The sequence below is a fragment of the Pseudidiomarina atlantica genome (assembly GCF_000753735.1).
Taxonomy (GTDB): domain Bacteria; phylum Pseudomonadota; class Gammaproteobacteria; order Enterobacterales; family Alteromonadaceae; genus Pseudidiomarina; species Pseudidiomarina atlantica.
This window is the reverse complement of the sequence record NZ_JPIN01000005.1, coordinates 1-57,671: the sequence shown is the minus strand read 5'-3', so window position 1 is coordinate 57,671 and position 57,671 is coordinate 1. Positions and strand designations below refer to the sequence as shown.

Below are 57,671 nucleotides of genomic sequence, written 5' to 3'. Positions count from 1 at the left end.
ACATCAGTGCTGTAAGAACAAAATCCAATCCGAGTACCGCAAGCGATGCGGTAACTACGGTCGAAGTGGTGGCACGGCTGATACCAACTGAGGTTGGCACGCAGTGATAGCCTTTATGCAGCGCAATCCAAGTGACAACGAAAGCGAACACTAAACTTTTGATCAGGCCATTCATAATATCCTGACCCCATTCAACGTTCGCCTGCATCACCGACCAAAACGCGCCATCATCGACGCCTAACCATTGCACGCCAACTAGGTAACCACCATAAATACCTACTGCAGAAAATATCATTGCTAGCAGCGGCATACTGTAGAAACCGGCCCAGAAGCGCGGTGAAATGACGCGGCGCAGCGGATCTACCGCCATCATTTCAAGGCTTGATAATTGCTCAGTTGCTTTCATCAGGCCAATTTCGGCGGTCAAGGCAGAGCCCGCTCGACCAGCAAACAACAAGGCGGTGACCACCGGCCCCAGTTCGCGCAGTAACGACAGTGCCACCATGGGTCCAAGGCTTTGTTCAGCGCCAAAATCGACCAAAATGGTGTATCCCTGTAATCCCAATACCATGCCGATAAAAAGCCCACTGACAATGATAATCAATAGTGACAGTACGCCTACTGAATACATTTGCTGCATCAGCAACGGCCATGATTTACGCAATTGCGGTTTGCCAACTAATGCGCGCGTCAGCATAAACAATGCCTTACCGGCGCCAGCAATGCTGTCGAGTACCGCTTTACCAAGCGCGGCAATCCTATCGAGCATTTCGGTCTCCTAAAATATCTTCTGCCAAACTCGGTGCCGCGTAGTGAAATGGCACTGGACCGTCTGCTTCACCTGCTAGGAACTGATTCACTAGCGGGTCGTCTGAAGCTTCTAATTCGGCTGGAGAACCTTGCGCAACAACCTTCTTATCGGCAATGATATTGACGTAATCGGCAATGGTCATTACTTCAGTAACGTCGTGTGTCACCACGATACTCGTCAACCCCAGCGAATTGTTGAGCGACTTAATCAAACGCACAATGACCCCCATCGAAATAGGATCTTGTCCCGCAAAAGGCTCATCGTACATGATAAGTTCAGGGTCAAGTGCAATCGCACGCGCCAACGCTGCGCGGCGCGCCATACCGCCAGATAGCTCCGATGGCATCAAGTGCCGAGCGCCTCGCAAGCCCACCGCTTCAAGCTTCATCAAAACAATGGTTTCGATAATTTCTTCGGGTAAGTTGCTGTGTTCACGGAGCGGAAAAGCGATATTGTCGTAGACCGACATGTCAGTGAACAGTGCACCACTTTGGAACAGCATGCTCATGCGTTTGCGCTGTTCGTATAAAGCGCTACGCGAGAGTTCAGGAATATTGTGTCCGGCAAACTCTATACGCCCTGCCTGTGGCTTCAATTGACCACCGATCAGCCGCAATAATGTGGTTTTACCAATACCACTGGGCCCCATCACGGCAGTTATTTTGCCGCGCGGCACACGTAGGTTTAACCCTTTGTAAACTTGGTGTGCACCGTACCCGTGAGCAAAATCCAGATTTTCAATGACGACGAGATCGTCTGCTTTCGCGCTTGTCATAACTGGCTCATTCCTATTCACAAGACCACATATTGTACCCGAATCGGCTAATTTTCCCTAGCGTAGAAGCGGTAAAATTTGTGACAAATCGTCTAAATGCTCCCTTTTACGTCTGCATTTCGAGAACCGATCGGTTATGATTGCATCTAATCTACATACCGGTGTAAAACCAGATTGAAACCAAGGATGCGATAAGGGCTGCTATGACCACTGGCACAACCGATTCCTTCAGTTCACTTGCAGCACGAGTGCTTGATATCGAGGCGCGTGCGGTAAGCGATTTAAAACGTTTTCTTGACGCAAGCTTTGATCAAGCATGTGAGTACTTACTTGCGTGTAAAGGCCGTGTGATTGTGATTGGCATGGGCAAATCCGGCCACATTGGTGGAAAAATCGCGGCGACTTTAGCGTCAACCGGCACCCCGGCCTTTTTTGTCCACCCTGGCGAAGCAAGCCACGGTGACCTCGGCATGATTACCGCCGATGACGTAGTGCTCGCGATTTCCAACTCTGGTGAAACCGGCGAGGTGCTCAGCATCGCCCCATTAATTAAACGCCGCGGCGCACATTTAATCAGCATGACCGGCAATCCAGATTCGACCTTGGCGAAACTCGCTGACGTGCATGTCTGTATTGCCGTTCAAGAAGAAGCTTGCCCGCTTGGGCTGGCTCCTACTTCCTCCACCACAGCGACACTCGCCATGGGTGATGCCTTAGCGGTGGCGCTGCTCCATGCACGCGGTTTTACGGCCGATGACTTTGCCATGTCGCACCCGGGGGGAAGCCTCGGGCGACGCTTATTACTGCATATTCACGATGTGATGCACGCCGGTGAGCGCATGCCTTTGGTCGCCGCGAGCGCCACGCTCAGTGAAGCTTTGCTCGAAATGTCGAAAAAAGGACTCGGCATGACCGGCGTAAGTGCAAGCGATGGTCAACTCATAGGCGTGTTCACCGACGGCGACCTACGCCGTGTCCTCGATCAACGGCTCGATGTGCACCAAGCCTTGATCACCGATGTGATGACCAAAAATCCCATCACTATTGGTCCCGACGTATTAGCAGCTGAAGGCTTAAAACTGATGGAAGACCGCAAAATCAATGGACTCTTTGTGGTTGATGGTGCCGGCCAACCCGTCGGTGCACTCAACATGCACGATCTTTTAAAAGCGGGAGTCATGTGATGACAATGCCAACGATCAGCACTTGGTACGGTGACATCAGTGAAAGTCTATTCGAAAGCTTTAAGGCGATTCGTTTGGTGATTTGCGATGTCGACGGGGTCTTTTCCGATGGCCGTATTTACCTGGGCAACGCCGGCGAGGAGCTCAAAGCCTTTCATACCCGCGATGGCTTCGGCGTCAAAGCCTTACTGAATAATGGTATCGCCGTTGCGGTGGTAACTGGGCGGCAATCTGACATCGTTGAACGGCGTATGCAAGCGCTCGGCGTTACCGATATCTTTCAAGGTACCACCGAGAAGCTCGCCGTTTACCAACAACTGGCAAATAAATATCAACTGCACGACCGTGAGATCGCCAGTATTGGCGACGATGTGCCTGACGTGGTGATGTTGCAGCATGCAGGGGTGGGCGTTGCACCGCAAGACGCGCACCCATGGGTGCAACAGCAAGCCGACTATATTACCAGTATGCGCGGTGGTTTTGGCGCGGTACGCGAGCTCAGTGACTTGATTTTGCTCAGCCAAGGGCACTTGCAATTACAAGGTGGAATGAGCGTATGAACCGCCAATTGAGCTGGATTCTCGCGATTCTGTTTGTGCTCGGGGCGCTACTTATTTGGCGTCCCTTTGACGACGCGGAAACCACCGCAGACAATCCAGAATTCCGCGAAATTCCACCGGATTTTATTGCCGAAGGCTTGGTGACTCGCGTCTACAATACTGAAGGCGAATTGGTGCATCGAATCAATGCCGCCAAAATGACCCATTACAGCCCTATTGGGCTTACCGAACTTGCTGCGCCAGAATACTCGGTGCAAGCCAAGGGGCAAGCAGCACAGTGGCGAGTGGTCGCCGAGCAGGGCTCTTTCTACGATGACAAAACGCTCGTGTTAGAGCGTGATATCATCATTAGTCATTTAGACGATAGTGATTACCTTGAACGTATTGAAACCAGTTACCTGACCATAGATACTATCGCCGAAACCATGATCACCGACGAACCAGTGGCGATTTTTGGTGAGAATTTCGAAGTGCGCGGCAACGGCATGAAAGCTGATTTGCGCGCCGAAACCTTGGAACTCAATGAACATGTACAAACGATTTTTGCGGTACAACGCAAAGCTAATTAGCACTCTGGCATTAACGCTTGGGCTGAGCATCACACCAGCGGCAATGGCGCAGGGCAAAGCTGACTTTGAGCAAGATATCTTTATCGATTCTGAAGAAGAATGGTTCGATATCCAAAATCGCATTGCGGTCTTCGATAAGAACGCCGTGATCACCCAAGGCACGCTGAAAATCACCGCTGACCATATTGAAGTAGCTGAGCAACAAGGGAACCGAACCTTCACCGCTACCGGTACACCGGCAACTTATCAACAACAGCTTGATGACGGTAGCATGATGCAAGCCGAAGCCGAAACCATCTTCTATGACGAACAGGCACAACAATTGCGTATGCTTGGCAACGTAAAAGTTAGCCAAGCTAATAAAGAGATCTCTGGGGCCGAACTGGTCTACGATTTTGCCACCCAACAGTTACGTGCCCGTCGCGGAGACGATGAGAACGAGCGCGTCACCACCATTTTTAGAACCGACAGTAAGAATAACGATGAGCCGATTAATCGCTGAGCATTTGGCAAAATCTTTTAATAAACGTCAGGTCGTAAAAGACGTCAGTATTACCGTGGAAGCGGGCAAAATCATTGGTTTGCTGGGCCCTAACGGGGCCGGTAAAACAACGACTTTTTACATGATAGTTGGCCTGATTAATCACGATAAAGGGCGTATTCTGCTCGACGGTGATGACGTCTCGTTACTGCCAATGCACGAGCGAGCGCGGCGTGGCGTCGGTTACTTGCCACAAGAATCATCAATCTTTCGCAAGCTGACCGTGCGCGACAATATTATGGCGATTCTCGAAACGCGCAAAGACCTTGATGCCAACGGCCGCGAAGAAAAGCTCGACAGTCTGCTTGAAGAGTTTCACATCGGCCATATCGCCAACAGTCTGGGCATGAGTCTGTCGGGTGGTGAACGCCGCCGCGTTGAGATTGCCAGAGCCCTGGCCACTGAACCTAAGTTTATTTTACTTGATGAACCTTTTGCTGGAGTCGACCCGATTTCGGTGTTGGATATTAAAAAGATCATCGAGCACCTCAAACAACGTGGAATTGGGGTACTGATAACTGACCACAATGTCCGCGAAACCCTATCCGTTTGTGAGCATGCTTACATTGTGAGTCATGGGGAGTTGATTGCTGAAGGCGACGCCCATACTATTCTAAGTAACCAACAGGTAAAGGACGTTTACCTCGGCGACCAATTCACGCTGTAATTGGGCGCAAGCTTATTTAGGTGGTATACCATGAAGCAAGGCTTGCAATTCAAATTCAGTCAGCAGCTGTCAATGACACCACAGCTGCAGCAAGCCATTCGGCTGTTACAGCTCTCACAACTGGAGTTGCAGCAAGAGATCCAGCAAACCCTTGAAGCAAACCCACTCCTTGAGCAAGAAGAGCACGACGACCCACTGCGTGACCACGAAGACGATGTTGCAGCGGTGCAAGAGGAGTGGGATCAGAATTATTCAGCGGAGCTTATGGGCGCTGTCGGTCAACATGATGCCGAGCACGATGCCTTTATGTTCGGTTGCGGTAAAGAAACCTTACATGATCATCTGCGCTGGCAATTACGCTTGTCTCACTGTACCGAGGTCGACGAAGCAATTGGTTTAGCGCTGATTGACGCCATTGACGACAATGGCTATTTACAAGCGACCTTAAGTGACATTAGCGCAGCACTCAGTGAACAACTCGATGAGCTGATAGAAGAAGATGAAGTTGCGGTGATGCTCAAACGCATTCAGCAATTTGATCCGGTTGGGGTCGGCGCGCGCGATGTGAGTGAGTGCCTGCTACTGCAGCTAAACCAACTGGCAAAAGACACGCCCTATCTTCAGCACGCAAAAATAGCGGTGCAAGAACATCTCTCGCTGCTCGCTTCGCGCGATTATCGTACCCTGGCGCGGCAGTTAAAATTGAACGAACAACAGCTGGCCAGTGTCCTATCTATCATACAGCAGTTACAACCGCACCCCGGCGAAAGCTATAGCAATGCGGATGATGATTACGTGATTCCCGATGTGCTGGTGCGCAAAAAAAATAATCGTTGGATAGTTGAGCTAAACCCACAAAGTTTGCCTAAACTAAAAGTGAACGAGAGTTACGCAGCGCTGATTCAGGATGCCAAACAAAGCGACGACATGAGTTATATTCGCCATCACCTACAAGAAGCAAAATGGTTTATCCGCAGCATTGAAAGCCGCAATGAGACGCTGCTGAAAGTTGCCACCACTATCGTGCAACGCCAACAGGCTTTCTTTGAGCACGGTGAAGAAGCGATGAAACCCATGATCCTTGCCGATGTCGCCCAAGCTATCGAAATGCACGAATCGACCGTATCTCGTGTCACCTCCCAAAAGTATATGCACACACCGCGCGGTGTATTCGAGTTGAAGTACTTTTTTTCCAGTCAGTTGCGTACTGAACAAGGGGAAGATGCTTCTTCAACGGCGATTCGCGCGTTGCTAAAGAAACTAGTCGCCGCCGAAAACCCGCGGAAGCCGCTCAGTGATAATAAGCTCACCCAGCTTATGGCGGACCAAGGGATTCAGGTCGCTAGAAGGACGATTGCGAAGTATCGTGAGGCGCTCAATATACCGCCTTCGAGCCAACGTAAGCGTCTGATTTAAATCTTGGACAATAGAAGGAAGATGTTATGCAAATTAATCTGACTGGTCATCACATTGAAATTACTGACGCCCTACGCGACTATGTTGACAGCAAATTTGCCAAGCTCGAACGGCACTTTGACCACATAAACAATGTCCATGTCATTTTAAATGTTGAAAAGTTAACGCAAAAAGCGGAAGCTACGCTCCATGTTAGCGGCGGTGAAATTTTTGCCGATTCCGAACACCAAGATATGTACGCGGCGATTGATGGTTTGATTGATAAACTGGATCGTCAAGTAATTAAACACAAAGAAAAGATGAAACGTCACTAAATCATGGATTTATCCTCTCTCTTAAGCCCCGACTGCACACGTTGTGCAGTCGCCGGCTCAAGCAAAAAGAAAGTGCTCGAACTCATTGGGCAACTCGCCGCTCCGCGCTTATCAGGCACCACCAGCTTTGATGTTTTCGAAAGTTTACTCAATCGCGAGCGTTTGGGTAGCACCGGGATTGGTTTAGGTGTTGCGATTCCACATGGGCGTTTGAGTACTGCCAATAAGCCTGTCGCTATTTTGCTGACGCTAAATGAGCCCGTCGACTTCGATGCCATCGATAATCAACCGGTCGATATCGTCTTTGCGCTGGTTGTGCCAGAAGAAGAACACGAGCAGCATTTACAAACCTTAGCTGCTGTCGCCCAACGCTTGAATGAGAAAACTTGCACGCGCGCGTTGCGTGAGGCGAAATCTGACCAAGAGTTGTTTGACCTTTTCACGCAAGCAGAAGTGTAATGATATGCGGCTGATTATCGTAAGTGGACGTTCAGGATCTGGTAAAACCATCGCCCTGCGGGTGCTGGAAGATTTGGGCTTCTATTGTGTCGATAACCTGCCGATCATGCTGTTACCCACGCTGGTTCACGCGGTACAAGAGCAATACCAAGACGTAGCTGTAAGTATCGATGTCCGCAACTTGCCCGAGAATCCAGAGCAACTCAGTGACGCACTGGATTTTTTACCGGACAAAGTAGCGCCAGAAATTCTCTTTCTTGACGCCGAAGACAAAATTTTGCTGCAACGCTTTGGCGAAACCCGTCGCATGCATCCGCTGTCGCGCCATGAAATGCCTTTAAGCGAAGCCCTGCAACTTGAATTCAAATTGCTCGAACCGCTTGCCGAACGCGCAACCTGGCGGATTGAAAGCAGCGATTTGAGTGTTCATCAGCTGAGTGAGCAAGTGAGCGAACGGGTGTTAGGCCGCGCGACTTCGCGCCTCATCGTAGTGTTTCAATCATTTGGTTATAAATACGGCCTACCTGCTGATCTCGACTATGCATTTGACGCGCGAATTTTGCCAAATCCGCATTGGGAACCTGAGCTCAAACCATTGACCGGCAGTGACCCTGCGGTCCAACACTTTTTTGCACAGCAACCGCTGGTAACGAAGTTTATCTATCAACTCGAAACCTTTCTCGCCACTTGGTTACCGCACTTTCAACGCAGTAATCGCAGCTACCTTACGGTGGGTATTGGTTGCACCGGTGGCCAACACCGTTCCGTGTATATCGCGGAGCAACTGGCTGAGCGCTTTCAAGGGCTGGATTTAAAAGTTCAAGTACGCCATCGTGAGAGCCATCGTCGCAAATGACTACTGAAGTTCGTCGCCAAGCCATTATTCAAAACAAACTCGGCCTGCATGCGCGTGCTGCGACCAAGCTCGCTAAACTCACCTACCAATTCGATGCTGAAGTTTTTATTGAGCAAAATGGCAAAGAAGTCGATGCCTCCAGCGTCATGTGTTTACTCCTGCTAGCGAGTGCACAAGGCCATGAAATTACAGTCATTGCCCGTGGTAGTGAAGCCGAACAAGCGGTTGAAGCGGTCACCGCACTGATCGAAGCTCGCTTCGATGAAGACGCATAAAGCGACCATTTATCCCCACTGCACTAGCTGACGAATTCGCAAAAGTAAGATAAACTCCTCATATTCATAGGAGTTTTCAACATGCTTGCAGAAGTCGCTGAAAAAGAGTTCGCTGAACAGCAGCTACAAGACGTAACCGAGTCATTGGCTCGGGGCATGTACGTGCAAGCGCGCCGGCAATTACATAACTTGCCAGCGTGGGATGTTGCGCTCCTACTCGAATCTTCACCGCCAAAAGCGCGTGCCATCATTTGGCAGTTGGTCGATGCCGACGAACACGGTGATATCCTCGAGGAACTCTCCGAAGAAGTACAAAAATCGATTATCCGCCAAATGGCGCCAGAGAAGTTGGCCGCCGCAACCGAAGGCATGGATACCGATGACTTGGCCTACGTCTTACGTGGCCTGCCGGAGCAAGTTTATCAAGAAGTTTTGAAGTCGATGGACGAGCAAGATCGGCATCGTGCCGAGAAAGCGCTGTCCTACGAGGATGATACTGCCGGCAGTATCATGAACACCGATACCATTACCTTGCGTCCCGACGTGACCATCGACGTGGTATTACGGTACTTGCGCCTTAAAGGCGAACTCCCAGAAGCGACCGACAAACTTTACGTGGTAAGTCGCGACGATCAATTCATTGGCGAGATTTCCATTTCGCGCTTAGTCACCGTCGATCCAGCAAAGCTGGTAAGCGACGTGATGGAGCCAGATGTGCAAAGTATTCCGGTGGATATGGACGAAGTCGAAGTCGCCAAGCTGTTCGAACGCCAAGACTGGATATCTGCGCCGGTGGTCGATAACGACAATCACCTGGTCGGCCGTATCACCATCGATGACGTGGTTGATATCATCCGTGAAGACGCGCAGCACTCGATGTTGAGCATGGCCGGTCTTGATGACGATGAAGATACCTTCGCGCCCGTGTGGAAGAGTACCCGCCGACGTTCTATTTGGTTGGGTATTAACCTAATCACGGCGTTACTGGCCGCCATGGTCAGCTCGCTATTCGAGGATATCCTTGCACAAATGGCGATTCTCGCAATTCTAAACACCATAGTGCCAAGTATGGGTGGAATTGCCGGATCACAAACGCTTACGCTGGTCATTCGCGGTATGGCACTTGGTCACATAGGACCTAGTAACCAACGCTGGTTGATCGGCAAAGAGCTCGCCGTAGGTGCCCTCAATGGCATGATCTGGGCGCTGCTCATTGCCGCAGTAGTGGCCATTTGGAAGCAAGACTTAATGATTGGCGGGATCATTGCCTTTGCGATGATGGCCAACCTACTTGCCGCTGGCTTAGCTGGTGTCACTGTACCGTTGATCTTGAAGAAATTCGATATTGACCCAGCGTTGGCCGGCGGTGTCATTCTGACCACCGTCACTGATGTGGTAGGTATATTTGCCTTCCTTGGCACCGCTACGTTGTTACTTAGCTAATCTTATTGAGCGTTTAATTACCGGCAACGTGCATGCTTTCAAGCAGCACTGAGCCGGTACGAACACCATGGCGTAAATCAATGTCATTGCCGATTGCGACGATATTACGCAGCATATCTTTCAAATTACCAGCAATAGTGATTTCCTCTACTGGATACTGGATTTCCCCATTTTCTACCCAAAAACCAGCCGCTCCACGAGAGTAATCACCGTTAACCAAGTTAACTCCTTGGCCCATCAGTTCCGTAACCAAGAGTCCAGTGCCCATGGTTCGGCAGAGATCCGCCAAAGATTGTTGCTGGTGCGCAACTTGCCAGGTATGAATGCCGCCCGCATGCCCCGTTGGCTGCATCTGCATTTTGCGCGCCGCATAACTGGTCAATAAATAGGTCTGCAATACGCCATCCGCAACGATGGTGCGATCTTCTGTACGCACTCCTTCGTGATCAAACGGCGAGCTGGCGAGGGCGCCGCGTAGATGCGGCGTTTCTTCAATAGTGAGCCAAGACGGCAACACCTGTGCGCCCAAGTGGTCCAATAAAAAGCTCGATTTCCGATACAAATTACCGCCACTGATAGCACCAACAAAATGGCCGAATAGACTATTAGCAATATCGGCACGGAAAATAACCGGCATTTGTGCCGTATCAATTTTACGTGCGCCCAACCGCGACACTGTCTCTTTAGCTGCCGCTTCCGCGACCTGCTCGGGGCTATCCAACTCGCCAATTTTACGGCCCACAGTGTAGGCATAATCGCGCTGCATGGCGTCACCTTGCTTGGCGATCAATGAGCAACTCATAGCATGCCGCGACTGCAAATAGCCATCAAGAAAACCTAGGCTGTTACCGTACACGCGATAACCGACATGACTGCTATAACTTGCGCCATCGGAATTAACGATACGCTCGTCAAGGTTCAGCGCATGACGTTCACACTGCAGCGCTTGCGCCAATGCATATTCGGCCGATTGATCGGCCGGATGACAGAGGTCCAAATCAGGTGGTGCACTGGCCAGCAATTCGACAGGTGCTAGCCCAGCATGCGGATCCGGCGAGGTAAACCGAGCAATATCATAAGCTTTTTCAACCGCTGCTCGGATGGCGCGTGGTGACAGATCGGTGGTTGACGCAGAACCCTTTTGTTGACCTTGGTAAAGCGTGATGCCCAAGGCACCATCTTGATTAAATTCTACCGTTTCGACTTCGCCAAGACGGGTTTCAACACTGATACCTCGGCTACGGCTAAGGGCACACTCCATCGCACTGGCGCCAAGCTCTTTACCGAAGCTAAGCGCATCGGCTACGGCTTGTTTTACATCATCTAGTTCGAGGCGTAAATCAGCTATTTCTGGTTTCAAAGTAAACTCCAATGGTCGGTTGTTCGTGAGCCTGTTAAAATGACCCACATTGCACAGAGGAAAACGCATGCACGATCACGATCAAGACGACGACTCGTTAATTAGTAAATCACAGCTCAAGCGCGAAGCCGAAGCCCAACAAGCACTCGGCACTAAGCTAGTCAACTTAAGCGCTGGCAAGCTCGAAAAAATTCCACTCGACGATGAATTGCGCGCTGCCATTGCCTTGGCGCAACGTATTCGCAATAAGCGCGAAGGCTATCGGCGCCAGTTACAGCACATCGGCAAATTGATGCGCAACCGTGAAACTGGACCAATCGAACAAGCTTTACACGAACTTGAACACGCCCACCTCGAGCAAAACGCATTGTTTCATCAGCTCGAGAAAACGCGCGATGCGATTTTGAGCCAAGGCGACAGCGCCATTCAGCAATTTATCGACGCTTATCCACATGCCGATAGACAAAAGCTACGGCAGCTGTATCGCCAAGCGCAAAAGCAACAACAGCAGAGCAAACCACCCGCCGCTGCACGCGAACTCTTTAAATATCTACGTGAAGTGGCATCCGCTTAAGCGGTGCCACCCACAGTTAAGGCATCCAATTTCAGCGTCGGTTGGCCAACGCCCACCGGCACACTTTGCCCGTCTTTACCACACACACCTACGCCAGTATCTAAGGCGAGATCGTTGCCCACCATCGACACTTGACGCATCGCTTCAGGACCATTGCCAATAAGCGTGGCTCCTTTCAGTGGCGCAGTGATTTTGCCATCTTCAATCAAGTAGGCTTCCGATGCTGAGAACACGAACTTGCCGGAAGTAATATCCACCTGACCACCGGCGAATTGCGGCGCATAAATGCCCTTCTTCACGCTGGCAATAATATCTTCGGGGTTGGCTTCGCCACCGAGCATATAAGTATTGGTCATACGCGGCATTGGCAGATGCGCATAGGATTCGCGGCGACCATTTCCGGTCGCCTTGACGCCCATTAGACGTGCGTTCATTTTGTCTTGCATGTAGCCGACTAAGCGGCCTTTTTCGATCAGTACGTTGTAACCGGCTGGCGTACCTTCATCGTCTACGGTTAATGAACCACGCCGATCGGCAAGGGTACCGTCATCGACAATGGTGCATAGTTCCGAGGCAACGAGTTCACCGATTTTTCCAGCATAGGCAGACGCCCCTTTGCGATTAAAGTCGCCTTCGAGGCCATGTCCAACCGCTTCATGCAAGAGCACACCGGGCCAACCGGCGCCCAACACCACCGGCATGGTTCCCGCTGGAGCCGGACGCGCGTCAAGATTCACCAATGCTTGACGCACTGCTTCTTTAGCGTAACTCTGCCAACGCGGGTAACTCGTGCCTTGGTCAGCCGCAAAGAAATAACCATAATCAACCCGCGCACCACCACCAGCACTGCCACGTTCGCGTTTGCCATCTTGTTCCGCCAACACGGTGCAGTTGACGCGCACTAACGGACGAATATCTGTGGCTAAAGTACCGTCAGTGGCGATCACCAATACTTCATCGTAACTACCGCTAATGCTGGCAATCACTTCCACCACTCTGGAGTCAAGGGCGCGTGCATAGGCATCGATTTCGCGCAACAATTCAATTTTGGCAACTTCATCTAAACTGGCTAATGGATTCGTCGCGCTATAGCGTGTCTGCTGCGCTTGCGTTGCAGGCACTTGTATTTGTTTGGCTTGTCCGGCTGCGACAATTCCACGCGCTGCGCTAGCCGCCTGCTGCAGCGCACTCGCGGTTATCTCATCGGCATAAGCAAAGCCAGTTTTGTCTTCATGCAAGGCTCGCACACCGAGTCCGCTCTCAATATGAAAGCTACCGGTTTTAACAATACCGTCTTCTAGCACCCAGGATTCGTTTGTGCTGTGTTGCAGGTAAATATCAGCGTAATCAATGGCACCAGTATAGAGATGCCCCAACTGCTGGGTTAACTGCTCAACATCAAGTTGATTGTCGGCCAACAGATGCGCAATGACCTGCTCGTGTTTATTCATGTATCACCTTTTTACTTCGGGCAAAATGCTCTGCCACGGGAATATTCTGTCGGATTTCGGCTTGCTGACTTAACTCAACCGCCGCGGTTGCTAAACACGGCTGCTGCGGCTGACCGGTCGCGCCTTCGCATTCATCCAATACGCGCCCCCAGGCATCGATGATCAGTGCATGACCGAAGGTTGCACGACCATTGGCATGGGTACCGACCTGTGCCGCAGCCACCACAGCGCATTGTTGTTCAATCGCGCGAGCGCGCGTCAGCACGTGCCAATGGGCTGCACCCGTCACTTGGGTAAATGCCGACGGTAGTGTAATCACATCCGCCCCCGCCGTGCGTAGTGCGCGAAACAGTTCTGGAAACCGCACATCATAACATACTGCCAAACCTAACACGCCAAACTCAGTGGCCACCGTAACCACTTCGCTACCGGCTTGGGTCCAGTTCGATTCTCGATACTGTCTGGTACTGTCGGCCACATCAACATCAAATAAGTGGATTTTGTTGTAACGCGCCAGCTCGCTGCCATCAGGGCCAAATAACAAAGATGCAGCGCTAAATTTTGTGGCCTCACGGCTATCGATTATCGGCATGGTGCCGGCAAGTAAATAGATGCCGTGTTGCTGCGCCAACTCAGCGAGACGTTGCTGCAAATCGCCCTGCCCATGTAATTCGGCAATCTCGCGCTGAAATTTATCGCCGGCACCGAAGCATAAACAGGCTTCGGGCAATACCACCAGTTGTGGCCGCGCGGGCGGAATTTGCTCCAGGAGTTGTTCAATAACTGCTAGGTTGTCCAGCGGCTGCGGCTGGCTGGTCATCTGTACTGCTGTTAGTTGCACCTTGTTCGCTGGCGTTGTTGCCGTTGTCATTTTGCTTCTCCTGCGGTTGGGCTTCGCTTGGCAGTTCATCGACCGGAATGGTGACTTCGCGACTAGCGCGCGAGACTTCTTCCACCACAGGAGCATCAATAGTGCCGGTAATCTTATACTCCAAGCGACTGATGACTTGCGCATCTTGCAGCATTTGATCGATTAACAAAGCGGCAAGACCGGACGGCGGATTGACCATCCAAGCCAGAATAACAGGCAGACTGGAGGTCACTTTAGGTACGAAGTAAAGGCGATAGTCGATGGCCTCTGTGACTAAATTACTCTGCCCGATAATTTGCATGTCACCGGCCGAGCCGTCCATGACCGCATTGTCGGTGCTTACGACGCCATCCGCGATGTCGAAAGCGCCGCTAAATTCGGTAAAGAACATGCCGTTGGCGAAGATATCCCGAAAATCAAAGCGTAGTTTGCGCAAAATGCTTTCCAGACTCAGCACCGAGAAGATGCGTGCGCCGCCGTCACTGACATCATTCAGATAGCCTTGGCCTAGCTCCCATTCCATTGTGCCATTCAAGCTTGCGACATTAAAACCGCCGGGCGCGCCCTGCCAACGCAAGTCATAATTAAACTCAGCGGGGCTGTCTTGAATGATCGAGGTAATATCGTACTCATTCAGTAGCTGCCCCAAGTCGTCACTATCAAGGCTGCCATAGAAGCGCGTGGTTTCGGTTTGTGCGCCCGTGGCAAATTGCCAATCAATGTTGGCTAACAGACGATGTTCACCTTGCGTAATCTGAATCTTGGTGAACCGCAGGCCTTGTGCTTGCGGCTGCACCTGCAACGCTATTTCACCTAGGTCATAGTCGCCATACTGGCAACGGCGACACTCAAACTGTAGGCTCGGCCAAGCCGCCACCTTTGGTGGGTCTTGCTCGACTTCGGTGGTTTCTTCGACCGTAGCAATCACTTCGGGGCGCGCCAATTCGAGAAAATCTGCAGCAATTCGTACTTGCGCGCGTTGCTCGGCTCGGGCTGGCCAATAGCTGCCCGTGAGTGCTGTTTGCTCGGCGCGCCAGCGCCATTGCCAAGTATCAATTACTTGCTCGGCCTGCGGCTCCTCTTGTGGCCATAGCACAATTGCATTATCGTCCAAGGTATGATCACCGAGTGTTACGGTATCTGCTCGAATCTCTATCAAATCCGGTACTGGACTAGCGATGCGATGCGCGGATTGTGGTTCCGGTAACCAATCGCTCAGCCACTGATTAAGCGCAACTAACTTTTCACCCCAGGCTAAACCGTCGATTTCGGGAAGACCGATCTCTAACGGAAATTTAGGTTGTAAACCTAGCAAGTCCGGATTCGGCGCCCCGCGCGCGGTGTTACCAATGCGCGCATAACCTTGCTGCAATTCGCTGGCATCACCATTGAACTGCAGTTCCAGCAAACTCTGTTCGCCCAGACTACTATTGATCAAGAGACTCTCGGGACTACCGGAAACCTGTAGTTGCCACGCGCGACCCGCCCCCTGCGGAATATCAAGTGGTGCGGGTAACAACATGCCAAGCTCCAGTAGGTCAGATTGTTGCTGCCAATGGAACGAATACCCACCATCTTGTGGCAGTGACAGTGCTAATTGACCGTCCCAGTGGAATTCACCTGTGAATAAACTTGCGGTACTCGGGATGCGCTCAGCAAGCTCCGCCATCGACCACTCAGCCTGTGCTTGTAACTCCACGTGATAATCTTGCTCGCGCTGTTGCCCTTGCAAAGTTAGAGCTACCGGCAGTTGTTGCCAAGCCACGCGCAAGTTAGCACTGGAAATTTCGTCATTGCGGAAGCGAATGCGGCCAGTGAGCTGGTCAAAGCGCTGCCCTAAGCTTTCCACCAACAAGGTATTATTAGCAAGCTCGCCATAGCCCTCAGCGAGAACTTGGCGGCTATTATCTAACGGCACCGTCAATTGCAGACGCCCGGTCAGCGGACCGCTTAACTGTAACTCTTCGAAAGTGAAGCCCAGACTCGTAGCTAATGGACTTTGCGCAAAAATCGGCTGTAACGCCGTACCATCACCGGCAATAGCGCCCGAAATCAACAGCTGCGGCGGCCGCGCTGTGAGATCAGGTAAAATGGTGTCGACTTGCGGCAGCCCCATATCGAGCAACTGTCCATTTTCGGCACGAATATGCATGCGTTCATTGCCAAAATGTACGTAGGCGTTGGCGTCAGCAACACTTGGCCAATTTGGCTGAAATTTGTAAACCAGATTGCGTAAACTGGCTTGTGCGCGAAACACGCCCTGCTGTTGCTTGTAGGGGAACTCTTCCAATGCACCGCGCCAGAGCATGGTGATGCTCTCAGCTTCGGCTTCCAATAAGGCGGTCTGCAAGTAATCGTGTAGCTCTGCGCCCATCACTTCTGGTAAATAACGACGCAGCACTTCAGCATCGATGGTGGTTGAAGTATCAGCGGTGACCCGCGCGGCAATTTCTAGCTGTTCTGCTTGTTGCAGCGTAGCCCGCAGCGCCAGCGGTAACCCCTGTAACTCAATGCGACTGCCATCAGCGATGCGCACACGCCAAGTGTGCTCAGGTTGGCCTGCTGGACGCCAGCTAAAATCACCAACCACGTTGAGATTTGCAATTTGCCAAGGCGCGGCACTATCAAGCCAACGACTATTGACCGCCACTTGCTCGCCTTGGAGTTGCCATTGCGCATACTGGCCTTGCCCCACCACGTTAACGTCCACTTGCGCAACACCCGGAATCGTCTCATTCCCTTGCCACGCCAAATCTTGACCTTGAACTTGCCATTGCAACGGTTGTTGCAGGTCGCGCTGCACGCGCACATCTAGCGCGCCTTGTAATTCACTTTGCGTAAGTTTTTCGGCCCAAGCTTGGCCCGTAGAGCCGGCTAAACTAGCCAGTTGCACGAGCGGTGCCAACGGCACTTGATTGGCGCTCACCACCGTGCGTTCCGGCGTTTGCAGCCAGCTCATAGTGGGTAAGGTCCAGGTGGTACTGTCTTTGATAAAAGTCAGCGGATTGTTGTTGACTAACCAACCATCTTGTTGCGGACGCAAGCGCATCAGCCCTTTGGGGATCACGAGTTGATGGCGTTGCTGCCCAACTTGCCAGTGCAACTCGTTACGTGCCAATTGCAAAGTGCCATTACGAAACTCGCTAGCAGCAAAGTTGAGCCACAGAGTGAAGTTAAATTCCGCCTGTGACACTTTGGCGTCTACCACTTGCTGTTGTAACCAGCCGGCGATATCAAGATTGGAGGCTTGCACGTAAATTTGTCCAGCCAGATCGCTGGGATCATTGCCCTTGATATCTATCATCACGTCAAGCGCGTTACTGGCAAGTCCATCAATGCGGAAACTACCAATGCCTTGGTGCGCAAGCCCTTGGTTCTGCCAACTCAAACGATCTACCAACACGGCCCGACGTACGCCGACTAAATTAATAATTTCGAGCCGGCTGTTCTCAATTGTGACTTCATCAAGTTGGTTTAAGAAAAACCGTGGAATTTGCTCTGACATACCCACATTGCTGGCGATCGATGCATCGCGCAAATCATAGGTGACATGCAAATCAGCCAGCGTGACTTGCTCAAATTTGACTGACAAGGTACGAACACTTTGCCAGAAATTAAAAATAACGCGTGCCTCATTCAGTTTGAGGTCAGCCGCTTCTCCGCCAAGTTGGTGAATACTAATATCGCGTAGAATCAACTGCGGACCGGCGGTATTCCAATCAGCGCCGAGCTGATTGATGGTCATTTCAACAGCGTAGTTATCGGCAAAGAATTGCTCAACGTCAGTGGTTAAATCAGGTAACTGTGGCAACAAGTAGCGCAGCACGGTCAGCAACACCGCAAACAGCACAAGTGCACTGGCGATGGTATAGAGAAGTGTACGATAAGCTACTTTAACCGAACGTCGCCACATAAGTCCTACATCATCACTACGTCAAATTGCTCTTGATGATACAGCGGCTCGACCGAGACTTTGACTTGCTTACCAATAAAGACTTCGAGCTCCGCTAACGCATGCGACTCTTCGTTCAGTAAGGCATCGGCAACCGCAGCTGACGCATAAACTACAAAATGATCCGCGGCATAGGCGCGATTGACCCGCACAATTTCACGCATGATTTCATAACAAACTGTTTCGACCGTTTTCATCGTGCCGCGGCCACTGCAGACCGGACATTCTGAGCACAACACGTGCTCGAGACTCTCACGGGTGCGTTTACGTGTCATTTCCACCAAGCCTAATGAGGTGAAACCGTTGATCGAAGTCTTCGCGCGGTCTTTGCTCAGAGCTTGTTCCAAACTGTGGAGCACACGGCGCTTGTGATCAGCGTTTTGCATATCGATAAAATCGATAATGATAATGCCACCCAAGTTACGCAAGCGTAATTGTCGGGCTATGGCTTGGGTCGCCTCGATGTTGGTATTGAAAATGGTTTCTTCGAGGTTACGGTGACCGACAAAGCCGCCGGTATTGATATCAATGGTGGTCATCGCTTCAGTCTGATCGATAATAATCGAACCACCAGACTTAAGATCCACTTTACGATCGAGCGCCCGTTGGATTTCGTTTTCGACATCGAACATGTCGAAAATGGGACGTTCTCCCGTGTAGTACTCCAGTGTCGGAGCGAGTTCTGGAATAAACTCTTGCACAAACTCAACGAGAATCTCATAGGTGATGCGCGAGTCGACTCGAACGCGCTCGATTTCGTCGCCGACGAAATCACGCAGAATACGACAAGATAAATTCAAATCTTCGTAAACAATACCCACCTTGCGCATACCCTTGCGGCGCTTTTCAATAGTGGTCCATAGTCGCCGCAAAAAGCTCGCATCGCGCTGCAAATCATCATCGCGTGCCCCTTCTGCTGCAGTGCGCACGATAAAACCACCGTGCTCATCACAGTAGGGTTGCGCTGCAGCTTTGAGGCGATCACGTTCAGCTTCATCTTCAATACGCTGCGAGATACCAACGTGCGGTGATTGCGGCATTAACACCATGTAACGCGACGGAATGGTGATATCTGTGGTGAGACGCGCGCCTTTTGTCCCCAAAGGATCTTTGACGACTTGCACCAGTATATGCTGGCCCAACCGCACGAGTGTCGCAATATCCGGCGCTAAATCCGGACGTGGCGGCACACCCTCAGCCGCAGAGAGTGGTGAAACAATATCAGAGGCGTGCAAGAACGCTGCTTTATCTAAGCCAATGTCAACGAAGGCGGCTTGCATGCCAGGTAGCACACGCACCACTTTACCGACATAAATATTACCCACCAAACCGCGCTTGGCTTGGCGTTCAATATGGATCTCTTGCAAAATACCATTTTCGATCAACGCCACCCGTGTCTCAGTTGGGGTCACGTTCATTAAAATTTCAGCGCTCATAATTGTCCTTTGCTACCGCTGCTTCGACCTGCACGATCAGCTGCTCGGTTTCATATAATGGCAAGCCAACCACCGCCAAATAGCTGCCCTCAATATGGGTCACAAACTTACCTGCGCGTCCCTGAATTCCATACCCACCCGCTTTATCTTTAGGCTCACCCGACTGCCAATAGGCAGCGATTTCCGCAGCATTCAAATGCTTAAAGTAGACAGTCGTCGAGACTACTTTGCTAGTTGTTGCACCATTATGGTGCAATGCGACCGCGGTGATCGCTTGGTGCGCACGCCCTGACAACAACTCCATCATTTGCTTATAATCGGCTTCGTTGCGCGGCTTTTCCAATACTTGGTCGGCGCACACTACCACTGTATCCGCGCCAATAACTGCTGCATTGGTCAGCCCCTCACTGGCGCACAACTGCGCCCCAGCCTCAGCCTTCTCTCGTGCCAAGCGCTCCACATAATCTAGCGGCCGCTCATGGGGGTGCTGTTGTTCAATAATATCTGGATGCACCACTCGAAACGGTCGATCGAGTAACTGCAATAATTCAAAACGCCGAGGTGAGCCAGAGGCGAGCACGAGTTCCATTTAAGAATCCTTTAGCTAGCGAATCAAGTAACGCCGACGATAGCCACGCATGACGAGGAACAACCACGGCCACAACACCATCGATGACAGCACCGGGTATAAGTAAGACCAATGAAACGCAGCATCATTCAAAAAATGCTCTAATTGGTAGACGATCAGACGTTTACCGAGAATCAGCAAGCCGATGACAAGCGTTTGTTGTACTAATGAATAATTGCGAATGCGTTGGAAGTGACGCAGGGTAAAGTAAGCAATAATGAGAAGGCCTGTCGCGTAAACGCCAAAGGTCGTGCCCATTAAAATATCAGTGAGTAACCCCATCACCAGCACTGTGGTCACGCCAACACGATGCGGAATCGCCATGAGCCAATAAATCAGCACCATGCTGACCCAGTCCGGACGCCACGCCTCAAGGAAAGTCGGGATGGGCATCACCATCAATACCAAGGCGATCACGTAACTGAGTAGCAGCGGCAACAAACCCGACTTAATCCACATCTTCAACCTCGTCATACACCGGTTGTTCGGTGGCATTCGCAGGCCACAGCAATAACAGCGTACGTACGCGGTCAAGCTGGGCAAATGGCGTGACTAAAACCCGCGCATATTGTAAGCGCTCGTCACGATCTATCGAGCTGATTTGCGCCACCGGATAGCCCTCTGGGAACACACCGCCAAGCCCTGATGACACTAAAACATCACCTTCTTTTAATTCTGTGCTGTGCGGAATAAAACTCAACTCAAGTTGGTTCAAATCACCAATACCTTTGGCAATCACGCGGATATCGTTGCGTTCAGCACGCAGTGAAATGGCATGGCTCTGGTCGGAAATCAAAATGACCCTTGCAGTAGTGCGCGCGACACTAATGACTTGGCCAAGAATGCCGCGATTGTCGAGCACCGGCTGCCCCTCGTAGACGCCGTTGGCGTATCCTTTGTTGATGACAACCTGGTGTGAGAACGGATCGGTCGCTACCGCCACTACTTCGGCAACCATGCGCCGACTCGCTTGACGCACTTCGGAGCCGAGCAATTGTCGCAACCGGGCATTCTCGTTTTCGAGAAAGTTCAAGCGTTGTACCGCCATCTCAAGTTCGAGTAACTCGTCACGCAAACGCAAATTCTCCTCGCGCAGTGCTGAGCGGGTGGTCGCTAAGTAGACCACGCGGTTCATCACTTCTTCAGGTAATACAGCAAGGTACTGAACTGGAGCGGTAGCGGTGCTTAAAAACGAACGCACCGGCTGCATGGTTTGCAGCCGGTGGTCGAGGAACATCAATGCACCTGCAATGATAAGGGCGAGCAGCAGGCGGGTGCGTAACGAAGGGCCGTGCTCGAACAGCGACTTCATGCGGCGTTACTCATCACTAAACAGGTCACCACCGTGCATATCAATCATTTCTAAGGCTTTACCGCCACCGCGCGCGACACAGGTCAATGGGTCGTCTGCGATGATAACTGGAATACCCGTTTCTTCCATTAATAAACGATCGAGGTCGCGCAGCAACGCCCCACCACCGGTAAGCACCATGCCACGCTCAGAAATGTCCGAGGCCAGTTCTGGTGGCGACTGTTCCAGCGCGACCATCACTGCACTGACGATGCCCATCAGTGGTTCTTGCAATGCCTCAAGGATTTCGTTGCTGTTCAAAGTGAACGAACGCGGCACACCTTCGGCAAGGTTACGTCCGCGCACTTCGATTTCGCGTACTTCGTCGCCAGGGAAAGCTGAACCAATTTCGTGCTTAATTCGTTCGGCAGTGGCTTCACCAATCAATGAGCCAAAGTTGCGACGAATATAATTGACGATAGCTTCATCAAACTTATCACCACCGATGCGCACCGAAGAAGAGTACACCACGCCATTCAACGAGATGATCGCAACTTCGGTGGTACCACCACCAATATCGACCACCATCGAACCGGTTGCTTCTGACACCGGCAAGCCAGCGCCGATTGCCGCCGCCATAGGCTCGTCAATTAAGTAAACCTCGCGCGCGCCAGCACCAAGTGCCGATTCACGAATGGCACGACGTTCGACCTGAGTAGAACCGCATGGTACACACACCAAAACCCGTGGGCTTGGGCGGAAATAGTGGCTGTCATGCACTTTCTTAATAAAGTGCTGAAGCATTTTTTCAGTCACATAAAAGTCGGCAATCACGCCGTCTTTCATTGGCCGAATTGCGCGAATGTTGCCCGGCGTACGACCGAGCATCTGTTTGGCTGCGTGCCCTACCGCGGCGACGCTTTTCGGACCGCCAGAACGTTCCTGTCGAATCGCCACAACCGAAGGTTCGTTCAATACGATGCCTTCGTCTTTGACGTAAATGAGGGTATTTGCCGTGCCCAAGTCGATAGACAGATCGTTGGAAAAAATGCCGCGCAATTTCTTAAACATCTGGGGTGTTCCCGTAAACTTTTTAAGGTGGATAATCTAACCGCGTAACTTTACCAAGCCACACCAAGGCGGGCAAGCGACTAATTACAAGCGCCCGCGCGAATATAGCCTTGGCTTTGCACACAAACGCTGCGGCTATTCGGTCCTGTTAACGTAATCTCGACCGCACTTTGGCCACAAAGTTCAGGTGTTGTGAGACTATGGTTGGTCGACACTGGACAACCTAAACTATTGAAGCGAAAACCATTCGCTAGGTTGGTTAAGCTACCTACTGTGGCTAAACTGTTCTCATCGGGCACGACTATGATGCGCTCTGCTGCAACAGCAGCGCCACATAAATCAGGTCGCACTTGGTTAGTTTGAAAATTTATTCCGTAACAGGCTTGCGTGGTATCTTGCATGGCCCGCTGTTGTACGACTCTTAACGCACTTATCAACTCAGCTTGAAATGTCTGCTGGGTAAAGCCACCGCGTCCAAACAATGCCGGCGCCGCGGTCACCGAAACGATACCTATGATGATAATAACAACGAGTAGCTCAACAAGCGTTAGTGCTTGCATAGATTTAACATTAGACTGTGATAAGCACGGTGCTTTAGCACGCATAGGAAAATCGTCGATGGTCTCAATTGATTTAATAATATGCAGTGTAAAGTAAATTCGTATACTATGGAACGTATTAAAAAAGTTATAAAAGAATGCTCTAACAAGGTCTTCTCATGCGCGGTTTTTCGTTGATAGAACTGATCATTGGTATCGTCACCTTGGCGATCGCTTTGGTGCTGGTATTTACCCTGCTCTATCCTCAAGCCTTTCGCAGCGCCGAACCGGTTTTACAGCTACGCGCAGCGACCTTAGGGCAAGCGCTACTCGATGAAATTATTGCCAAATCGTTTGACGAACAAAGCAATCGCAGTGGCGGATTAGTGCGTTGCGATGGCGTCAGCGGCCCTGCCTGTACCGATGCTGCCAACTTTGGTCCCGACGCCGAAACCCGTGACACTTTTGATGATGTCGATGATTACCACCAGCTACAAGTGACTTTTCCTGCGCTCGCAACTGCCGAGGGTGATAGCCTCGCCGCACGTTATCCGGGCTTTGGTTTTGCCGTTAGCGTTTGTTATAGCGATGCGCTTGGCGTCTGCGGTGTCGGTCGCAGCGCTTTTAAACGCGTCTTGGTAACCACAGTTACGCCGCTGGGGCAAAACTTTGAATTCTCCGTGGTGAAGGGGAACTACTAATGGCCAAACGTCATGCGCATGGCTTCACCCTAATAGAGTTGGTCATCGTTATGGTGATTCTCGCTATTTTGGGTTTATTTAGCTTTGGCTATGTCAGTTTTGGGGCGCAAATTTTTGCCGACACCAGCGCGCGACAACAGCTTATTGCGGAATCACGCTTCGCCATTGAGCGCCTCACTCGCGAACTTAAATACGTAGTACCTCGTTCACTTCGCGTGAATACCGCATGCATCGAATTCGTTCCCTTAGTGGCAAGCAGCCGCTATTTGGAACTCCCCCAAGGCTTAGCGGCGGGCAGCGACAGTTTTATTGCGATTGAACCGCAAAGTGAAACGTCATTGGTCAACCAATGGTTGTTTGTCTACGCTACTCAAGCGCCACATATCTATGCCGCGAGCAGTACACGGCGACAGCAGATTCAAACTATCAATGCGGTGAGCGGCCAGTCCGGGGTCATCGACATCGAATTTACCGATGCAAATGCCGAGTTTAGCCAGCAAAGTCCTGGGCGCAGGTACTTTGTCGGTGCAACGCCAGTGAGTTGGTGTTACGACGAAGCCAGTCAACGACTGTTGCGTTTTGCCGACTACGGTTACAACGCCAGCCAGCCCAATACTGCCAGTTTGACCAGTAGCGCGGGCAATGCTGAAGTTATGATGACCACCTTGGTCAATGAGTTAGCTGCAGGGCAACTGCCGTTTCGGGTCAGCCCGGCCTCGCTACAGCGCAATAGTTTAGTCTTGCTCGACTGGCGCGTTGGCTCAGTTACTGACGAGCGGATTCAAATCAACCATGAGATTCATTTGCCTAATGTGCCCTAATCGCATGCCTCATTCCGCAGCGCGGCAACAAGGCGCGGCGCTTGCCATCGCTATCTTCGTGATTGTGGTGTTAGCACTGATCGGCCTCACTGTGGTGAAATTAATTCGCGATAGTAGCGATACCACCATTACCGAGGTCTACGGTACCCGCACTGAGGCCGCCGCGCGCAGCGCTGCAGAAATTTTTCTCACCCAGTTATTCCCGCTGTCGAGCAACACCGCGAATAGTAGTTTATGCCCTGCGCGCTCGAGTAACACGCCGCAGGCTCTGGTATTGCAGCAAAACCTCGCGGCCACCGGACTCGACCGTTGCCAAATCAATGTTTATTGCGACCGTTTATCGTTAAGCGCACCCTATACCGGCGACCACTATCGCATCCTCGCAGTCGCACAATGTGCCGCTGGTGATTTCGAATTTTCCCGCCAGCTATTGTTGGAGGCCAGTGATGGTATCGAATAACAAGTTTATTTATGGCCTAACGTTTGCGCTCATCCTACTGAGTGGCAGTGCACAAGCTGCTACCTACGATTTTCGTAAGAACTTGCCCCCAGGCTGCAGTCAAAAAGGCAATAGTCCTGCACAATGTCCCAACGGCCTCACTTTGCAATGGAACGATGTGTTGGTATTCGACAAAATTGCCGAAGTGAATGTTACCGGCAACGTCTGGCTATCGAATGCCCAAGTATTCCTCGGTGCCAACACCCCGCTCACTATTAACGCGACCGGCTCGATTAGCTCTGATAGCACTATGCAAATGTTCGGCGATCTGAATGCCGTGGGTCAGATCAGCCTCGGCAGTGATAACCAAGTTCAAGGTAATTTGAATAGTCAAAACCAAATCACGTTAAACAACAACACGGACGTGACAGGTTCGCTTGTCGCGCCACAGGTTTCACTGGTGTCGAGCAATACGATTACGGGCCCTATCAGTGCTACACAGTTGACCTTGGGGTTTAACAGTCAGGTAACCGGCAACTTGAATGTTACCAACAATCTCAGCGTTGGCAGTTCAAGCTCAATCACCGGCTCTATCAACGCTGGTAATTTACAGAGTAACTCTCCAGTGAGTCTGAATGGTCCGATCGTCGTCGACAATGAATTTAACTTAGCCAGTGGCAGCACCGTGAACGGTTCGGTAAGCGCCAACCGCGTCACCCTAGCACCATCGAACAGTACGCTCACAGGTGATGTGACAGCCAACGAGAATGTAATCATTGGTTCCGGCAACACCATTGACGGCAATGTCGCGGCTGGGTTTATACGCCTCGAAGCCAGTAACGCTACTATCACGGGTAACGCCATTGCAACGGGCAATATCGTAATTGATTGGGCGGGTCAAATTGGTGGTGACGCCACGGCAGTGAATATTACCAACAACGCGGGCAACACTGACTCTGTCGGCGGTACAGCGTTTTGTGACACTTCTGATGGTGCACAGCCACTAAGTTGTCAGACTGGCTCAGGCGGTGGTGGCGCGACGCAGTGTGACGCGCTGAACGATTTGGTAGATTATGGTGTCATTGGTGATAGCGGCTTCACTTATGGCAATAATTCCGAGATCAACGGCACTGAAATCGACGATCCAAACAATACCAACGGTAATACCCCGACTCCAACAGGCGTTGTCGAAGAAGCCGTGGTTCAATTTCCACCACTGACACCGAATGTATTTCCAAGCTTTAACGGGGGAAACTCATTTACCAACCCTGCGAACCTCGGCCCTGGTACTTATAACGAAATTAACCTCAGTGGTAACAACGCGAGTGCCAGTCTTACTGGCGGTGGCACCTATCAAATCGATAGCATCAACTTTGGACCACAGTCACAAACCCTAACCTTAGGTCCGGGCGATTACTTTGTCCGCACCATCTCACTGAACAACGACTCAACTATCGCTATCGCCCCAGCAGGTCCGGTACGCATTTTCATCGAAGACAGTATAACGGGTGGGAACAACCTCTTTTTTAACCCAACGGGCGCTGTCCAGAATCTAATGATCAACCTCTATGATGGTGCCAGCTTTGAGATCGGCAACTACAACCAAGGTAGTACCACGTACACCTTCAATGGTGTGCTCTATGCACCTTATACGTCCAATGACATCACCTTCGGTAACAATAGTAACCTACAAGGAGCGGTGTTGAGCGCTGGCACCGTGGATATCGGTAACAACACCTCCATTAACTTTACTGACGCTGTTCAGGATGCGGTGCGCGATGCATTTGGTTGCGACACTGAGGTAACTGACATCCATCACTACCGGATTCAGCATCCGCTATCGGTCGTTAGCTGCGTTGCCGCACCAGTCCAAGTCGTCGCCTGTCTGGACGCGAGTTGCGCAAGTCGCTACACCGATGCCACCGAGGTTGCTTTATCGAGCTCTGCTACCGGCAGTACTTTCGCCAATGGTGGCGTGCTTGGCTTTACCGGCGGACAAGGTACTTTAGGGCTACGCTATGTCGATGGCGGTACCACTACGGTGAGCCTCAGTAATGGTGCTCCCGCGGCACAAAATCCTACCGAGTGTTACGACAGCGCGGGCACCGCCACGACTAATTGTGAAATTGAGTTTCGTACTGCTGGGCTGATCTTTACCGCCAACGATGGCTTAAGTGCCATTCCACCGTCCTTTGCCGGTACCGATTTTGACGTGCTCGCGCGCGCCGTTGAAACTAACACTCAGACCGGAGCTTGCGAAGCGCGGCTTACTGGTGCACAGGTGCTTGAACTGGCAACCTCTTGTCGCAATCCACTGACTTGCCAAGCGGGTCAAAACTTCATCGCGAATGGCGCTAATGTGCCGCTCAATGATGCCGGTGCAACACTTAGTTACGCCAATGTCCCTGTCACCTTTGACGCCAACGGCAATGCGCCCTTAGTTGCCAACTATACCGATGTTGGCGCACTGCGCTTGCATGGTCGCGTTAACCTAAGCGAAGCGCCCAATGCAGATGAGTCGGTCATTGATGATCCAGCAATTACCCTGACCGGTACCAGCGTGAACGACTTTGTCGTGAAACCACATACCTTACGGCTCTTTGCCGTGGATAACGCCAATCAAGCCGTCAGCGCAACGACCAGCGGCGGCAGCGCCTTTGCCACTGCCGGCGATAATTTCTCACTCATCATTACCGCTGAAAATGCGAATGGCGATGCGACGCCCAACTTCGGACGCGAGACACCTGCTGCCGAAGCACAAGCAAGTTATGTGCAAACCCTCTATCCGAGTACCGCAACCGCTCCAGCTAGCGATTTTGTCGGTACCCAAGGCTGGCAGTTAGATACCAATCGAGCCGGTAGCTTGCGCACCGACAGCGCACGCTGGCTCGACGTCGGCACCATCGAACTCGCACCCGGCTTGAACGGCAATAGCTATTTGGGTGCCGGCGACGTGGCTGCTAAGCAAAATGCGACTGTAGGTCGCTTCGCACCTTTCCGTTTTGCGCTGAACACCTCGGCCGTGGCGAATAGCTGTGTGGCCGGCGACTTTACTTATATGTCCGAGCCAGCGCTGACGGTCAGCTACGAGCTTTACGCGGTCGATAGTGACGGCAATATTACCGAAAACTATGATTCCAGTGGTTATAGTGGCACCGCAGAAGTTGGCTTCGCGGCAGCCAATTTAGCACCTGCTGACACTGCTACCGATCGCTTTGCTGACCGTTTGCTCAACTTAGCGGCGCAGCAAGCTTGGACCGCAGGAGTGATGACGTTTAATGCGGCCAACGCGGGCTTTAACCGCCACCCAGACGGCAATATCGATGGCCCCTTCGCGAGCTTGCAGCTGGGCCTGCGCGTGCTAAGTGAAATCGATAACCGTAACTTTGCAGGTAGCGACCTTACCTTGGCAGCTGTGGCAGGAGCAGCTGCTCCGCTCAATGGCACCGCACAGCTCCGTTACGGCCGCTTAGTACTGGAAAATACCTATGGTCCAGAGAATGAAGACCTTTCGGTACCACTGTACGCTGAATATTTCGACGGCAGTCGCTTTGTCACCCACACCGATGATAGTTGCTCTAGCGCGCTAGTTGCTGGCTTAAATGTGATTGCTGACCCGAATAACTTAACGCCCGTTGCCGCTGGCAGCGACAGCACACTGACCGATGGCGCTCTGCCGTTTGATACGCTACGTTGGTTGGCGCCCGGCACCGGCAATACGGGTGAATTTATATATGAATATGATGCTCCGGCATGGCTTGAGTTCGAGTGGCGTGATGAGGCTGGAGCTATGTATTTGGATCCACGGGCGATTGGCGGCTTTGGTCAGTATCGAGGGAATTCGCGGGTGTTGTTTTGGAAGGAAGTGAATTGATGGTTCGGGGTTCGGGTTCGGGATTCGTGCGCGGTGCTGTTCGGGGTTGGTGAGCGTTATTCGTTAGTCGTTGTTCGTTAGGGGTGCGCGAATGCGAGTTGGGTGCTTCGCCGTTAGCTATTAGCTATTCGCTGTTTGCTGTTCGAAGAGATCAAGGATATGAAAAAGGGCGCCTTGGCGCCCTTTTCATTTTTGAAAATTTGCTAATCTCAGCAGTTGTCAGTATTAGAAGTTACTTTGGCTGGAGAAGTTGCTGATGCTTCAGTGTATTCAACATAGCAATCTGCTGTTGCGTCTGCGCTTGCTGGGCGAATTTGGATTGGACCAGAACCAGATACGACCCACTCTCCAGTCGTTGCATCAACATTCAAACCTGCGGCTAGGGCGATTCCTCCATCTGCATTTGCATCGTTAGCGTCAGCTTCATAGGCAGGGTAACCATAGACTGTTGAAACAACGCCATTTTCTGTTTCTACAGAAGCTGTTGCGCTATTCTCTTCACCTTCGATAAGAGACTTGGCGTAGACGAGTTGCATTGCGCCTTGCACTGAAGCTTTAGCGCCTTCTACGGTTGAGGCACGGGCGTCAGATTGGAAGTTGATGAATTGTGGCGCTGCAGTAACCGCAAGGATACCTAATACAACGATCACGATAATTAATTCAATTAAGGTAAAACCCTTTTGTTGTTTCATATTGCGTTCTCCATGATTTATAAAACTAGCAACCACTCACAGTTACCGTTGGCGTTGGCTTGCCGGTGTCGTCTGCGTTGTCAGTATAGGTAATGTAGCAGTTTGTTGCAGCTATGACTGCAGCACTTACCGTACCATCTATTAGACTTGCAAAGGTGCCGACATAGGTACCATTCGATGGCGAACCACCGGTGTAAACACCGGCAGTTTGCTCAGCGAATACGAAGTCTGATGAGGCGCCGGCGGCCGCTTGCACTGCACTGGCTTTGGGATAGCCGTTAGCTAACGCAATGCTTGTGCCGTCTGCAGCGGTAATGGTCGCTTCACCAGATAACTTGTTTTCGATGGCTGCTTTAGCGTAGCCAAGCTCAACAGCTGACTTCATGCTTGCTTGCAAGCCACGTAACGCGCTCTCGCGCGCATCACTCGAGAAATTGATAAACTGCGGTGCAGCAGTCACAGCTAGTATACCAAGCACCACAATCACAATAATGAGCTCGATCAAAGTAAAGCCGTTTTGGCGTGCTTTAACGATTGACATTTTGCTCTTCCTTTTCTTAGTTATTGCTGAAAATGCTTACTCCGCCAGTACGCGGGTTATAAACAAATACGTTGCCAACGCTCAAATAATCATTACCTGTTGGCGCTGACGCTAAATTCTGAATCGTATTGGCGAGAAAATAGACACAAATATCATTGGTACCATTGTTTTCGCGGGCGACATAGTAGCGGTTTTCGCCAAGTAAGCCAAAATTACTGGTGGCAGTTGGCGCGCCTTGTAAGATTGCTTGCATGATGGTGCGGCAATCTTCGCTACTCATGTTTTGATCGTGTGCTTCACTATTGTTGTTGCCACTGACTGGGTAGCCGGTATTACCGTCGACATTGACGGGTACACCATCCATAACGACCACGGCTCCTGAGCCATCGGTGTTGCCCTGCGGTCGACCCCGTAATTCCCATTCCGCACGTACTAGACTAACCGCACTGGCAAAACCACCTGCTACGCCCTCTACGGCTGCATCTTCGGCGTCTGCACTGACGCGAGTAAAGCGCGGCAGCGCTGATGCTGCCAACAGCCCCAGAATGACAATCACAATAATCAGTTCAATTAGGGTAAAACCGCGCTGCTGCTTGGTTTGTTGGGCATTCATAGTGTTGTTCCTCATCGTCAGCAGTGTCTGTATAGCCAGTTTGTTGTTAGCGACCTTTATAAGCATCCATCATATCCCACATCGGTGTAAATATGCCGAGTGCCATAATGGCCACCATTACCGCAACGATTACCAACATAATCGGCTCGATACGGGCTGTTAAACTTTTCAGATCATAATCTACTTCGCGTTCATAATAGTCGGCGACTTCATTCAAGAGTTCGTCAACGCGGCCGGTTTCTTCGCCAACATTTATCATTTGCATGACCAGCGGGGTAAATAGCTGCGTGCCTTGCGCGGCTCGGGTTAGCCCCTCACCTCGCTCGATGGTGCGGCGCATATCTTCGATGCGCTCGGCCATCCAATAGTTATCTACAGCATCTGCGACTAAATGCAATGACTGGGTCAAGGGTACGCCAGCGCGTAACATCACCGCAAAGCTGCGCGAAAAGCGCGATAGCAAACTGCGTTTCACTAAATCACCAAAGACCGGCATGCGCGTTTTCCAACGATCCCATATCAGGCGGCCGTCATTACTCGTGGTAAAGCGTTTAAAACCAATCCAACCTAGCACCATTGCGATAATGATTGCGGGCCACCAGCTTACGAAAAAGTCAGAGGTGCCAATCAAGATTCGAGTCGGCAATGGTAGCTCGGCGCCAAACTGCTCGAACATTCGCGCAAAGGTTGGAATCACCCAAATATTCAAAATGAACATTGCGATAACCAAGGCACTAATAATAAACATTGGGTAGCGCAATGCTGATTTCACTTGTTTGCGAGTGTCCTGCTCTTTACTTAAATATTCAGATAACTGCTCAAATGCCTCTTCCAACTGACCGGTGTTTTCACCGACATGCACTACCGCAATCAGCAAGCGTGGAAACACTTTCGGGTGTCCAGCCATGGCCGCCGATAATTCGCGGCCCCGTTCTAATTGTTCACCAACGTCCTTCAGTACCGCCCGCATACGTTTTTTCGGACTGTTTTCTGCAAGCCCGTCGATGGCACGCAAAATTGGAATGCCAGCTTTGGTTAACGAATACATCTGTCGTGTGAAAACGATGAGATCGTCTAGATTAATGCTCTCTTCGAACAACGAAAAACCGGCTTTCGCCGATTTTTCTTGGCGCAAGACAATGGTTAATGGCGTCACCCCACGACGAATCAACGTATCCGCAGCAGCTCGCTCGGAATTAGCTTCCAAGGCGCCGGTTACCAGCTCGCCACTCGCATCGCGACCGCGATAATCAAACTCAGCCATGTTCACCCTCGGCGGTAATATCTAATTCGATATCCGTTGGGTCGTCCTCTTCTTCGACTGTCTCGGCTAAGAACAACACTTCATCGACCGTAGTGACACCCTGTAAGGCATAGTCGAGTGCCGACTGTGCCAGTGGTCGATAATGCGGAGATTGCTTGGCCGCAGCCGCAAACTCTCGCATGTTGGCATCACGCATCGCATTGACCATGGCATCGTTCATTTCGAGCAATTCAAAGACCCCGATACGACCACGATAGCCAGTATCGTTACAATTACGGCAGCCACGGCCTTTAACAAAACCTGCACCATCTTCTGGTAACTCTGGACGCATGCGTCGCAACAATGCCAAATCGGCAGCCTCGATATGCGCTGGTTCCTTACAGTTCTCGCACACTTTACGAATCAAACGTTGGGCCAGTACCCCTTTCATTGCAGCACCGACCAAATAAGGTGCTGCGCCCATATCAATCAAGCGCAACGCACTGGTGATCGAATCATTCGTGTGTAACGTGGTTAGCACTAAGTGACCGGTAATGGCGCCTCGCAAACCGATTTCTACGGTTTCACCATCGCGCATCTCACCCACCATAATAATGTCGGGGTCTTGCCGTAAAGTGGTGCGCAGCACGCGCGAAAACGTTAATCCAATCTTGCTGTTCACCTGCACTTGCGAAATACGTGGCAGACGGTATTCGACTGGATCTTCAACCGTAATGATTTTCTTCTCTGAACGGTTGAGTTCGTTTAACACACCGTAAAGTGTCGTGGTTTTACCAGAGCCGGTAGGTCCAGTGACAATCAACATTCCATAAGGCTTATTAATAATGCCACGGATGCGTTTCAGTAATGTGTCCGGAATACCGGTTTGTTCGAGCTGCAAAATCCCGGCGGACTGATCAAGCAAACGCATGACGCACGACTCACCATATTGCACCGGCATGGTCGACATCCGCACATCAATCGCGTGGTCACGCACTTTAATATGAAAACGGCCGTCTTGCGGTAGCCGCTTTTCAGAAATATCCAGGCCTGCCATTAGCTTCAGCCGCAACACCAAGGCGCTGGCAATATTAGTTTCTTTCAGCACGTTTTCTTGCAGGACGCCATCCACCCGCATGCGAATGCGCAAGGCATGGTCATCTGGCTCAAGGTGGATATCCGACGCGCGCACTTGCACAGCATCGGCAAATATTGACTGCAATAATTTGGCTACGGTGGCATCGTCGCTTTCGTCTTCAATCGATAACGCCGCCAAATCAACTGCTTCGTCTTTCTGGTACTCCGTTTGTAACTGACTGGCGAACTGGGCAATGTCTTTGGTGCGTCGATAAAGATTGTCAAAAGCGTCCAACAACTGCTGGTCTGGCGCAACCGCCAAGTTCACTTCGCGCGGTTGCAAGAACTGACTGATGGCATCCACTGCGGCTAGGTCGGCAGGATCGCTCATCGCCACTAGCGCGGAGCTCTCATCAGCTTCGATGACCAAGGCACGATGACGGCGTGCTTGAACTTCTGGCAGCAAGTTTGCGACATCACTGGTAATTTTGCGTTCGGCCAAATCGATAAGGGGAAGACTCAATTGCCGCGCGAGAAACTCGAGAAGTTCTTGTTCGGAAATGAAACCGAGATCGACCAGCGTCACCCCAAGTTTCCGACCACTGGTGCGTTGCTCGTCTAGCGCTTGTTTTAACTGCTGTTCAGTAATGATGCTCTCTTGAACGAGCAAATCGCCTAGGCGCATTTTTAATCGTGGGCGCATTGTTACTGACCTCCCAAAACTTGTAACCGTTGCGCCGCGTAGCGACGTCCATCCGCATTTAAATCATCGCTGGCCAACGCTCGTTGGTAGGCGTTCAGCGCCTGTTCGGGCTGTTCAGCGTCTTCATAAGCAACTGCAGCTGCTAACCACCAACGTGCAGCGTTTTCGCGTTCGGCTAGCCATTGGTAATCTTGCGCCGCAGCGCTAAATTGTTGTTGTTCATTGGCCGCCGCAGCCCGCAATTGCATCAACTCTTCACTCTCTGCGGCTTGCAAAGGCATCTGCTCGAGCACACTCAATAAGCTACCGTAGGCTGCACCATTAAACAGGATACGCGCGTAAAGCAGTAACCAACGCGGTTGCTGGGGACGCAATTGCAGCCCTTGCTCAAGTACCGCGAGCGCATCGCTGATCCGTCCGCGGCCGTACCAATACGCAGCTAGCTCACTACGCGCATCAATATGTTCCGGGGCCAGCGCGATGACCTGTTCGAATAAACTTCCGGCACGCTCTCGCTCTCCCGCTTGCATCGCTTCGCGCGCTTGTTTTAATTTTACTTCCGCCAACTCAGCAGGGCTCAGTTGCACTTGTTCGACTTGCATAGTGCCTTTGGCTTCTTCTGTTGCCTCTGGCGGAGCTGGCTCAGTGACGGCGAGTTCAGGCTCCGCTGGTGTTTCCGGCGCCGGAGTTGGCGTTGGTTGTGGCTCTAGCTCAGCCACTGTTGTTGTTGGCTCAAGCTCCGGCTCAACTAACGGTTCCGCCTCGGGTTCAGGCACCGCAGCCTTGATCTCGGACTCTGGCGGTTGCTCAACCACAGCAGGTTCAGCGGCGACAGGTTCAGCCATAGGCTCACGCTGCTGCAAAATCAGCACAACCGCAACCACAGCTATCGCTGCGATGACAAAACCGCCGAGCAGCCATACCCACGGAAACGGGGTCGGCGCTGCAGCCGCCGGAGCGCCAGCAACTTTGTGTTCAGTTTTCTGGCGCTGGTCGAGGTCGCGCAACATGCGGTTAATCACGCTCATGACCAATACTCCGTTAGCCAACCAGCCTGCCAACTCCACACTAACGCAAGAGCGAGACCTGCAATACTCACTAGGCTCCACCACCAATGGGATTTGCCAAGGCTAACGTCTTCGGTATCAGCCACCGCGAGCCGCACGTGCTTAGGTTTCACCTGGTAGACACCCTCACCGTAACAAAGTAGCAGCACTTTATGGCACAAAATATTGACCAAGCGCGGCACACCACGACTCGCTTGATGTAATAACTTGACCACGCGTGCCGAGAACAAAGCAGGCCCTTGATAACCGGCAACATGCAAGCGATGTGAAATATAACGCGCTAGTTCAGTCATCGACATCGCCTGTAGGTTGTAGCTAAAAGTGATGCGCTGGCGTAATTGCCGATGTTCACGGGTTGCCAAGCGTTCATCGAGCTCTGGCTGACCAAATAATACGATATGCAGCAACTTCCGTGATTCTGTCTCTAGGTTAGAGACCAATCGCAATGCTTCCAAAGTATGGCTTGGTAGCGCTTGCGCTTCATCGACGACGATGACCGCCATCTTACCTTCGCGGCTGATCTCAACCAGCCGTTCCTGGATGGCTTGGGTCAGTAATTGCTCACTGCGCACTTGGGGCATCTGTACTTGCAACTCACGGGCGATATGTGCGCGCATTTCGCTGGGGGTCAAGTACGGGTTTGGTATGTAGGCAGTAACGTAGTGATCGGGCAGTTCGTTCAACAACTTGCGGCACAACAGCGTTTTACCGGTGCCAACTTCACCTACCACTTTGATAAAGCCCTCACCCGCCTCAAGGGCTGTGACTAATACCTCAAACGCGTTACGGTGACTCTCCAAATCGCAGTAGAAACTGGTGTTGGGAGTCAGCGTAAAAGGTAACTCTATGAGGCCAAAATGCGTTTGATACATAAGCGTAATTAGTCGTTATACCAGCCACGCAACAACTCACTCGAGCGTTGCAACTCTTGCTGCCAAGTGTCGACACCAACGACCACTGGGCGGATCAGAATCACCAACTCTTTTTTCTGTTCGCTGCGGCGCTGATTTTTGAACAAATTGCCCACTACTGGGATATCGCCAAGTAACGGTGCTTTGGATTCGCTATCGGTGTAGCTGGTTTGCATCAAACCGCCTAACACCACGATTTCGCCATTGCGTGCGCGAACAATGGTGTCGCTTTCACGAATATTGCTCTGTGCTAGTGGCAAAATGAACGATTCTTGGTTAAGCGTAATGGTTTTATTCTGTTCCGAGGTTTCAACGACCGACGGATGCACATGTAAGATGACCTCACCGTTATCACTGATTTGCGGGGTGATATCTAAAGAAATCCCCGAGAAAAACGGTGTTAACTCGATGTTTGGGGTCGAGGTTGTTGCGGTTCCGGTCACTGTCGTGGTCGATACATCGGTGACGAAGTACTCATCTTCGCCAATTTTGATCACGGCTTTTTGATTATTCGCCGCACTCACCCGTGGGTTTGACAGCACCTGCACATTGCCCTGGTTCTGCAACAGATTCAGCACCCCACTGAAGTCACCTACGTCAAGCGATACACCAAAGACGCCATTCTCATTGTCGACAGAACCACCAGAGAAGCCGATGCTACCGCTGGCGTTCCCAAGTTTGAACAAGTCACCCCAGTTGATGCCCTGCTGATAACTGTCGTTCAATGCAACTTCGACAATCCGCGCTTCCAAAATGACCTGACGTTGTAAACGCTCTTGCGCAGACGCAAGGAATTCGCGCGCGGCCCGCAACTCACTCGGCAATGCGGTAATCGAAACGAGACCCGCTTGTGGTGATACCACCACACGGCGTCCGTCACCGGTGCCAACTACGCCTTCGATGGTCTCTTTCAGATCACCCCACAAGTCTGTCTGCGACTGGGTGGAGATAGATGAGCCATTGGTTTGCATGCCGTTGTTGAGACCGCCCATGCCGCTCTGCCCTAAGTTGCCCTGATTACTAACGCCACCTTGATTGCCTAACAAAGCGTTGTTGTAGTTACTAGTGCCGCCGCCGTAGAGGTTATTTTGCTCATCGTTATCTTTGACGCCGCCCGAGCTTACGCTGGTTTGCGATAAGCCCATGCGCTGCAGTGCTAAATAATCCAGTGCTATCGTTTCAGTGCGCAATCCAGAAGGAAATACCCGAATCATCCGACGGTCACGTTGCACGTCGTAACCGTAAATGTCACTGATGACTTCTAGCGTCTCAGCTAAAGTGACATCTTTTAAGCTGACCGTAATGGCACCCGCAACATCTGGGTGAACCACAATGTTGTAGGGCGTATCAGCCGCTAAGCCAGCAAAAAAGTCGCGGGCATCGATGCCATTGGCGTTTACTGAGAAACGTGGCTCTGCCAGCAACTGTTCACTTACTTCACCGCTGGTGGCTAAATCAGGGCGCAGGGTCGCGCGTACCGATTCAGGAAGCGGTGGACGCTCGGTCGTGGATGATGTCTTTGGCACTTCTAGTGCCGCTTGTGCCTCAACCGGTTGCCGATCCGGTTGCTGAGCACATGCGGCTAACAACAAAGTCGAAGCAAAAATAAATCCTGTGCGCATTAGTTCTGTCCCCCTGATCCCGTGGACGACTCGCTTTCCAGCGGGCGCTCACTAAACATGACGAGTTGCATTTCACCACCGGTGGTGGTGTGTCGGACCGTCACTTGATCCATGGTTATCTTTAGAATTGTAAAGGGCGGCAAACTGTCACCGGCACGCACGCGCGTTCCATTAATGGTTGCGACATTGCCCTGTGCAGTTGACTGAATTGATTGTAAGCGTAAGTTAGTCACCGCCTCAGCATTGCTCACCGCAGCCGGACGGTATTCCGGCGGTGCCGTTGGGTCTTTTAATTGTTGCGCGCTGCTTACTGTAGCTACCGCAAACAACGCAATCGTAACGCCAATCTGCCGGCTAACTTGCAACATAGTCACGCTCCAAACTTAGGGTGTAAATCTCGAGCAGCACCTCAGCTTGCGGATACTCGGTCACTTGATAATCCATGCGTTGCCAGTAAAACGACCATGGTAGTTGCTCAAGTTGTTGGAAGTACTCAAAAACTTGCTGATAATTTCCGCGTACGACTAACTGTAAACGATGCTTGTAAATTGCGCCTTCAGTGGCTTCACCATCACCATAAACACGTTCAGCTGGGAGTGCTTGCGCTGACTTCACACTGAGATCACGGGCGCTCCCTAATAAAGCTTGCAACAATCGACGGTTGTCGGCCGCACTGACGTAATTAGTTTCATTTTGTAAGCGCTGATTCACCTGCTGTAGCTGACTTTCTAAATCAGCCAGTTTGCGCCGTAGTGGTGCTTTGGGGTCACCTGACAGGCGTATATCCAACGCTTCTAATTGCTGTTCGAGCAAACTCAAACGTTGCTGTTGTTGTTGTATTTTGACTTGTTCGGTCTGAAAACTTTGCCATTGGGGTAGCAACAACACGTAAAGCCCCAAATAGCAGACGAACACCACACTCAGCACCAGCCAAAATTTGCGCCGGTTCAGCGGTAATTCAACAAATTTTTGTTGCATCTGCTGCCACTGAGTCATGGGTTGCTCCCTCCAGCAGTGCTAGACATAATTCGGCTGTCTTGAGTGTGACCGACGACAAAGCGCAATCCCTGCTCACCTTCGTCGCGCAGTTCAAACACCCCAAACGGCCGCTGCTGCAAACTCGTGTAACCGCTGAAACTCGCCAACCAGCTCGGTAATTGCTGCGGTTGCAACGTATGCCCTTCAAGGCTCAGCGCATTGTCGTTGACATAGATACGTTGCAACCAAATCGCCTCTTGGTCGGCTGCAGCAAGATCGATTAACAGTTGCGAGTAATTTTGCTGATTCTGCTGGGTAAACTGCTGCATTTGCTCGAGCAAGCGCTGGCGCAGCACAAACACTTGCTGGGTTTCCGCTAATGCGTTATTGAGCTCGGGATCATTCAGCGCATTATCGAGTTCGCTCTGCCGTTGCTGGAGCTGAGCTTCCACGGCAGTGGTGGTGTTGCCAAGTTCGATACTAGTGCTTTGCTGCTGGCTCACCACTACTTGCGCGACCACCCAAGCCACGACAAATACCACTAATAGACTCACATTAATAGCCAACAACCGGCGCAAGGTTAACCATTCGCGGCTGGGTCGAAGTTCTGCAACATATAAATTAGCGATGCGTTTCATGAGGAAGCCTCCTGCGCATCATTTTGCTGTGCTAAGAGTGCGCCACCGAGCGCGGGAAAATCACTATAATCGCCGGTCGCGAGTTCTTGCGCCCAGCTCGGATAGGTCGCCCAAGCAATCTCAAAGCCTAAATCTTCATGTAAGCGCTCTAGCACTTCTTGCTGCTTCGGTAGCGGCAACGCGAGATAGACACTAGCAACGGGGCGCTGTCGCAATTGCCGCTCGAAATAGTCCGCCGAACGCTGAATTTCAACACTCAATGGCTGCAAGCCGCCCATGCGGATCTCTTCGATGCTTAACTCACTGAGCTTTTCGAGAGAGCGTACTGCGCGGTTCACCTGCAATTCACCATTATTGTAGACCTGCACTAATGCTGCTTGGTGTGGTTGTTGATAAACCAGTGCGGCAGGTTCATTCAGATTTTCTAAAACGGTGGCAAGCGCTTGCTCTTCGGCAAAAACACCCTGCAGCTGGTCACTTAATTCGTGCGCTACCTGCAGCAAGGGTTCAAGTTGCTTGCGACTGGTCGCGATAGCATGAATCTTATGCTGCCCTTGAACTTGCGTAGGCAACTCGTAGTAGTCAGCGATACAGTCTTCAGTGTCAAAAGTAACAAGGTCGCTAAGCTGATAACGTAGACTTGCGCTCAGTTCAGCATCACTTAATTGCGGACGATCGAGGGTGACGCTTTGATACAACCCAGCACCAAGCACTAACGCAAGGCGGGGATGATGGCGGCAATATTTTTGATAGTCATGACTTAATTTGCGCATGGCTGCGGCAATATCATCGCCACTCACGGCACATTCGTCAGATACCACTAAACTCGGCTGAGAATTCGCATTCTCAACCACAACGATATTCACCTTAGTGCGGCAAATGCCGAACACCACGGTATAAGGACTGTTTGCACGCGCACGAAAAAGATTTAACAAATCACTGTCCCTGCTTCGTTATAATTTTTATTAGGTACTGGACGCTTTTCTTAACGCAAGTTTGACACTTTTCGCCGGAAAAACAAGCACTGCAAAAGCGCATGTTCTCGTGTTTTAATTTTGTTTACTTCTCAATGAGTTGCCAATTCAACTTCATGCTTGCCCAATAGGGCACCATGGGTCCTATTGCGGTATCCACAAGCGCAGGAACCTGCCACTCGGCGCGCTGCAAAGTGACTTGCTCAGTCGCGCGCGGATACCCATAAAAGTCTGCACCAAAATGGCTGGCGAAATCAGCCAACTTATCAAGTGCCTGCATCTGCTCAAAGAACTCTGCGTACAGTTGCAATGCAGCCGGCGCCGAATAACAACCGGCGCAACCACAGGCAGCTTCTTTTTTGTCCTGTGCATGGGGCGCCGAGTCTGTGCCTAAAAAGAATTTAGGATTGCCCGACACTGCCGCTTTACGCAGCGCCAGTTGGTGTTCACGTCGCTTCAAGATTGGCAAACAATAGTTATGCGGACGTACACCGCCTACCAGTAAATCATTACGGTTCATCAATAAGTGCTGCGGTGTAATGGTCGCGGCAACGTTATCGCCCATGCTCTCGACAAAATCGACTGCATCGGCAGTGGTAATGTGTTCAAGAATGAGTTTTAACTGCGGATGGCGCGCCATTAATGGGCGTAACTTAGTGTCAATAAACACTTTTTCGCGGTCAAAAATATCGATTTCTGCCGCTGTTACCTCGCCATGGACTAACAGCGGTACCTGCAACTCCGCCATTTTCGCAAATACTGCATCGAGTGCTTCAATATCGGTCACGCCGGCGTCGGAATTGGTGGTCGCGCCAGATGGGTAGAGTTTGAAACCGATAACCTCGGGATTTTCGGCCGCTGCAACTACCGTTTCAATTGCTGTATTTTGCGTCAGATACAGTGCCATCAACGGACGAAAATCACTGCTTGCCGGTACTTGCTTAAGAATCCGCTCACGATAAGCCATCGCCTGATCCACTGTGGTCACTGGTGGTACCAGATTCGGCATGATGACAGCACGTCCGAACACGCTCGCAGTCGCTGGCACAGTCGTTGCTAACAAATCGCCATCGCGTAGGTGAAGATGCCAGTCATCAGGGCGTGGAATCGTGAGTTCTTGCATTACGGCCTCGTATTCATCTGCGGGTAAAAGTGCCCGCTTATTATACAGAATTAGTTCGGTTCAGGAACTACAACAATTTGATTACGCCCGCTTTCTTTCGCTTGATAAAGAGCTTCATCGGCGCGCGCCATCCAATCATCTAATTTAGCGTCTGTGCTGCGTAATTGGGTAACTCCGGCGCTTAAGGATATCGCGATTTGCTTATCATCATGAGTAACTGGAGTCGCAGCAACATGTTCGCGCAAGCGTTCGATAGCTTTGCTAGCTTCGGTCACATCACTATAAGGCAAGAGAACGGCAAATTCTTCGCCACCCAGCCGCCCGATCAAATCAAGATCACGCAATTGTGCTTTGCAGCGTTTGGCAAATTCTCGCAGCACCTCATCACCTGCCGCATGGCCATAGGTATCATTGACCGATTTGAAGTGGTCTAGATCGATAACAGCGACACTCATTGCCACTTGATAACGCATAAACTCTTCATAACGCTCTTCCATCGCGTGCCAAAATACTCGCCGATTAGCGACCCCAGTTAACTCATCCACACTCGCCATACGCCGCAGCTCTTCCAGCGCATATTGACGCTCCTCATCAAGCCGGCGCATGTGCATTAAAGTTCCCAAGGTATCGAGCATCGGTCGCAACAAATTTAAGTGCCAACGCAGGTAACCTTCTGTGCTATTGCCCAGCACCAGGAGCCCCACAACATCGTGTTTAAAATAGAGCGGCAAGGCCAGTGCGTTGCGCAGTTCCGGAATCGTTACCGGGGTAAAACTCATCTCTAAGCGTGAAACTGGCAGATGACAAAACTCGGGTTCACCGCGCAACAACACATTTCGAACCACATCGCCACTTACCACAACCTCTAACCCTTGCTGAATTAGTTTGTGATATTCACTATTAGCGTTGTCTTCACCTAGTACCTCGAGTCCATGAATTTGCAGCATATCGCGCCGATGCGACTGTGGAGGTAGTTCACCGACCAAACCGAAAGCACTAGCGGTCATCTGCATAAGCTTCGGTAACGCGTAGTCGGTCACATCACTAAAGTTTTTCGCCAGCATGAATTCATGCTGCACATGCGAGACGAGTTCTAGAACCGCGGTTTGCTGTGCCAAAGATGCTTCATTTTCAACTTGTGCAGAAATATCATGGTGAATCCCACTCATCCGTACCGGTTTGCCGTCATGAGCACGCTCAACAAGACGCCCGACACTATGAATCCAAACATAGTGACCATCGACATGGCGTAATCGAAAACGGACATCAAAGCGCTCAGTATCACCATGCAGGTGTGCTTTTAACTGCGTCCGTAACGCGTTTTTGTCGTCAGGATGGAGTAGGGACTGCCAATCGATTTCATCTTCTTTTTGGGCGTCGTAGCCTAACAGTAACGACCAAGCGTGGCTCACCATTAGTTGATCGTCGGGAATGAACCACGACCAAGTAAAAAACTCTCCTGCGGCAAGAGCGAGCTCAAAGTTCTTGTTACTTTCAAGTAGTTCTAGTTCAAGGTTTTTGCCTTTGCTGTCATCCAGTAAATAGCCACGGATGCGAATGACATTGCCTTGCTTATCGTGGTCTGCGCGGGCGAAATGATGCACCCAACGCGACCCCTGTGCTTTGGGTTCAGGAAGCAAAACCCGATAATCCATTTCTAAGTAGGCTTGCTCGCCATCGATCAAACGTTGCATCCGCGCAAGTAGCTCTTCACGGTCATCTGGATGTACGATGCTCTCGTGGCTGACATCATCACGCAGTAAATAGGCAGGCTCATAACCCAACACCCGGATTGCGTTATCAGCAACGTAACTCAGCTGAACTTTAGGCTCGATGCGCCACACCACCGCACATACTGGGCCTTGCGCTAGCACATCGCGCTCTGCGAGGTAATTATTGAGTTCATAATGATCGGTGATCGTCGTCGAAACCCAGTCAGCCAAAAGCTCTAGCACGCGCTTAGTGCCAGCTGGGAAGTGATTGGTTTTCGACGAGATGACACAAAGCGTACCTAGATGGTATTCATCATAAAGCGTTAAGGGCGCACCGACATAGGATCGAATACCATTTTCTGCTGTGACTACTGGGTTATCAACAAAACGTGGGTCTTGTGTCGCATCATCGACCAACAGCGTCTCACCAGAGGCCACGACATGGGTGCAAAAAGAGATATTGCGCGGCGTTTCCTGCTCGGCAAAACCAACTTTAGATTTGAACCATTGTCGGTGTTCGTCGACTAAGCTAATCAGCGCGATGTCCGCGGCAAATAGTTCCTTAACCAACCGCGTAATCCGATCCAATAATTCATCACTACCGCTGTCGAGCAAGTCGAGCTCGTGCAACAGTTGTAAACGTTCAGTTTCATTATCGGGTAACGGCACTGACCCCATGCGAACTCCAGCTTTAAGTTGACACTTTCAGCATAGCAGAGAAGTTACACTTTCCATGTGTGACAATTGGTTAAATTTAAAATAAAAAATTGCTTAAAGGCCGAGCTTTTCTTTCCAATGTCTACGACAACAGGAAATGTAACGATCATTGCCACCGATAGCGATTTGTTCGCCGACTTTCACCGCTTCACCGTTTTCGTCAATGCGTAGGTTCATCGTGGCTTTGCGCCCACAGTGGCAGATGGTTTTCATTTCACTCACTTTATCGGCGACGGCCAACAAAACTGCGCTACCTGGAAAGGCTTGGCCGAAGGCATCGGTTCGAATACCGTAACACATCACTGGGATGTCGACCCGATCAACAACATCGGTCAACTGCCAAACTTGTGGTTCAGTCAAAAACTGTGCCTCGTCAATCAACACACAATCAATCGGTTGTTGTTGGTGGCGCGCTTTAATCAGTGCTGATAAGTCGGTGCTTGAGGTAAATGCTAACGCGCCTCTATCTATCCCGAGTCGCGATGCTATTTTGCCTTTACCTGCCCGATCATCAATCGCTGGAGTGAGAAGTAACACGCGTTGATCGCGCTCTTCGTAGTTATGCGCAACCTGCAACAACGACGTGCTCTTGCCCGCATTCATCGCTGAATAAGTAAAATAAAGTGAAGCCATGGTTATCAATATCGAATGATGAGTACTGCCAGTTTTATACTGACTTTAAGCGCTGAATGCAAAGGCGATTGTTGCTATAATTGCGCAAATTCACTGAAGGAGTCGATATGTCACAGCGTTATTCAAATGATTTTCTTAAAGCGATGCCGAAAGCTGACTTGCACTTGCACTTAGATGGTAGTTTGCGGCCCGCTGGACTTATCGAGATGGCAAAACGCAGTGGTGTTGAGCTGCCTTCTTACACTGTCGATGGGCTATACGAGCAAGTCTTTAAAGAAAGCTATAACGATTTAGGCGAATACCTCAATGGCTTTCAATATACCTGCGCAGTGTTACGTGACATGGAAAACCTTGAGCAAGCCGCGTACGAACTAGCAATGGATAACTTGGCCGAAGGCGTTATCTATATAGAAGTGCGCTTTGCTCCTCAGCTGATGATGGACCCCAGCCGCGGCATCGACTTTGACCGTGTCATGCATACCGTCAACGATGGCCTCAAGCGCGCCCAAGACGAGTATAACCAGCAAGCCGAAGTACGTGATGGCAACAAACCTCCGTTTCACTACGGCATTATCAACTGTGCGATGCGCATGTTTGGTAAAAAAGGTTTTTCACCTTACTACACCCAGTTGTTCCAGACGCTGCGCGATCACGAACCCAAACAGGTTATCAAAATTGCCGCCATGGAAATGATTCGCGCCAGCATCCGTTTGCGCGATGAAGAAGGCCTACCGATTGTCGGCTTGGATATTGCTGGACAAGAAATGGGCTATCCTGCGCATGATTTTAAAGAAGTCTACGAATACGCCCACCAGAACTTCTTGCTGAAAACTGTGCATGCCGGTGAAGCGTACGGTGCCGAAAGCATTTTTGAAGCGCTCACGCAGTGCTATGCCGATCGCTTAGGGCATGGTTATTCATTGTTTTCACCAGATATGATTCAGGACGAGAGCATTGAAGACAAAAGCGGTTACGCCAGTAAGTTGGCTTCGTTTATTGCTGATCGCCGTATCGCGATCGAAGTCTGCATTACCAGTAACTTGCAAACCAATCCGGCGATTGGCGATGTTCGCAACCACAACTTTAAACACATGTACGCGAATCGTCTCGCCACCGTGATTTGTACCGACAACCGTTTGGTCTCGCGGACCACGGTCACCAACGAATACGAGCTTGCGCTGCAAACGGCAGATATTCCATTGAAACGTTTGAAAGATATCGTCGCCTATGGCTTTAAGAAAAACTTCTTCCCGGGCGATTACTTGGCAAAACGTGCTTATGCCAAGCAAGCGTTGCAGTATTTCGATACCCTTGCCGCGCAACACCAAATCTCTGAGTAATCATTTCGCAGACAAGTCCAGACTGTTTATCGGTCTGGACCTGCTTCTACAGCCTGCTAACACTTGTCTTTGAGCATTCCGATAAAAAGTTCCCGGTGAACCATGCCTCTTAACAAGCGAATACGGTGTTCTTGTGGCTGACCCTCAGCGTCTTCAGCTGTTACCACAAGTAGATCGCCCTGCGGATCAAAACTAAACACACTGACCCAACTGCGCTTTTGCTCGACTGCCAAGAGCCGATCAAAGGGAATGATCACCTTGCCGGTTTGCACCCCGTCAAGCTCTATAGTCTCTTCTCTGAATTCTGCAGAATTAAACAGCGCAGGGATCAACGTAGCATAGAAGGAAAAAGCAACAATAACGATCGGTATTAGCAAAAGTAGGAGTGGTGATGGCTCCTGCGAAGACAGCAGTATGAACAAAAAAACCGGCACGGCTAGGCCACATACTATCAGAGCTTCCATAAGCCGCTTGCGTCTAGCGTCCGGCGTCAGCGAGACGAACTTTGTCGAAACGTATTTTATTTTTGCTGACTCTTGCAGTACGAATTTTCTAGATACCTTAGAGACGAAAAATACCAACGCCAGGATTGCTAGCAGGAGACCTGTACTGGGTATGTTCGCATAAGGCGCGTCGTCGGAAGGTCCTTTTATCAGCGGTGGTAAGACAACAGCGCACGCCATCACCAACACAGCACCCACAATTGTTCTATGCATCATTTTCTTAAAAGTAGAACTATTTAGACTAAGCATAAAAAGTACTTCCTTTAGATTGGAAAACAAACAACGTGAGAAGTAGGGTTCGTAAATGGGCTACTAGTGGTTGCTGTAGTACAACGGTAAAGCTGGTCCCATGCGAGGTCAACTAAAGGATCACTGCTAGGAGTCGTAACAGCTCCCGGCGCGAGACTTCCACCGCCTTGATTTTCGTCCTCATCATTCAGCTCCAGTGCACACGCTTCTAGCTCTAACTGTGTTTGGTTGAATGATGCAAGACATGCGTTTATTCTAGACTGAAAGGACATATGACTGGCAGAAGCAGCAGCCGCTGCGACAACGCAGCCAATACCAGTCGTCGCAGCGCATGCAGCGATTCCGCTGGCAATCGTAGCTAGGTTCAAATAACGCTCCGCTCTTGAGCATTGCTCAAGGGTTGCTGAACCATCATATGGATAAGCACTTCGGGCTTCGACAACAATACAGAATGACGAGGTTTGTGTATTCATAGTATCCGAAAATGAATCTATACCTATTTCTGGAGGACACGGCATGCCTGGACGAACTTGTACATGGCAAAATGGGTCTGTAGGGGCTTCTCCCTGAGATAGGTACGGATAATGATTGGCATAACTTAGGAGCGCACTGTTAGCTCCGTCTGTCAAGTTGAATTGCGATTGAACGCCATACATACCAAATTGCAAACTGTTGGTATAGGGATTGAAATACACGATTTCATCTGTGAATTGATTCAGAACAAAGAAGCTTCCATCATTAAAAGTGAAAGTCATCAAGTCATTGTCGTAATCAGGATGCACAATGAAGGAACTAGCCTCATCATTCACATTAATAAACCTAAATTGACCATGATGATCAATATATGAAAAACCATAAGGGGACGTATCCTGAGTATCCTGCAACGCCTCAGCCCTACCAATCATCAGGTGGCTTATAACACTTAAAACCATGAACAATAATGCCTTTTTCATAAACAAAATCCCTGTATTTATAAAAACATATTACACATAACAAAAAAAACGCATTAAGTATAATTAATACACACAAAAATACAACTTTTTTACAATTTAAGAGTGAATTACGGAGGTCGAATAGTGCTTTATTTACGTCGGCTAGTAGAGTCGTAATAATCAGAACGCTACTGTTAGTAGGTCTACAGCAAACTCCTAAAAGTCGATAAGATGAGTAAATTCAGAATACGCATAACGACTCCTTAGGGTCAAAATCGCCTCAAGTTTAGTCGGTATTTTTTGAATCGCTAGCGGCATGCTGTTTTGCGAAGAAATTTGCTGCCGGTTCTGGCTTGCCGAACAAATAACCTTGCAACACGATATTTTTTTCGTGGCTGGCAAGGTATTGCGCTTGCGCTTCGGTCTCAACTCCCTCGGCGACAATGCGCAGTTTAAGATTCTGGGCGATGGCGATCACCGAATCGATAATCGCCTGTTGCTCACTCACAGCAATCTCGTTGACGAACGAACGGTCAATTTTTAACTCTTGAATCGGTAATTTTTGTAAATAGGACAGGGATGAATAACCCGTACCAAAATCATCGATGGAAAACTGCACACCCGTCTCACGTAGCGCACGCATTTTCTCGATGATGTCAGTCATATCCTCAACAAAGAGGTTTTCGGTAATTTCAAGAATAAGCCGCTGAGGATCAGCGCCACTAGCTTGTAATTCTTGCTCAATACAATAAACAAAATCGAATTTACGGAACTGGCGTGGACTGATATTGATTGCCAAGGTAAGCGGTGCCGGTAGTTGCTTAAGCAGCTGTAACGCCTCACGCAGAATCCATTTACCCAAATCAACAATCAAGTCAGTCTGTTCTGCGGTTGGAATAAACTCTGCTGGTGAAATCATGCCTCGCTCTGGATGCTGCCAGCGGACCAATACTTCAGCGCCGATAGCTTGACCCTGCGCGTTAACCTGCGGTTGAAGGTATAGTGCTAAGCCGTCAGTTTCAATTGCGTGGCGCAATTCGCGCTCGATGTCGTAACGCCGCTCCAATTGTTGACTATAGGACGTATCATAAACAGCGGTCTGGTTGCCACCCGCCGCTTTAGCCGTGTGCACTGCAGTCTCGGCGTGACGAATAACCGCATCGGCCGACTCAGCTTTATTGTTGTAAATGACGATACCAGCACTGGCAGTCACGGAAACGCGTTCACCTTGCACCGAAATGGGTTGCGCAACCTCCGATAACACCAACTTCACGAACGTTTGTACGTCTTGCAACAGTGCATCGGCATTAAGGTCTCGCGCTGGCAGCATCACGGCAAATAAGTCACCACCTAAATTTGCGAGGAATGCACGTGGCTCATCATGTAATAATCCGCGAAAACGCTTGGCGATTTCACAGAGGATTTCATCACCAAAGCGGAAGCCTCGCACATCATTAATGCGCTGCAGGCCGTCAAGGTCAAACAGCACAGCAGCAGCATTATGACCAGGTTGATGCTGTTTCAGCGATTCGGTTAGAAAACTCACACAGCTAATGCGGTTAGGAAGATCGGTCAAGGTATCGAAATAAGCGAGGTGCTCAATGCGCGCTTCCGCTTCGACGCGCTCAGTAATATTCAGTTTACTGCCTAAATAGTGGGTGATCACCCCCTGCTCATTGCGCAACGGCGAAATCGTCGCCCACTCGCGAAATTCTTCACCGTCTTTGGTCAAGTTATAAAGTTCACCTTGCCAAGTTCGCCCAGCGACGAGCGAGTCCCACATCTCTTGATAAGTTTCAGCAGGCGTTCGTCCTGAGCTTAAAATGCGCGGATTACGCCCAATGACTTCTTCCTTGGTGTAGCCAGAAATACGTTCAAACGCCGGGTTGACGTACTCAATCGCCCCGCTTAAATCAGTGATGACAATACTATCGTTGGCTTGCTCTACCGCGGTTGAGAGCTTCGCTAGTTTCTGCTCACGCTCACTGCGATCGCGAACCGCAAGCCGAAGCTGTCGCGCGAGGAAGCCAAACTCGTTCGGCATGCTGTAGGGCAGTTTGCCAGTAATGGGTTGTCCTGCGCCATATTGACGGACCGCAGTGACTAATTGCTCAGCTGGCCGAGCAGCGAATTTCTGCAACGCGAGCCATAAACCTATCCCTACTACTGCCAACAGAAAAACCAACAGAATCAATGGCCACAAAGGTAAAGATTCGATGTTATACCAACCATGGCTATGGCGATATTCGACAATTAATAGGTTACGTGCAATTTCTTGCGTGACGCTGCGCCCCCGCAGTATTGGCGCAATCGCAACGAAGTGGTCATGCTCGGGGTGATATTCAATCAGGGTTTCGCCGCTCTTTGTAACGTCAGCTAATAGTTGTTTGTCCAATTCTTGATAGAAGCGTTCAAGCTTGCCGTTAATGACGTTTGGGTCGTAACGCCAAACATAATTTCCCTCGCTATCGACAATTACGGCATTATCGACACGTGGGTGAACATGCATTTCGCTGATGAGCTCTGGCACTGCCGAAATACGATCCGAACTGTACATACGATTGAATGAGCCTTGCTCGACGGACAGACTACTGGCTAGGTCGAGATACGCCGAGCGCAACGCGTTTTCTTGCTGAGCGCTCAATAAGAAGTAAGTCAACCCAGCAAAGATAGCAAAAACCGCAAATAACATGGGTAAGGTCAGCTGAGTGCTGAGTCGCTGATGCCACGGCAGGTATCTCATTGCCGCGCCTCGCAAATGCTAAGCGGCTCGACGTGATCATGCACATTGTTGGCGATTAAATAGTTAATCGTTGCCGGCATCGCCGTCGTGATGAGCTGTTCGAGAGCTTCTTCTTGGCGTTCCATTGGCACAAATTCGATTGCCGCAAGCGTGCGTGATAATGCATCTGCAGAAAGGCCGCTAAGTTGACTCAGTGCCGACCAGAAAGCTGCTTCACCTTCTTGCATACGCGCTAAGATAAGCGGCCAAACTTGCTCACGAAGCGCAATAATCTGCCTTGGTTCTGCTGCAAATACTTCTTTACGCACAATCAAAACATCGAGCACATCGACATCGTCTGCGCGTGAGTCAAACAGAACCCTTCCGTTCAGCTGCTTTAAGCGGGTAATGAAGGGCTCGTAGCTAATAATGACATCGACTGATTGAGTCTTCATTGCTGCCAAATGTTGGGTTGGTAGCAATACCTGAGGTTGCACATCAGCGCCGTCAAGCTGCGCGGCGTTCTGCCAACGCTCTAACATGTAACGCGCAATGGTACTGTCCTCCAGCCCAACGCGGATGGGCACACCAGATTCAGGCTGCCAGCCAGGCCGAGCGACGACTGCGTCAGCGCCAGTTGAGCGGTCAATCACCATGGCAACACAATAATCGCCGCCGGAAAGAGTATTTGCGGTCAAGGCGTTATCAAGAGTAACAAAGGCGCCGCTGATGCCACCGTTACCGAGCATGCGCATGACGCTCACATCAGACACCAACATCACCGTACGCAGTCGGTCTGGCATCTGCTCTGGACTTACTGCTTCAAAAGCATAAAACGGCGTGGCGCCGAGCCATGAATTGCCGGCGATAACAATATCATCCTTTGGCGGAGCGCATGCCACTAGCGCAAGCGCCGCCAAACTACTGAGGATGAATTTAGCTAACAAAGTAGTTCCTTAGAATGGAATGTCGTCGTCGAAGTCTTGGTCAGGGACAAACGGGTCGTTGTTCTGTTGCTGCTGCGGTTGTTGTGCAGGTGGACGCTGCTGTTGTTGCTGGTTAAAGCCGCCGGCACCGCCTGCTGGTTGCGGCGAGCGTGCTTGCTGTTGTTGGCCACCGCCTTGCTGGTATTGACCACCACCTTGCTGGTACTGGCCACCGCCACCTTGACCGCCACTCGGACGACCATCGAGCATCTGCAAATCGTTGATAATGATTTCGGTCGTATAACGCTCGACGCCGTCTTGGCCTTGCCATTTGCGCGTTTGCAAACGCCCTTCGACATAAACTTTTGAGCCTTTTTTCAGGTACTCACCGCAAATTTCTGCGAGTCGGCGGTAGGCGACACAACGGTGCCATTCTGTTTGTTCACGCGGTTCGCCGGTTTGCTTATCTTTCCAGGTTTCGCTAGTGGCAATCGACAAGTTGGCAATCGCATTATTATTCTGCGTGTAACGGATCTCGGGATCAGCGCCTAAGTTGCCGATAAGAATTACTTTATTAATGCCACCTTTGGCCATGAGCTACTCCTTTCCTATGCTAAATACGGCTTCATCAGCGCCGTAATCTGTTGTTCATTGTAGTCAGTTTTATGCACTTTCAAATACGCTGTTTGCTCTTCCGCAACGAGCCGAACTTCTTCTACACCCTGGGCTTGGGCCAACTGCTCAATCAGACGCTTGCGCTGCTCGGGGTCAAGCGTTTGCAAACGGAAGCTTACATTCTGCCACTGGGGTGGTGGCTGCATGCCAAAACTAATCAGTAACCAGCATACTAGCAGGATTAAGGCGAAGCCGACAACGCCATTCAACCCCATCGTTTGCAACAGACCACCACCGACCGCACCACCAGCGAAGGCACCGGCAAATTGGGCAGTTGCATAGACACCACTGGCACTGCCCTTGCTGCCGGCTGGGGCAAAGCGCGTCAAGCTCGAGGGCAAAGTCGCTTCGAGGAAGTTAAAGCCAGTAAAAAACAAGACAATTGCCAAACTATAAATCAGCCATCCGCCCTGTGCCCAAGCAATAACCGTAACGGCCGCAATGAGCAAGACGATGGCAACACGGAAAAAGTTAGGCTGCTGCCGTTTCTTTTCCGCAATAATGAGCATCGGAATCATCAGCGCAAACGAGCCTAGCAAGGTTGGCAGATAAAGCCAGGCGTGTTGCTCACTGGCTAAGCCACCTTGCACCAACTGCGTAGGCACCACTACAAAAAAAGCGGTGAGCAAACAATGCAAAATAAACACACCGGCATTTAACCGCGCCAGTTGCGGATGTTTAAAAATGCGCCACAATTCACTACGCTGCGGCAACAAGTCACCGCGCGCGGCACGCAGCTCAACTTTCGGCACCGAAAACCAAAACACCACCAGTCCAAACAGCGCACTGACGGCGGTAAACAAGAACAGCCCTGACATGCCTATGACCGGTCCCAGTAAGGGTCCTAAAATCAATGCTAGCGCGAATGACAGGCCAATGCACATGCCGATCATAGCCATGACTTTCGGCCGTTGTGAGTCGCGCGTGATGTCAGCTGCTAGCGCCAAAATAGCTGCAGCAATCGCACCCGTACCCTGCAACGCGCGACCTACTATAACGCCAGCTAAAGTGTCTGCATACGCGGCTACTAAGCTTCCCACTGCGAAAATCAGCAGGCCACCGACAATAATCGGACGGCGCCCGATTTTATCTGACAGCATGCCCATTGGAATCTGCAACAATGCTTGTGTCAGACCGTAGGCGCCAATAGCGAGGCCGACCAACAATGGCGTGTAATCAGGATAGTTCTTACCGTAAATAGCCATGACCGGCATGATCAAAAACAGCCCTAACATGCGTAGTCCGAAGACAGCAGCTAGAGCTCCCGAAGCGCGGCGTTCTACTTTGGTAAGACGTTGTTCGTTCGAGGGATTGGACATGTGTCACTCATCACAGCTAAGAAAATTCGCCAGTGATTGTACCAGAAGGTGGTCGCTGTGCGATAATACTCGTTTGATTTTCGCCACCGGAGTGAAAGGTTAAAACTATGGACTCAATAGAAGTACGCGGAGCCCGCACCCATAACTTGAAGAATCTGCAGCTCACTATCCCGCGCGACAAGCTCATTGTCATCACTGGCTTGTCGGGATCAGGTAAGTCTTCGCTGGCATTTGATACGCTCTATGCCGAGGGGCAGCGCCGTTATGTCGAGTCGCTATCGGCCTATGCGCGGCAGTTTTTGTCGCTGATGGAAAAGCCAGACGTCGATAGTATCGAAGGTCTCTCGCCGGCGATTTCCATCGAACAGAAATCGACCTCGCACAACCCACGCTCTACCGTCGGCACCATTACCGAAATCTATGACTACCTGCGCTTGATGTTCGCACGCGTCGGCGAACCGCGCTGCCCGACGCACGACGTCGCGCTGGCGGCGCAAACCGTATCGCAAATGGTCGATCAGGTACTGACTCTACCCGAAGGCGAAAAGCTCATGATTTTGGCGCCGATTATTCAAGACCGCAAAGGTGAACACACCAAGGTACTTGATAACCTGGCAGCACAAGGCTTTATTCGTGCACGCATCGATGGCGAATTGTGTGATTTGAGCGATCCACCTAAACTCGAGTTGCAGAAAAAGCACACCATCGAAGTAGTGGTGGATCGTATTAAAGTGCGAGATGGCCTCGAGTTGCGCCTCGCGGAATCTTTTGAAACTGCCCTTGAACTCAGCGGCGGTACTGCCATTGTGGCACCGATGGAAGCGGACTCAACGCTATCGAATTTAGTCTTCTCGGCTAACTTCGCCTGTCCACATTGTGGTTACAGCATGCAGGAATTAGAGCCTCGCTTGTTTAGCTTCAACAACCCAGCAGGTGCTTGTAGTTCTTGTGACGGCTTAGGTATCGAACAATTCTTTGATCCGCAAAAAGTCATCAATAACGCTGAATTAAGTCTTACTGGCGGTGCCATTCGCGGCTGGGACAAACGTAATTTTTACTACTACCAAATGCTGCAGTCATTGGCCAAGCATTACGGCTTCGATCTCAACCAGCCCTTTAACCAACTCAGCGATGACCACCAGCAGGTGATTCTGTTCGGTAGTGGTCGAGAGAATATCGAATTCACCTATATGAATGACCGCGGTGACCGCGTCGTGCGTCGTCACCCGTTCGAAGGCATTATCCCGAACATGCAACGCCGCTATCGCGAGACCGATTCTTCGGCGGTACGTGAAGAACTGGCGAAGTACCTCGCTGCCCAGCCCTGTAAAAGCTGTGGTGGAACGCGCTTGCGCGAAGAAGCACGTAATGTTTTCGTCAACGGTACCAACTTACCGGCCATTGTTGACCGTTCGATCGGCGATGCGCTGGAGTTTTTTAGTTCACTCGAACTCGATGGCCAACGCGCCAAAATCGCCGAAAAAATCTTGAAAGAGATCAATGATCGCTTAGGCTTCTTGGTTAACGTCGGTCTGAACTATTTGAGCCTCTCGCGTTCGGCAGAAACCTTGTCAGGCGGTGAAGCACAGCGTATCCGCTTAGCCAGTCAAATTGGCGCCGGCTTAGTCGGCGTAATGTACGTTTTGGATGAGCCTTCGATAGGCCTGCACCAACGCGATAACGAGCGCCTATTGAGTACCCTGACACGCCTGCGCGACTTGGGTAACACGGTTATCGTGGTAGAACACGATGAAGACGCCATCCGCTCTGCCGACCATGTCATCGACATTGGCCCAGGTGCGGGCGTGCATGGTGGCGAGATTGTCGCGCAAGGTACCATTGAAGACATTCTGAAAAGTGAGCGATCACTTACTGCAGATTATCTGTCTGGGCGCAAAGAAATTGCCGTGCCCGCAAAACGCCACCAACCGGACAAACGCTGGTTGACGCTCAGCGGTGCAACCGGCAATAACCTTAAAGACGTGACCTTGAAACTGCCGATTGGCTTGATGTCGTGCGTCACTGGCGTATCGGGGTCAGGTAAATCGACTTTGGTGAATGACACCTTGTTCCGCATTGCGCATCGCGACTTGAACAAGGCGACAACGAATGAGCCTGCGCCCTACCGTGATATCGATGGCATGCAGTATCTTGATAAAGTGGTTGATATTGACCAAAGTCCGATCGGTCGTACGCCGCGCTCCAATCCAGCGACTTACACCGGCATCTTCACACCTATTCGTGAGCTTTTCGCCGGCACCCAAGAGGCGCGTTCGCGTGGCTACAAACCTGGGCGCTTTAGCTTTAACGTGCGTGGTGGTCGCTGTGAAGCCTGCCAAGGCGATGGTGTCATTAAAGTTGAGATGCACTTTTTGCCTGATGTTTATGTGCCGTGTGATGTCTGTAAAGGCAAACGCTACAATCGTGAAACGTTAGAAATTCAATACAAAGGTAAGAGCATTCACGAAGTGCTGGAAATGACCGTTGAAGACGCCAATGAATTCTTCGCTGCCGTGCCAGCTATCTCACGCAAACTGCAGACCCTAATGGATGTCGGCTTGAGCTATATTCGCTTGGGTCAATCAGCCACTACCTTGTCAGGCGGTGAAGCACAACGGGTAAAGCTGTCGCGTGAACTCTCCAAACGTGATACCGGTAAAACACTGTACATTTTGGATGAGCCAACCACAGGTTTGCACTTCCACGATATTCAGCAATTACTGGCGGTACTGCATCGCTTGCGTGACCATGGCAATACCGTGGTGATTATTGAACACAACCTCGATGTGATTAAAACTGCTGATTGGATCGTTGATCTTGGTCCTGAGGGCGGTGCTGGTGGTGGTGAAATCCTAACAGAAGGTACACCAGAGCAAATCGTGAAAAGTGAGCGGTCGCACACTGCCCGCTTTTTGGCACCTCTGCTGAAAAAAAGTTAAGCTAGCACCATGACGCACGATGTAATCAGTGGTGGGCAATCGATACATGCCCCAGAAAACTTAAAGCCGCTGTTGCAGGAAATCCTGCAACAGGCACTTACCGTGAACGACGGTAAAGTGGCTGATTACATTCCTGCCCTTGCTGAAGTCAAAGCTGACTATTGCGCCCTTACGGTGGCCACCCTCGATGGCTCGGTCACTTCGGTGGGCGACAGCCAAGTGGCGTTCTCGATTCAGTCCATCTCCAAGATCTTCGGGTTGATGTTAGCCATGGAACGCATGGGCGAAAGCCTATGGGAACGCGTACAAATGGAGCCATCTGGACAACCGTTTAACTCCATTGTGCAGCTCGAATGGGAAAAAGGCATTCCACGTAATCCGATGATCAACGCCGGCGCCATTTTAGTCAGCGATGTGCTGGTCAGCCACTTTTCTGCGAGCAAATCAGCCTTATTGAGCATGGTTCGTAGTCTCTGTCATCGTGAAAATGTCGGTGTTGACTCCCGCGTGCACGAATCAGAGCGCGAGCACGGTGCACGCAATTCCGCACTGGCTTATCTGATGAAAAGTTTTGGCAACATCGAAGCAGATGTCGAAGAAGTGCTTGATCACTACTTTTGGCAGTGCGCTCTTACCATGACTACCGAGGATCTCGCCCGGAGCTTAGCATTCTTAGCGAATCGCGGAAAATGCCCGCTTAGCGGCAAGCAAATCACGACCCACCGCGATGCGCAGCGTATCAATGCACTCATGAGCACCAGTGGCATGTACGATCAATCCGGCCAATTTGCCTTTACTGTCGGGCTACCGGCGAAAAGCGGTGTCGGGGGCGGTATTGTCGCGATTGTTCCAGATTATGGGGTGATTGCAGCTTGGTCGCCACCGCTGAATAGCTTTGGCAATTCGGCCAGAAGCATGGCCATGATCCGTAATCTAGCGAACCGGCTCGGCTTGAGCGTCTACTAATAACGGCGACTGGAGTCCATACTTACGCAATAGCTGCTGAAATACGCCATTGCTGACGAGTATCTGCAGCGTTGCCTCCCAATCTTGCAAACTAAAGCCTTTATTTGAATTTACAATAACGCGTAGATCGTATTCGTCGTAAGGCTCTTCTTTAAGTAATAAGTCGTTATACCAAGATTTATCGCGCAGCGTATCGAGGTACTCATCGTGCATCATAATCACATCGACGCGGCCATTGAGTAACATGCGTACGTTGATGTCATGACTCATAGTTACGTAAACATTATAGCGTTGCTCTAGTCGTGTTTGATCGGTGGTGTTTTCGAGAAACGGATAGTGATAACCGGATAACCCACCATACCGTAAGCCACTTTGCGCAAAGTACTCTTGCCCACGTCCTGGTGCACGTTTTGCGACCAAACGCTCTTTGCCATTGACCAATATTTCGCTTGCATCCACTTCTGGGAGCTGACGTGACCATCCCCAACGTGGCGCTTCGAATAACATAAGTTGACAACAGCCGGTATCACTCAACGCCTGAAAACGCGCTTGCGCCGGCACATCGTGCAATTCGAAGCGATATTTGGATTGGTGTTGATTTAACGCAGCAATGACATCGCCAGTGAGATGCTGGTCATCATAGGCGGAAAAGTAAGGAGGAAAATGATACGCCGCTACTTTAATTACTTGCGTTTCAGCTTGACTCGCTTGTACGGCAAAGCTCAGAGCTAGAAAGATGAGAATAAGGATAAAGCGCACGTGTCCCTCCAACGGCTGCGAGGGGTATACTTATCCAAAGCACTGCAAAAATCAAGAGCGTGTTTCGTTATTCGTTATTCGTTAGGGGTGCTCGTTGGAACCTCACCCTAACGAATCACGAATAACGAGTAACGGTTAGTACATGAAAAAAGGGAGCCGAAGCTCCCTTTTTACGCATTCCAAAGTCGCAGATTACTCTACGATTTTTGATACTACGCC

53 protein-coding genes (1 of these 53 running past the window's edge) are annotated in these 57,671 nt (G+C 50.8%); 19 read left to right on the top strand and 34 right to left on the bottom strand.

Annotation, left to right across the window (positions count from 1 at the left end):
* On the bottom strand, window positions 1-769 hold the 5' portion of the coding sequence (mlaE, locus tag IDAT_RS04830) for a lipid asymmetry maintenance ABC transporter permease subunit MlaE (protein ID WP_034731280.1). The gene continues 8 nt to the left of window position 1, outside the view; 769 of the gene's 777 nt are visible here — the first part of the coding sequence; its start codon is at window positions 767-769; its stop codon lies off the left edge, out of view.
* Entirely contained in the window at window positions 759-1,586 is an 828-nt protein-coding gene (locus IDAT_RS04825) for an ATP-binding cassette domain-containing protein (RefSeq protein ID WP_034731278.1), read from the bottom strand. The genes mlaE and IDAT_RS04825 overlap by 11 nt, the downstream gene beginning before the upstream one ends.
* Window positions 1,587-1,789: 203 nt before the next feature.
* Here IDAT_RS04825 and IDAT_RS04820 point away from each other — a divergent pair, with 203 nt between their 5' ends.
* The 11 genes from IDAT_RS04820 to mgtE all read left to right on the top strand — a co-directional run bounded on the left by IDAT_RS04820 (window position 1,790) and on the right by mgtE (window position 9,870).
* Complete coding sequence (locus IDAT_RS04820; protein WP_034731276.1) at window positions 1,790-2,770, top strand: KpsF/GutQ family sugar-phosphate isomerase; 981 nt, start codon at window positions 1,790-1,792, stop codon at window positions 2,768-2,770.
* A 5-nt stretch (window positions 2,771-2,775) separates the two neighbouring features.
* The gene (kdsC, locus tag IDAT_RS04815) at window positions 2,776-3,330 is read left to right on the top strand and encodes a 3-deoxy-manno-octulosonate-8-phosphatase KdsC (RefSeq protein WP_034731790.1); all 555 of its coding nucleotides are present in this window, start codon (window positions 2,776-2,778) and stop codon (window positions 3,328-3,330) included.
* Window positions 3,327-3,899: an LPS export ABC transporter periplasmic protein LptC gene (gene lptC, locus IDAT_RS04810; protein ID WP_034731274.1), complete on the top strand. Its 573-nt coding sequence runs from the start codon at window positions 3,327-3,329 to the stop codon at window positions 3,897-3,899. The genes kdsC and lptC overlap by 4 nt, the downstream gene beginning before the upstream one ends.
* Complete coding sequence (gene lptA / locus IDAT_RS04805) at window positions 3,859-4,401, top strand: lipopolysaccharide transport periplasmic protein LptA (RefSeq protein ID WP_162178387.1); 543 nt, start codon at window positions 3,859-3,861, stop codon at window positions 4,399-4,401. The genes lptC and lptA overlap by 41 nt, the downstream gene beginning before the upstream one ends.
* Window positions 4,382-5,107, top strand: a complete 726-nt coding sequence (gene lptB / locus IDAT_RS04800; protein ID WP_034731271.1) for an LPS export ABC transporter ATP-binding protein — start codon at window positions 4,382-4,384, stop codon at window positions 5,105-5,107. Before lptA ends, lptB begins: the two co-directional genes overlap by 20 nt.
* A 30-nt stretch (window positions 5,108-5,137) precedes the next feature.
* Window positions 5,138-6,523, top strand: coding sequence for an RNA polymerase factor sigma-54 (locus IDAT_RS04795; protein ID WP_034731270.1), 1,386 nt, complete (start codon window positions 5,138-5,140; stop codon window positions 6,521-6,523).
* Between the two features lie 26 nt (window positions 6,524-6,549).
* Complete coding sequence (gene hpf, locus IDAT_RS04790) at window positions 6,550-6,837, top strand: ribosome hibernation promoting factor (RefSeq protein ID WP_034731268.1); 288 nt, start codon at window positions 6,550-6,552, stop codon at window positions 6,835-6,837.
* A gap of 3 nt (window positions 6,838-6,840) precedes the next feature.
* Window positions 6,841-7,296, top strand: coding sequence for a PTS IIA-like nitrogen regulatory protein PtsN (gene ptsN / locus IDAT_RS04785; protein ID WP_034731266.1), 456 nt, complete (start codon window positions 6,841-6,843; stop codon window positions 7,294-7,296).
* A gap of 4 nt (window positions 7,297-7,300) precedes the next feature.
* A complete protein-coding gene (rapZ, locus tag IDAT_RS04780) occupies window positions 7,301-8,152 on the top strand; it encodes an RNase adapter RapZ (RefSeq protein WP_034731264.1) in 852 nt (283 codons plus the stop codon).
* The gene (locus IDAT_RS04775) at window positions 8,149-8,427 is read left to right on the top strand and encodes an HPr family phosphocarrier protein (protein ID WP_034731262.1); all 279 of its coding nucleotides are present in this window, start codon (window positions 8,149-8,151) and stop codon (window positions 8,425-8,427) included. Before rapZ ends, IDAT_RS04775 begins: the two co-directional genes overlap by 4 nt.
* Before the next feature lie 81 nt (window positions 8,428-8,508).
* Window positions 8,509-9,870, top strand: coding sequence for a magnesium transporter (mgtE, locus tag IDAT_RS04770; RefSeq protein WP_034731260.1), 1,362 nt, complete (start codon window positions 8,509-8,511; stop codon window positions 9,868-9,870).
* 13 nt (window positions 9,871-9,883) lie between these two features.
* On the opposite strand, the gene pmbA is transcribed toward mgtE, so the two are convergent.
* The gene (gene pmbA / locus IDAT_RS04765; RefSeq protein WP_034731788.1) at window positions 9,884-11,230 is read right to left on the bottom strand and encodes a metalloprotease PmbA; all 1,347 of its coding nucleotides are present in this window, start codon (window positions 11,228-11,230) and stop codon (window positions 9,884-9,886) included.
* A gap of 67 nt (window positions 11,231-11,297) precedes the next feature.
* Here pmbA and yjgA point away from each other — a divergent pair, with 67 nt between their 5' ends.
* Window positions 11,298-11,804 (top strand): ribosome biogenesis factor YjgA, encoded by a 507-nt coding sequence (gene yjgA, locus IDAT_RS04760; protein WP_051986589.1) that lies wholly within the window; start codon window positions 11,298-11,300, stop codon window positions 11,802-11,804.
* On the opposite strand, the gene tldD is transcribed toward yjgA, so the two are convergent.
* The 9 genes from tldD to IDAT_RS04715 form a co-directional block, all read right to left on the bottom strand.
* On the bottom strand, window positions 11,801-13,255 hold the full coding sequence (gene tldD / locus IDAT_RS04755) for a metalloprotease TldD (RefSeq protein WP_034731257.1): 1,455 nt from the start codon (window positions 13,253-13,255) through the stop codon (window positions 11,801-11,803). The genes yjgA and tldD overlap by 4 nt on opposite strands.
* Window positions 13,248-14,126, bottom strand: a complete 879-nt coding sequence (locus tag IDAT_RS04750; protein WP_244441602.1) for a carbon-nitrogen hydrolase family protein — start codon at window positions 14,124-14,126, stop codon at window positions 13,248-13,250. The genes tldD and IDAT_RS04750 overlap by 8 nt, the downstream gene beginning before the upstream one ends.
* A complete protein-coding gene (locus IDAT_RS04745; RefSeq protein ID WP_034731253.1) occupies window positions 14,032-18,039 on the bottom strand; it encodes a YhdP family protein in 4,008 nt (1,335 codons plus the stop codon). The genes IDAT_RS04750 and IDAT_RS04745 overlap by 95 nt, the downstream gene beginning before the upstream one ends.
* A gap of 5 nt (window positions 18,040-18,044) precedes the next feature.
* Window positions 18,045-19,514, bottom strand: a complete 1,470-nt coding sequence (gene rng / locus IDAT_RS04740; protein ID WP_034731251.1) for a ribonuclease G — start codon at window positions 19,512-19,514, stop codon at window positions 18,045-18,047.
* Window positions 19,504-20,103 (bottom strand): Maf family protein, encoded by a 600-nt coding sequence (locus IDAT_RS04735; protein ID WP_034731249.1) that lies wholly within the window; start codon window positions 20,101-20,103, stop codon window positions 19,504-19,506. The genes rng and IDAT_RS04735 overlap by 11 nt, the downstream gene beginning before the upstream one ends.
* A 15-nt stretch (window positions 20,104-20,118) precedes the next feature.
* Complete coding sequence (gene mreD, locus IDAT_RS04730) at window positions 20,119-20,601, bottom strand: rod shape-determining protein MreD (RefSeq protein WP_034731247.1); 483 nt, start codon at window positions 20,599-20,601, stop codon at window positions 20,119-20,121.
* Window positions 20,591-21,454: a rod shape-determining protein MreC gene (gene mreC / locus IDAT_RS04725; protein WP_034731246.1), complete on the bottom strand. Its 864-nt coding sequence runs from the start codon at window positions 21,452-21,454 to the stop codon at window positions 20,591-20,593. The genes mreD and mreC overlap by 11 nt, the downstream gene beginning before the upstream one ends.
* 6 nt (window positions 21,455-21,460) lie before the next feature.
* On the bottom strand, window positions 21,461-22,504 hold the full coding sequence (locus tag IDAT_RS04720) for a rod shape-determining protein (RefSeq protein ID WP_034731244.1): 1,044 nt from the start codon (window positions 22,502-22,504) through the stop codon (window positions 21,461-21,463).
* Between the two features lie 80 nt (window positions 22,505-22,584).
* Window positions 22,585-23,064, bottom strand: coding sequence for a prepilin-type N-terminal cleavage/methylation domain-containing protein (locus tag IDAT_RS04715; RefSeq protein ID WP_162178386.1), 480 nt, complete (start codon window positions 23,062-23,064; stop codon window positions 22,585-22,587).
* A 158-nt stretch (window positions 23,065-23,222) separates the two neighbouring features.
* Here IDAT_RS04715 and IDAT_RS04710 point away from each other — a divergent pair, with 158 nt between their 5' ends.
* From IDAT_RS04710 to IDAT_RS04695, 4 genes are read left to right on the top strand one after another with little or no spacing between them, the layout of a single operon-like run.
* Window positions 23,223-23,744, top strand: coding sequence for a type IV pilus modification PilV family protein (locus tag IDAT_RS04710; RefSeq protein ID WP_034731239.1), 522 nt, complete (start codon window positions 23,223-23,225; stop codon window positions 23,742-23,744).
* Window positions 23,744-24,565: a PulJ/GspJ family protein gene (locus IDAT_RS04705; protein ID WP_034731237.1), complete on the top strand. Its 822-nt coding sequence runs from the start codon at window positions 23,744-23,746 to the stop codon at window positions 24,563-24,565. Before IDAT_RS04710 ends, IDAT_RS04705 begins: the two co-directional genes overlap by 1 nt.
* Window positions 24,566-24,569: 4 nt before the next feature.
* Complete coding sequence (locus IDAT_RS12980) at window positions 24,570-25,025, top strand: hypothetical protein (protein WP_156099480.1); 456 nt, start codon at window positions 24,570-24,572, stop codon at window positions 25,023-25,025.
* Complete coding sequence (locus IDAT_RS04695) at window positions 25,012-28,878, top strand: polymer-forming cytoskeletal protein (RefSeq protein WP_034731235.1); 3,867 nt, start codon at window positions 25,012-25,014, stop codon at window positions 28,876-28,878. Before IDAT_RS12980 ends, IDAT_RS04695 begins: the two co-directional genes overlap by 14 nt.
* Before the next feature lie 209 nt (window positions 28,879-29,087).
* Here the strand turns inward: IDAT_RS04695 and IDAT_RS04690 are convergent, their stop codons facing one another.
* From IDAT_RS04690 to IDAT_RS04620, 15 genes are all read right to left on the bottom strand, one after another.
* Complete coding sequence (locus IDAT_RS04690; RefSeq protein WP_034731233.1) at window positions 29,088-29,570, bottom strand: type II secretion system protein; 483 nt, start codon at window positions 29,568-29,570, stop codon at window positions 29,088-29,090.
* A gap of 25 nt (window positions 29,571-29,595) precedes the next feature.
* Window positions 29,596-30,111: a pilus assembly FimT family protein gene (locus tag IDAT_RS04685; protein ID WP_034731230.1), complete on the bottom strand. Its 516-nt coding sequence runs from the start codon at window positions 30,109-30,111 to the stop codon at window positions 29,596-29,598.
* Between the two features lie 16 nt (window positions 30,112-30,127).
* Complete coding sequence (locus tag IDAT_RS04680) at window positions 30,128-30,724, bottom strand: prepilin-type N-terminal cleavage/methylation domain-containing protein (RefSeq protein WP_034731228.1); 597 nt, start codon at window positions 30,722-30,724, stop codon at window positions 30,128-30,130.
* 46 nt (window positions 30,725-30,770) lie between these two features.
* Window positions 30,771-31,988 carry a type II secretion system F family protein gene (locus tag IDAT_RS04675; protein ID WP_034731225.1) on the bottom strand — a complete coding sequence of 406 codons (1,218 nt, stop codon included), beginning with the start codon at window positions 31,986-31,988 and terminating at the stop codon, window positions 30,771-30,773.
* Window positions 31,981-33,747 carry a GspE/PulE family protein gene (locus IDAT_RS04670; RefSeq protein ID WP_034731222.1) on the bottom strand — a complete coding sequence of 589 codons (1,767 nt, stop codon included), beginning with the start codon at window positions 33,745-33,747 and terminating at the stop codon, window positions 31,981-31,983. The genes IDAT_RS04675 and IDAT_RS04670 overlap by 8 nt, the downstream gene beginning before the upstream one ends.
* A 2-nt stretch (window positions 33,748-33,749) precedes the next feature.
* Complete coding sequence (locus IDAT_RS04665; RefSeq protein WP_034731219.1) at window positions 33,750-34,775, bottom strand: tetratricopeptide repeat protein; 1,026 nt, start codon at window positions 34,773-34,775, stop codon at window positions 33,750-33,752.
* Entirely contained in the window at window positions 34,772-35,686 is a 915-nt protein-coding gene (locus tag IDAT_RS04660; RefSeq protein ID WP_034731216.1) for an ExeA family protein, read from the bottom strand. The genes IDAT_RS04665 and IDAT_RS04660 overlap by 4 nt, the downstream gene beginning before the upstream one ends.
* An 8-nt stretch (window positions 35,687-35,694) precedes the next feature.
* The gene (gene mshL / locus IDAT_RS04655) at window positions 35,695-37,347 is read right to left on the bottom strand and encodes a pilus (MSHA type) biogenesis protein MshL (RefSeq protein WP_034731214.1); all 1,653 of its coding nucleotides are present in this window, start codon (window positions 37,345-37,347) and stop codon (window positions 35,695-35,697) included.
* The gene (locus IDAT_RS04650; RefSeq protein ID WP_034731212.1) at window positions 37,347-37,715 is read right to left on the bottom strand and encodes a hypothetical protein; all 369 of its coding nucleotides are present in this window, start codon (window positions 37,713-37,715) and stop codon (window positions 37,347-37,349) included. The genes mshL and IDAT_RS04650 overlap by 1 nt, the downstream gene beginning before the upstream one ends.
* Window positions 37,702-38,343, bottom strand: a complete 642-nt coding sequence (locus IDAT_RS04645; RefSeq protein ID WP_034731211.1) for a hypothetical protein — start codon at window positions 38,341-38,343, stop codon at window positions 37,702-37,704. Before IDAT_RS04645 ends, IDAT_RS04650 begins: the two co-directional genes overlap by 14 nt.
* Window positions 38,340-38,963, bottom strand: coding sequence for a hypothetical protein (locus IDAT_RS04640; protein WP_034731210.1), 624 nt, complete (start codon window positions 38,961-38,963; stop codon window positions 38,340-38,342). Before IDAT_RS04640 ends, IDAT_RS04645 begins: the two co-directional genes overlap by 4 nt.
* Window positions 38,960-39,898 (bottom strand): hypothetical protein, encoded by a 939-nt coding sequence (locus tag IDAT_RS04635; protein WP_034731208.1) that lies wholly within the window; start codon window positions 39,896-39,898, stop codon window positions 38,960-38,962. The genes IDAT_RS04640 and IDAT_RS04635 overlap by 4 nt, the downstream gene beginning before the upstream one ends.
* A 124-nt stretch (window positions 39,899-40,022) precedes the next feature.
* The gene (gene pyrC / locus IDAT_RS04630; protein WP_034731206.1) at window positions 40,023-41,060 is read right to left on the bottom strand and encodes a dihydroorotase; all 1,038 of its coding nucleotides are present in this window, start codon (window positions 41,058-41,060) and stop codon (window positions 40,023-40,025) included.
* 50 nt (window positions 41,061-41,110) lie between these two features.
* Window positions 41,111-43,450, bottom strand: coding sequence for a sensor domain-containing diguanylate cyclase (locus IDAT_RS04625; RefSeq protein ID WP_034731203.1), 2,340 nt, complete (start codon window positions 43,448-43,450; stop codon window positions 41,111-41,113).
* Between the two features lie 93 nt (window positions 43,451-43,543).
* The gene (locus IDAT_RS04620; protein WP_034731201.1) at window positions 43,544-44,122 is read right to left on the bottom strand and encodes a thymidine kinase; all 579 of its coding nucleotides are present in this window, start codon (window positions 44,120-44,122) and stop codon (window positions 43,544-43,546) included.
* 107 nt (window positions 44,123-44,229) lie between these two features.
* Between IDAT_RS04620 and IDAT_RS04615 the strand changes: the two genes are divergently transcribed.
* On the top strand, window positions 44,230-45,462 hold the full coding sequence (locus IDAT_RS04615; RefSeq protein WP_034731198.1) for an adenosine deaminase family protein: 1,233 nt from the start codon (window positions 44,230-44,232) through the stop codon (window positions 45,460-45,462).
* Window positions 45,463-45,518: 56 nt separating this feature from the next.
* Here the strand turns inward: IDAT_RS04615 and IDAT_RS04610 are convergent, their stop codons facing one another.
* The 6 genes from IDAT_RS04610 to IDAT_RS04585 form a co-directional block, all read right to left on the bottom strand.
* The gene (locus IDAT_RS04610) at window positions 45,519-46,214 is read right to left on the bottom strand and encodes a hypothetical protein (RefSeq protein WP_034731195.1); all 696 of its coding nucleotides are present in this window, start codon (window positions 46,212-46,214) and stop codon (window positions 45,519-45,521) included.
* Window positions 46,215-46,228: 14 nt separating this feature from the next.
* A complete protein-coding gene (locus IDAT_RS04605) occupies window positions 46,229-47,167 on the bottom strand; it encodes a hypothetical protein (protein ID WP_034731192.1) in 939 nt (312 codons plus the stop codon).
* A gap of 265 nt (window positions 47,168-47,432) precedes the next feature.
* Window positions 47,433-49,889, bottom strand: a complete 2,457-nt coding sequence (locus tag IDAT_RS04600) for a putative bifunctional diguanylate cyclase/phosphodiesterase (protein ID WP_051986587.1) — start codon at window positions 49,887-49,889, stop codon at window positions 47,433-47,435.
* Window positions 49,886-50,815, bottom strand: coding sequence for an ABC transporter substrate-binding protein (locus tag IDAT_RS04595; RefSeq protein WP_034731189.1), 930 nt, complete (start codon window positions 50,813-50,815; stop codon window positions 49,886-49,888). Before IDAT_RS04595 ends, IDAT_RS04600 begins: the two co-directional genes overlap by 4 nt.
* Before the next feature lie 9 nt (window positions 50,816-50,824).
* The gene (gene ssb / locus IDAT_RS04590; RefSeq protein ID WP_034731185.1) at window positions 50,825-51,388 is read right to left on the bottom strand and encodes a single-stranded DNA-binding protein; all 564 of its coding nucleotides are present in this window, start codon (window positions 51,386-51,388) and stop codon (window positions 50,825-50,827) included.
* Between the two features lie 14 nt (window positions 51,389-51,402).
* Window positions 51,403-52,788, bottom strand: coding sequence for an MFS transporter (locus IDAT_RS04585; protein ID WP_034731182.1), 1,386 nt, complete (start codon window positions 52,786-52,788; stop codon window positions 51,403-51,405).
* A 107-nt stretch (window positions 52,789-52,895) separates the two neighbouring features.
* On the opposite strand from IDAT_RS04585, the gene uvrA reads away from it, so the two are divergent.
* Together uvrA and glsA are read left to right on the top strand one after the other, a co-directional pair.
* A complete protein-coding gene (uvrA, locus tag IDAT_RS04580; protein ID WP_034731179.1) occupies window positions 52,896-55,727 on the top strand; it encodes an excinuclease ABC subunit UvrA in 2,832 nt (943 codons plus the stop codon).
* Between the two features lie 9 nt (window positions 55,728-55,736).
* On the top strand, window positions 55,737-56,693 hold the full coding sequence (gene glsA / locus IDAT_RS04575; RefSeq protein WP_034731176.1) for a glutaminase A: 957 nt from the start codon (window positions 55,737-55,739) through the stop codon (window positions 56,691-56,693).
* Here glsA and IDAT_RS12975 read toward each other — a convergent pair.
* Window positions 56,661-57,452 carry a substrate-binding periplasmic protein gene (locus tag IDAT_RS12975; RefSeq protein WP_051986586.1) on the bottom strand — a complete coding sequence of 264 codons (792 nt, stop codon included), beginning with the start codon at window positions 57,450-57,452 and terminating at the stop codon, window positions 56,661-56,663. The two genes, glsA and IDAT_RS12975, sit on opposite strands and share 33 nt — an antisense overlap.
* Window positions 57,453-57,671: the final 219 nt, after the last annotated feature.

Excerpts from the sequence above, each read along its gene's own strand:
- pyrC (WP_034731206.1), bottom strand. The coding sequence starts at position 41,060 with ATGCAAGAACTCACGATTCCACGCCCTGATGACTGGCATCTTCACCTA.
- IDAT_RS04660 (WP_034731216.1), bottom strand. The coding sequence starts at position 35,686 with ATGTATCAAACGCATTTTGGCCTCATAGAGTTACCTTTTACGCTGACT.
- IDAT_RS04645 (WP_034731211.1), bottom strand. The coding sequence starts at position 38,343 with ATGACTCAGTGGCAGCAGATGCAACAAAAATTTGTTGAATTACCGCTG.
- IDAT_RS04720 (WP_034731244.1), bottom strand. The coding sequence starts at position 22,504 with ATGTTTAAGAAATTGCGCGGCATTTTTTCCAACGATCTGTCTATCGAC.
- IDAT_RS04695 (WP_034731235.1), top strand. The coding sequence starts at position 25,012 with ATGGTATCGAATAACAAGTTTATTTATGGCCTAACGTTTGCGCTCATC.
- IDAT_RS04710 (WP_034731239.1), top strand. The coding sequence starts at position 23,223 with ATGCGCGGTTTTTCGTTGATAGAACTGATCATTGGTATCGTCACCTTG.
- IDAT_RS04685 (WP_034731230.1), bottom strand. The coding sequence starts at position 30,111 with ATGTCAATCGTTAAAGCACGCCAAAACGGCTTTACTTTGATCGAGCTC.
- tldD (WP_034731257.1), bottom strand. The coding sequence starts at position 13,255 with ATGAATAAACACGAGCAGGTCATTGCGCATCTGTTGGCCGACAATCAA.
- rapZ (WP_034731264.1), top strand. The coding sequence starts at position 7,301 with ATGCGGCTGATTATCGTAAGTGGACGTTCAGGATCTGGTAAAACCATC.
- IDAT_RS12980 (WP_156099480.1), top strand. The coding sequence starts at position 24,570 with ATGCCTCATTCCGCAGCGCGGCAACAAGGCGCGGCGCTTGCCATCGCT.
- IDAT_RS04605 (WP_034731192.1), bottom strand. The coding sequence starts at position 47,167 with ATGAAAAAGGCATTATTGTTCATGGTTTTAAGTGTTATAAGCCACCTG.
- IDAT_RS04640 (WP_034731210.1), bottom strand. The coding sequence starts at position 38,963 with ATGAAACGCATCGCTAATTTATATGTTGCAGAACTTCGACCCAGCCGC.
- IDAT_RS04690 (WP_034731233.1), bottom strand. The coding sequence starts at position 29,570 with ATGAAACAACAAAAGGGTTTTACCTTAATTGAATTAATTATCGTGATC.
- ssb (WP_034731185.1), bottom strand. The coding sequence starts at position 51,388 with ATGGCCAAAGGTGGCATTAATAAAGTAATTCTTATCGGCAACTTAGGC.
- mreC (WP_034731246.1), bottom strand. The coding sequence starts at position 21,454 with ATGAAGTCGCTGTTCGAGCACGGCCCTTCGTTACGCACCCGCCTGCTG.
- mgtE (WP_034731260.1), top strand. The coding sequence starts at position 8,509 with ATGCTTGCAGAAGTCGCTGAAAAAGAGTTCGCTGAACAGCAGCTACAA.
- IDAT_RS04615 (WP_034731198.1), top strand. The coding sequence starts at position 44,230 with ATGTCACAGCGTTATTCAAATGATTTTCTTAAAGCGATGCCGAAAGCT.
- IDAT_RS04820 (WP_034731276.1), top strand. The coding sequence starts at position 1,790 with ATGACCACTGGCACAACCGATTCCTTCAGTTCACTTGCAGCACGAGTG.
- ptsN (WP_034731266.1), top strand. The coding sequence starts at position 6,841 with ATGGATTTATCCTCTCTCTTAAGCCCCGACTGCACACGTTGTGCAGTC.
- IDAT_RS04650 (WP_034731212.1), bottom strand. The coding sequence starts at position 37,715 with ATGTTGCAAGTTAGCCGGCAGATTGGCGTTACGATTGCGTTGTTTGCG.
- IDAT_RS04795 (WP_034731270.1), top strand. The coding sequence starts at position 5,138 with ATGAAGCAAGGCTTGCAATTCAAATTCAGTCAGCAGCTGTCAATGACA.
- hpf (WP_034731268.1), top strand. The coding sequence starts at position 6,550 with ATGCAAATTAATCTGACTGGTCATCACATTGAAATTACTGACGCCCTA.
- IDAT_RS04775 (WP_034731262.1), top strand. The coding sequence starts at position 8,149 with ATGACTACTGAAGTTCGTCGCCAAGCCATTATTCAAAACAAACTCGGC.
- IDAT_RS04680 (WP_034731228.1), bottom strand. The coding sequence starts at position 30,724 with ATGAATGCCCAACAAACCAAGCAGCAGCGCGGTTTTACCCTAATTGAA.
- IDAT_RS04750 (WP_244441602.1), bottom strand. The coding sequence starts at position 14,126 with ATGACAACGGCAACAACGCCAGCGAACAAGGTGCAACTAACAGCAGTA.
- lptB (WP_034731271.1), top strand. The coding sequence starts at position 4,382 with ATGAGCCGATTAATCGCTGAGCATTTGGCAAAATCTTTTAATAAACGT.
- lptA (WP_162178387.1), top strand. The coding sequence starts at position 3,859 with ATGTACAAACGATTTTTGCGGTACAACGCAAAGCTAATTAGCACTCTG.
- mshL (WP_034731214.1), bottom strand. The coding sequence starts at position 37,347 with ATGCGCACAGGATTTATTTTTGCTTCGACTTTGTTGTTAGCCGCATGT.
- lptC (WP_034731274.1), top strand. The coding sequence starts at position 3,327 with ATGAACCGCCAATTGAGCTGGATTCTCGCGATTCTGTTTGTGCTCGGG.
- IDAT_RS04745 (WP_034731253.1), bottom strand. The coding sequence starts at position 18,039 with ATGTGGCGACGTTCGGTTAAAGTAGCTTATCGTACACTTCTCTATACC.
- IDAT_RS04735 (WP_034731249.1), bottom strand. The coding sequence starts at position 20,103 with ATGGAACTCGTGCTCGCCTCTGGCTCACCTCGGCGTTTTGAATTATTG.
- IDAT_RS04620 (WP_034731201.1), bottom strand. The coding sequence starts at position 44,122 with ATGGCTTCACTTTATTTTACTTATTCAGCGATGAATGCGGGCAAGAGC.
- IDAT_RS04675 (WP_034731225.1), bottom strand. The coding sequence starts at position 31,988 with ATGGCTGAGTTTGATTATCGCGGTCGCGATGCGAGTGGCGAGCTGGTA.
- uvrA (WP_034731179.1), top strand. The coding sequence starts at position 52,896 with ATGGACTCAATAGAAGTACGCGGAGCCCGCACCCATAACTTGAAGAAT.
- IDAT_RS04585 (WP_034731182.1), bottom strand. The coding sequence starts at position 52,788 with ATGTCCAATCCCTCGAACGAACAACGTCTTACCAAAGTAGAACGCCGC.
- mreD (WP_034731247.1), bottom strand. The coding sequence starts at position 20,601 with ATGTGGATTAAGTCGGGTTTGTTGCCGCTGCTACTCAGTTACGTGATC.
- IDAT_RS04610 (WP_034731195.1), bottom strand. The coding sequence starts at position 46,214 with ATGCTTAGTCTAAATAGTTCTACTTTTAAGAAAATGATGCATAGAACA.
- IDAT_RS04705 (WP_034731237.1), top strand. The coding sequence starts at position 23,744 with ATGGCCAAACGTCATGCGCATGGCTTCACCCTAATAGAGTTGGTCATC.
- rng (WP_034731251.1), bottom strand. The coding sequence starts at position 19,514 with ATGAGCGCTGAAATTTTAATGAACGTGACCCCAACTGAGACACGGGTG.
- IDAT_RS04665 (WP_034731219.1), bottom strand. The coding sequence starts at position 34,775 with ATGAGCGTGATTAACCGCATGTTGCGCGACCTCGACCAGCGCCAGAAA.
- IDAT_RS04625 (WP_034731203.1), bottom strand. The coding sequence starts at position 43,450 with ATGGGGTCAGTGCCGTTACCCGATAATGAAACTGAACGTTTACAACTG.
- kdsC (WP_034731790.1), top strand. The coding sequence starts at position 2,776 with ATGCCAACGATCAGCACTTGGTACGGTGACATCAGTGAAAGTCTATTC.
- IDAT_RS04600 (WP_051986587.1), bottom strand. The coding sequence starts at position 49,889 with ATGAGATACCTGCCGTGGCATCAGCGACTCAGCACTCAGCTGACCTTA.
- glsA (WP_034731176.1), top strand. The coding sequence starts at position 55,737 with ATGACGCACGATGTAATCAGTGGTGGGCAATCGATACATGCCCCAGAA.
- IDAT_RS04825 (WP_034731278.1), bottom strand. The coding sequence starts at position 1,586 with ATGACAAGCGCGAAAGCAGACGATCTCGTCGTCATTGAAAATCTGGAT.
- IDAT_RS04715 (WP_162178386.1), bottom strand. The coding sequence starts at position 23,064 with ATGCAAGCACTAACGCTTGTTGAGCTACTCGTTGTTATTATCATCATA.
- IDAT_RS04670 (WP_034731222.1), bottom strand. The coding sequence starts at position 33,747 with ATGCGCCCACGATTAAAAATGCGCCTAGGCGATTTGCTCGTTCAAGAG.
- yjgA (WP_051986589.1), top strand. The coding sequence starts at position 11,298 with ATGCACGATCACGATCAAGACGACGACTCGTTAATTAGTAAATCACAG.